General features: G+C 58.3%; 50 protein-coding genes and 2 tRNA genes (1 of these 52 cut by a window edge). 21 read left to right on the top strand and 31 right to left on the bottom strand.

Annotated elements, in window-relative coordinates:
* The first annotated feature begins 202 nt into the window (after nucleotides 1-202).
* The gene (gene mepK, locus BUA42_RS14555; protein WP_072778969.1) at nucleotides 203-772 is read left to right on the top strand and encodes a peptidoglycan L,D-endopeptidase MepK; all 570 of its coding nucleotides are present in this window, start codon (nucleotides 203-205) and stop codon (nucleotides 770-772) included.
* A 124-nt stretch (nucleotides 773-896) separates the two neighbouring features.
* Here mepK and BUA42_RS14560 read toward each other — a convergent pair whose 3' ends face one another.
* The 4 genes from BUA42_RS14560 to BUA42_RS14575 all read right to left on the bottom strand — a co-directional run bounded on the left by BUA42_RS14560 (nucleotide 897) and on the right by BUA42_RS14575 (nucleotide 7,849).
* Nucleotides 897-2,852, bottom strand: a complete 1,956-nt coding sequence (locus tag BUA42_RS14560; protein ID WP_072778971.1) for an autotransporter domain-containing protein — start codon at nucleotides 2,850-2,852, stop codon at nucleotides 897-899.
* A gap of 183 nt (nucleotides 2,853-3,035) precedes the next feature.
* On the bottom strand, nucleotides 3,036-4,160 hold the full coding sequence (locus BUA42_RS14565) for an ABC transporter permease (protein ID WP_072778973.1): 1,125 nt from the start codon (nucleotides 4,158-4,160) through the stop codon (nucleotides 3,036-3,038).
* Nucleotides 4,161-6,857 (bottom strand): ribosome-associated ATPase/putative transporter RbbA, encoded by a 2,697-nt coding sequence (rbbA, locus tag BUA42_RS14570; protein WP_072778975.1) that lies wholly within the window; start codon nucleotides 6,855-6,857, stop codon nucleotides 4,161-4,163.
* Nucleotides 6,854-7,849: an HlyD family secretion protein gene (locus BUA42_RS14575; RefSeq protein ID WP_072778977.1), complete on the bottom strand. Its 996-nt coding sequence runs from the start codon at nucleotides 7,847-7,849 to the stop codon at nucleotides 6,854-6,856. The genes rbbA and BUA42_RS14575 overlap by 4 nt, the downstream gene beginning before the upstream one ends.
* 496 nt (nucleotides 7,850-8,345) lie before the next feature.
* Between BUA42_RS14575 and BUA42_RS14580 the strand changes: the two genes are divergently transcribed.
* Nucleotides 8,346-9,368: an IS110 family RNA-guided transposase gene (locus BUA42_RS14580; protein WP_072778979.1), complete on the top strand. Its 1,023-nt coding sequence runs from the start codon at nucleotides 8,346-8,348 to the stop codon at nucleotides 9,366-9,368.
* Between the two features lie 279 nt (nucleotides 9,369-9,647).
* On the opposite strand, the gene BUA42_RS14585 is transcribed toward BUA42_RS14580, so the two are convergent.
* From BUA42_RS14585 to BUA42_RS14600, 3 genes are all read right to left on the bottom strand, one after another.
* On the bottom strand, nucleotides 9,648-12,188 hold the full coding sequence (locus BUA42_RS14585; RefSeq protein ID WP_072778981.1) for a glycoside hydrolase family 113: 2,541 nt from the start codon (nucleotides 12,186-12,188) through the stop codon (nucleotides 9,648-9,650).
* A 347-nt stretch (nucleotides 12,189-12,535) separates the two neighbouring features.
* Entirely contained in the window at nucleotides 12,536-13,441 is a 906-nt protein-coding gene (locus BUA42_RS14590; protein WP_072778983.1) for an ArdC family protein, read from the bottom strand.
* Between the two features lie 273 nt (nucleotides 13,442-13,714).
* Entirely contained in the window at nucleotides 13,715-14,260 is a 546-nt protein-coding gene (locus BUA42_RS14600) for a recombinase family protein (RefSeq protein ID WP_072778986.1), read from the bottom strand.
* A 280-nt stretch (nucleotides 14,261-14,540) separates the two neighbouring features.
* On the opposite strand from BUA42_RS14600, the gene BUA42_RS20965 reads away from it, so the two are divergent.
* Nucleotides 14,541-15,053, top strand: coding sequence for a hypothetical protein (locus tag BUA42_RS20965; RefSeq protein ID WP_143152708.1), 513 nt, complete (start codon nucleotides 14,541-14,543; stop codon nucleotides 15,051-15,053).
* Between the two features lie 361 nt (nucleotides 15,054-15,414).
* On the opposite strand, the gene BUA42_RS14610 is transcribed toward BUA42_RS20965, so the two are convergent.
* The 10 genes from BUA42_RS14610 to BUA42_RS14665 all read right to left on the bottom strand — a co-directional run bounded on the left by BUA42_RS14610 (nucleotide 15,415) and on the right by BUA42_RS14665 (nucleotide 24,959).
* Complete coding sequence (locus BUA42_RS14610) at nucleotides 15,415-18,756, bottom strand: VWA domain-containing protein (protein ID WP_084066244.1); 3,342 nt, start codon at nucleotides 18,754-18,756, stop codon at nucleotides 15,415-15,417.
* Nucleotides 18,757-18,783: 27 nt separating this feature from the next.
* A complete protein-coding gene (locus tag BUA42_RS20970) occupies nucleotides 18,784-19,356 on the bottom strand; it encodes an ankyrin repeat domain-containing protein (RefSeq protein ID WP_143152709.1) in 573 nt (190 codons plus the stop codon).
* 354 nt (nucleotides 19,357-19,710) lie between these two features.
* Nucleotides 19,711-20,109 (bottom strand): hypothetical protein, encoded by a 399-nt coding sequence (locus tag BUA42_RS14630; protein WP_072778997.1) that lies wholly within the window; start codon nucleotides 20,107-20,109, stop codon nucleotides 19,711-19,713.
* A gap of 108 nt (nucleotides 20,110-20,217) precedes the next feature.
* On the bottom strand, nucleotides 20,218-20,616 hold the full coding sequence (locus tag BUA42_RS14635; protein ID WP_084066245.1) for a relaxase/mobilization nuclease domain-containing protein: 399 nt from the start codon (nucleotides 20,614-20,616) through the stop codon (nucleotides 20,218-20,220).
* A gap of 134 nt (nucleotides 20,617-20,750) precedes the next feature.
* On the bottom strand, nucleotides 20,751-21,776 hold the full coding sequence (locus tag BUA42_RS14640) for a site-specific integrase (protein ID WP_072779001.1): 1,026 nt from the start codon (nucleotides 21,774-21,776) through the stop codon (nucleotides 20,751-20,753).
* Between the two features lie 52 nt (nucleotides 21,777-21,828).
* Nucleotides 21,829-22,251, bottom strand: coding sequence for a helix-turn-helix domain-containing protein (locus tag BUA42_RS14645; protein WP_072779003.1), 423 nt, complete (start codon nucleotides 22,249-22,251; stop codon nucleotides 21,829-21,831).
* Entirely contained in the window at nucleotides 22,251-22,460 is a 210-nt protein-coding gene (locus BUA42_RS14650; protein ID WP_072779005.1) for a MerR family transcriptional regulator, read from the bottom strand. The genes BUA42_RS14645 and BUA42_RS14650 overlap by 1 nt, the downstream gene beginning before the upstream one ends.
* 88 nt (nucleotides 22,461-22,548) lie before the next feature.
* Entirely contained in the window at nucleotides 22,549-23,256 is a 708-nt protein-coding gene (locus tag BUA42_RS14655) for a hypothetical protein (RefSeq protein ID WP_143152710.1), read from the bottom strand.
* Between the two features lie 252 nt (nucleotides 23,257-23,508).
* Complete coding sequence (locus tag BUA42_RS14660; RefSeq protein ID WP_072779009.1) at nucleotides 23,509-24,720, bottom strand: tyrosine-type recombinase/integrase; 1,212 nt, start codon at nucleotides 24,718-24,720, stop codon at nucleotides 23,509-23,511.
* A gap of 149 nt (nucleotides 24,721-24,869) precedes the next feature.
* Nucleotides 24,870-24,959 (bottom strand) — tRNA-Ser (locus tag BUA42_RS14665).
* Between the two features lie 183 nt (nucleotides 24,960-25,142).
* Here BUA42_RS14665 and BUA42_RS14670 point away from each other — a divergent pair.
* The 8 genes from BUA42_RS14670 to BUA42_RS14705 are packed head-to-tail and all read left to right on the top strand — an operon-like array spanning nucleotide 25,143 to nucleotide 31,956.
* Complete coding sequence (locus tag BUA42_RS14670) at nucleotides 25,143-26,030, top strand: SPOR domain-containing protein (protein WP_072779011.1); 888 nt, start codon at nucleotides 25,143-25,145, stop codon at nucleotides 26,028-26,030.
* A gap of 35 nt (nucleotides 26,031-26,065) precedes the next feature.
* Entirely contained in the window at nucleotides 26,066-27,238 is a 1,173-nt protein-coding gene (locus tag BUA42_RS14675; RefSeq protein WP_072779013.1) for a D-alanyl-D-alanine carboxypeptidase family protein, read from the top strand.
* On the top strand, nucleotides 27,235-27,861 hold the full coding sequence (gene tmk, locus BUA42_RS14680; RefSeq protein WP_072779015.1) for a dTMP kinase: 627 nt from the start codon (nucleotides 27,235-27,237) through the stop codon (nucleotides 27,859-27,861). The genes BUA42_RS14675 and tmk overlap by 4 nt, the downstream gene beginning before the upstream one ends.
* Nucleotides 27,858-28,982, top strand: coding sequence for a DNA polymerase III subunit delta' (locus BUA42_RS14685; RefSeq protein WP_072779017.1), 1,125 nt, complete (start codon nucleotides 27,858-27,860; stop codon nucleotides 28,980-28,982). Before tmk ends, BUA42_RS14685 begins: the two co-directional genes overlap by 4 nt.
* 46 nt (nucleotides 28,983-29,028) lie before the next feature.
* A complete protein-coding gene (locus tag BUA42_RS14690; RefSeq protein WP_072779019.1) occupies nucleotides 29,029-29,832 on the top strand; it encodes a TatD family hydrolase in 804 nt (267 codons plus the stop codon).
* Entirely contained in the window at nucleotides 29,832-30,632 is an 801-nt protein-coding gene (locus BUA42_RS14695) for an MBL fold metallo-hydrolase (RefSeq protein ID WP_072779021.1), read from the top strand. The genes BUA42_RS14690 and BUA42_RS14695 overlap by 1 nt, the downstream gene beginning before the upstream one ends.
* Before the next feature lie 51 nt (nucleotides 30,633-30,683).
* Nucleotides 30,684-31,619 (top strand): AEC family transporter, encoded by a 936-nt coding sequence (locus BUA42_RS14700; RefSeq protein ID WP_072779023.1) that lies wholly within the window; start codon nucleotides 30,684-30,686, stop codon nucleotides 31,617-31,619.
* 37 nt (nucleotides 31,620-31,656) lie between these two features.
* Nucleotides 31,657-31,956, top strand: a complete 300-nt coding sequence (locus BUA42_RS14705; RefSeq protein WP_072779033.1) for a hypothetical protein — start codon at nucleotides 31,657-31,659, stop codon at nucleotides 31,954-31,956.
* A 2-nt stretch (nucleotides 31,957-31,958) separates the two neighbouring features.
* On the opposite strand, the gene BUA42_RS14710 is transcribed toward BUA42_RS14705, so the two are convergent.
* The 4 genes from BUA42_RS14710 to BUA42_RS14725 form a co-directional block, all read right to left on the bottom strand.
* Nucleotides 31,959-32,035, bottom strand: a tRNA-Arg gene (locus BUA42_RS14710).
* A gap of 77 nt (nucleotides 32,036-32,112) precedes the next feature.
* A complete protein-coding gene (locus BUA42_RS14715) occupies nucleotides 32,113-34,260 on the bottom strand; it encodes a malate synthase G (protein WP_072779345.1) in 2,148 nt (715 codons plus the stop codon).
* Between the two features lie 70 nt (nucleotides 34,261-34,330).
* Nucleotides 34,331-34,483, bottom strand: a complete 153-nt coding sequence (locus BUA42_RS14720) for a DUF2256 domain-containing protein (protein WP_072779036.1) — start codon at nucleotides 34,481-34,483, stop codon at nucleotides 34,331-34,333.
* Nucleotides 34,483-36,000 (bottom strand): FAD-binding domain-containing protein, encoded by a 1,518-nt coding sequence (locus BUA42_RS14725; RefSeq protein ID WP_072779038.1) that lies wholly within the window; start codon nucleotides 35,998-36,000, stop codon nucleotides 34,483-34,485. Before BUA42_RS14725 ends, BUA42_RS14720 begins: the two co-directional genes overlap by 1 nt.
* A gap of 149 nt (nucleotides 36,001-36,149) precedes the next feature.
* On the opposite strand from BUA42_RS14725, the gene pepN reads away from it, so the two are divergent.
* On the top strand, nucleotides 36,150-38,699 hold the full coding sequence (pepN, locus tag BUA42_RS14730) for an aminopeptidase N (RefSeq protein ID WP_072779039.1): 2,550 nt from the start codon (nucleotides 36,150-36,152) through the stop codon (nucleotides 38,697-38,699).
* A gap of 67 nt (nucleotides 38,700-38,766) precedes the next feature.
* On the opposite strand, the gene BUA42_RS14735 is transcribed toward pepN, so the two are convergent.
* Nucleotides 38,767-39,285, bottom strand: a complete 519-nt coding sequence (locus tag BUA42_RS14735) for a P-loop nucleotide/nucleoside kinase family protein (protein ID WP_245819025.1) — start codon at nucleotides 39,283-39,285, stop codon at nucleotides 38,767-38,769.
* A 309-nt stretch (nucleotides 39,286-39,594) separates the two neighbouring features.
* Here BUA42_RS14735 and BUA42_RS14740 point away from each other — a divergent pair, with 309 nt between their 5' ends.
* From BUA42_RS14740 to BUA42_RS14750, 3 genes are all read left to right on the top strand, one after another.
* Entirely contained in the window at nucleotides 39,595-40,332 is a 738-nt protein-coding gene (locus BUA42_RS14740) for an SDR family oxidoreductase (RefSeq protein ID WP_072779040.1), read from the top strand.
* Nucleotides 40,329-40,754 carry a hypothetical protein gene (locus BUA42_RS14745; protein ID WP_072779042.1) on the top strand — a complete coding sequence of 142 codons (426 nt, stop codon included), beginning with the start codon at nucleotides 40,329-40,331 and terminating at the stop codon, nucleotides 40,752-40,754. Before BUA42_RS14740 ends, BUA42_RS14745 begins: the two co-directional genes overlap by 4 nt.
* A gap of 161 nt (nucleotides 40,755-40,915) precedes the next feature.
* Entirely contained in the window at nucleotides 40,916-41,776 is an 861-nt protein-coding gene (locus BUA42_RS14750) for a 1-acyl-sn-glycerol-3-phosphate acyltransferase (RefSeq protein WP_072779044.1), read from the top strand.
* A 36-nt stretch (nucleotides 41,777-41,812) separates the two neighbouring features.
* Here BUA42_RS14750 and BUA42_RS14755 read toward each other — a convergent pair whose 3' ends face one another.
* Nucleotides 41,813-42,610 carry a transglycosylase SLT domain-containing protein gene (locus tag BUA42_RS14755; RefSeq protein WP_245819026.1) on the bottom strand — a complete coding sequence of 266 codons (798 nt, stop codon included), beginning with the start codon at nucleotides 42,608-42,610 and terminating at the stop codon, nucleotides 41,813-41,815.
* A gap of 165 nt (nucleotides 42,611-42,775) precedes the next feature.
* Between BUA42_RS14755 and BUA42_RS14760 the strand changes: the two genes are divergently transcribed.
* The 4 genes from BUA42_RS14760 (at nucleotide 42,776) to BUA42_RS14780 (ending at nucleotide 48,463) form a co-directional block, all read left to right on the top strand.
* On the top strand, nucleotides 42,776-43,984 hold the full coding sequence (locus BUA42_RS14760) for a hypothetical protein (protein ID WP_143152711.1): 1,209 nt from the start codon (nucleotides 42,776-42,778) through the stop codon (nucleotides 43,982-43,984).
* Nucleotides 43,985-44,058: 74 nt separating this feature from the next.
* The gene (gatB, locus tag BUA42_RS14765; RefSeq protein WP_072779056.1) at nucleotides 44,059-45,576 is read left to right on the top strand and encodes an Asp-tRNA(Asn)/Glu-tRNA(Gln) amidotransferase subunit GatB; all 1,518 of its coding nucleotides are present in this window, start codon (nucleotides 44,059-44,061) and stop codon (nucleotides 45,574-45,576) included.
* Between the two features lie 602 nt (nucleotides 45,577-46,178).
* Nucleotides 46,179-47,822: a tetratricopeptide repeat protein gene (locus BUA42_RS14775; protein ID WP_084066263.1), complete on the top strand. Its 1,644-nt coding sequence runs from the start codon at nucleotides 46,179-46,181 to the stop codon at nucleotides 47,820-47,822.
* 227 nt (nucleotides 47,823-48,049) lie between these two features.
* The gene (locus BUA42_RS14780) at nucleotides 48,050-48,463 is read left to right on the top strand and encodes a DUF4177 domain-containing protein (protein ID WP_072779062.1); all 414 of its coding nucleotides are present in this window, start codon (nucleotides 48,050-48,052) and stop codon (nucleotides 48,461-48,463) included.
* Nucleotides 48,464-48,517: 54 nt separating this feature from the next.
* Here the strand turns inward: BUA42_RS14780 and BUA42_RS14785 are convergent, their stop codons facing one another.
* Nucleotides 48,518-48,775 carry a BolA family protein gene (locus BUA42_RS14785; RefSeq protein WP_072779065.1) on the bottom strand — a complete coding sequence of 86 codons (258 nt, stop codon included), beginning with the start codon at nucleotides 48,773-48,775 and terminating at the stop codon, nucleotides 48,518-48,520.
* A gap of 74 nt (nucleotides 48,776-48,849) precedes the next feature.
* On the opposite strand from BUA42_RS14785, the gene BUA42_RS14790 reads away from it, so the two are divergent.
* Nucleotides 48,850-49,482, top strand: a complete 633-nt coding sequence (locus BUA42_RS14790; RefSeq protein ID WP_072779066.1) for a J domain-containing protein — start codon at nucleotides 48,850-48,852, stop codon at nucleotides 49,480-49,482.
* Nucleotides 49,483-49,749: 267 nt separating this feature from the next.
* On the opposite strand, the gene BUA42_RS14795 is transcribed toward BUA42_RS14790, so the two are convergent.
* From BUA42_RS14795 to BUA42_RS14825, 7 genes are all read right to left on the bottom strand, one after another.
* Nucleotides 49,750-51,123, bottom strand: coding sequence for an FGGY-family carbohydrate kinase (locus BUA42_RS14795; protein ID WP_072779067.1), 1,374 nt, complete (start codon nucleotides 51,121-51,123; stop codon nucleotides 49,750-49,752).
* Complete coding sequence (rhaM, locus tag BUA42_RS14800; protein WP_178346911.1) at nucleotides 51,120-51,434, bottom strand: L-rhamnose mutarotase; 315 nt, start codon at nucleotides 51,432-51,434, stop codon at nucleotides 51,120-51,122. Before rhaM ends, BUA42_RS14795 begins: the two co-directional genes overlap by 4 nt.
* Nucleotides 51,434-52,414, bottom strand: coding sequence for an ABC transporter permease (locus BUA42_RS14805; protein WP_072779068.1), 981 nt, complete (start codon nucleotides 52,412-52,414; stop codon nucleotides 51,434-51,436). Before BUA42_RS14805 ends, rhaM begins: the two co-directional genes overlap by 1 nt.
* Nucleotides 52,411-53,391, bottom strand: a complete 981-nt coding sequence (locus BUA42_RS14810; RefSeq protein ID WP_072779069.1) for an ABC transporter permease — start codon at nucleotides 53,389-53,391, stop codon at nucleotides 52,411-52,413. The genes BUA42_RS14805 and BUA42_RS14810 overlap by 4 nt, the downstream gene beginning before the upstream one ends.
* Nucleotides 53,388-54,911, bottom strand: a complete 1,524-nt coding sequence (locus BUA42_RS14815) for a sugar ABC transporter ATP-binding protein (RefSeq protein ID WP_072779070.1) — start codon at nucleotides 54,909-54,911, stop codon at nucleotides 53,388-53,390. The genes BUA42_RS14810 and BUA42_RS14815 overlap by 4 nt, the downstream gene beginning before the upstream one ends.
* A gap of 72 nt (nucleotides 54,912-54,983) precedes the next feature.
* Nucleotides 54,984-55,976 carry a rhamnose ABC transporter substrate-binding protein gene (rhaS, locus tag BUA42_RS14820; protein ID WP_072779071.1) on the bottom strand — a complete coding sequence of 331 codons (993 nt, stop codon included), beginning with the start codon at nucleotides 55,974-55,976 and terminating at the stop codon, nucleotides 54,984-54,986.
* Nucleotides 55,977-56,015: 39 nt separating this feature from the next.
* Nucleotides 56,016-56,822 (bottom strand): DeoR/GlpR family DNA-binding transcription regulator, encoded by an 807-nt coding sequence (locus BUA42_RS14825; RefSeq protein ID WP_072779072.1) that lies wholly within the window; start codon nucleotides 56,820-56,822, stop codon nucleotides 56,016-56,018.
* A gap of 184 nt (nucleotides 56,823-57,006) precedes the next feature.
* On the opposite strand from BUA42_RS14825, the gene BUA42_RS14830 reads away from it, so the two are divergent.
* Nucleotides 57,007-57,442, top strand: partial view of a bifunctional rhamnulose-1-phosphate aldolase/short-chain dehydrogenase gene (locus BUA42_RS14830; RefSeq protein WP_072779073.1) — the 5' portion only. The gene runs 1,667 nt beyond the window's last position; only the first 436 of its 2,103 coding nucleotides appear in the window; the start codon lies at nucleotides 57,007-57,009; its stop codon lies off the right edge, out of view.

Consider the following 57,442-nt stretch of genomic DNA (forward strand, 5'->3'; position numbering starts at 1 on the left):
GTGTAGCGTAACTTAAACACAGTTTGCGAATTTAAGCAGGTTTTTGCCGAAAATAATTGATCCCCGATTTTTCTCGGAACTTTAGGTTTTTTTACGATTCGTGTTGTGTCATAGTCACGCGCAATATCAGGCATTCGGCAGCGCTCGGGGAACGGCCTGGGCTTCAGACTTAAGTGAACACGGGACACACAGGCACTTATCAATGACTGACACTGGATCTGGCGGCTTTACGCGTCGCGGACTGCTGACTGCTTTTGCGGCGACGGCGGTTGCAGCGGCACCCACCTACTCGAACGCAGCGGGTTTCCTGCGCGGCGGAGGTGACATCCGACGGATCAAGATGCACTCCGGCCGAACTGGCGAACGCATCGACATGATCTACTGGATCGAAGGCGAATACATCAAAGACGCCGTGCGCGAAGTGCATCACTTCATGCGCGACTGGCGCACCAACGATGTGAAATCCATCGATCTGCGCACCATCGATATCATGGCCGCCGCGCACAACCTTCTGGACACAAGCGAACCCTACATGTTGCTGAGCGGCTATCGCAGCCCGAAAACAAACGCGATGCTGCGGAGCCGTGGTTCGGGCGTGGCGAAGAACTCGCTCCACCTCAAAGGTCAGGCTGCAGACTTGCGCCTCAGCTCGCGGTCGGTCAACCAGATGGCCCGCGCCGCCGCCGCCTGCAAAGCGGGCGGAGTTGGCCGCTACTCTGGCTCCGGCTTCGTCCACATGGACTGCGGCCCGGTCCGGTCCTGGGGCCGGTAAGACCTCAACGCTGATAAGACTGGAAATTTGGATGGGTGTCGCGGGGCGGCATCCATTTTTGTTTGTGCAACGCGGCAAACCGACCACCGCGCGGAACGCAGTGGTCGACGTCATGCATGAGTGACTAGAACGTCATCTTGTAGGTCAGCGCCCCGGTGAAGCCGCGCGAGCCGTCGAGACCGATGGAACTGCTGCCGGTCAGGCTGAGGAACGAACCCGATCCGAATTCCTTCACGACCGAGCCCGCGATGTAACCCCAGGTTTGATCCGGACGTGGTGCAGAGACGGTTCCGAGCGTGTTGGCGTTCGGTCCAAGCGACACCTCCAGCGGGTCATCGTTGAAATCGTGTTCGATCGAGCCACGCAGGTTGAAGGTCCAGCCATCCATGTTCTCCGGCGTGATGAGGGCAGACAAACCGGCGGTGATGCGGCTGGATTCGTACTCCGTCTCACCGAACGACAGGCTGGCCGCCCCATCGGACTCGGTGAAGCCATCCAGCGACACTCGTTCCCAAGTGTAATGGGCAAACGGATTGAGGCGCACCTGGCTGTTGATCGCGTAGAGCGCACCACCACCGATGCGGGCGAAGCGATAATCGCCTTCCGTGTCCGCGGTGTAGGTTTCGGTCGCCGGTCCTAGGGCGAAACTGCGAGTGATGTCGTCGACATTCACGCGCCCGCCGCCGAAGGCCGCGTTGAGATAGTACTTCGGCGACAAGGCGACCTGACCGAAGACGACACCGATGACGAGGTCGGTGTCAAAGCCACCGGCATCGTTGTCGAAATCGACTTCCCCATAGTCGAGGCTGATCCCCGCACCGATTGTGGCGTTCGGAGCGACGACGACATCCGCCCCGGCCTTCAGCACGCGTGTGGTGCCTTCGACGCCGGGCGTCACCTGCTGTGCGTCACCTTCAAAACGACCGACGTCGAGGCTGGCATACACGTCAACCTCGCCCACCTCGCGGCGGCGTGGTGCGCCGTTTTCGTCAGTCGTGCGCAGAACGGTCGGGTTCATACGGTTTTCAATCGACAGACCGTGCTGGCGCAGGGCTGTCATGGTCGCGATGGAAATCGCGCCGGTTTGTGTCGCGGCTTGCAGCCCCGCGAAAGACGCTTGACCGAACAAGGCGTGCGCCGACGTTGTGGGGTGAACGCCATCCGCAAAGATACGCAGTTCACTGTCAGCGCTTGCATCGACGCCCTGCAGACAGCCGAGCGAACTGCCGGGGCAAGCCGGGACCGTGGCCGCGTTCGGTGCGGTGAAGCCGTATTTTGCCGGATCCGCCTGAAGCGCGCCAAGGAGCTTTTGCGAATCCACGATGACGGCCTTGTCTCCAATCGAGGCAAGCAGAGTGTTGTTGAATGCGTCGGTCAGCCCCGTCTGAAGCGCGGCGCCCTGCGGGCCCGAGGACAGACCGAATGGCGTCGAACCGATATCCGGAATCGTGACCACGATGACCGACTCCGCGCCCGCGTTTTTGACCCGATCCACGAGGCCGACAAGCTCTGTCGCGGCTTGCGCCATGTTGGCGGCCGCATCCTGAGGTGTAATCGCCCCTACCCCAACGGCACCCGCCTGTGCAAAGACGTCGTTGGCACCGCCCCAAAGAATGACCAGGTCGTTCTCGCCCAGTTTCGGGCGATCTGCGAGCATGCGGTCCACCTGTTCGGCCAGGGACCGCGTCGTGATCCCTTGCGAAGTATTGAACCCAATCCCGCTTGGGTTTGTGACCCGAGACCCGCCCTCAGCATAGATTGTCCCGCCAAGGTCGACTTCCTGCAACCCGGCCAAGGGCACGGCGGAATAGACATTCGGACCAAGGCTCAGTCCCAGTTCGTTGCCCAGAACCTCGCCAAAGGTCAGCGAGGATCCGTCGGGCGCGTTGGTCAGGAACTTGTAGTTGATGACTGGCAAAAGCCCCATGCCCGCGGCCTGAACCGATTGCGAATAGGCCCCGGCGTCGCTCAGCGAGTCGCCGATGATGAACAGGTCGTCGAAGCGCAGTTCGTCCGCTGACGTAATGCTGGCCGCACAGGTCAATACCGTGCTCGCCAAAGCGAGTTTTCTGAAAGTCATCCGTTTCCCTCCCAAGGCTTTCAGCAGCCGGTTCTTTTCGTTGCATTTACTGGAACGGAATTGACGTAGGGTGAGTCAACGTGAATTTGCACGTCGGATGCATTTTTGGCCGATCTGACGCGTCGTCACATGCGTGACACCCGTCTGAACTGAACGCCGACTGCTAAAACCGCCGACCATGGCTCACCCTTCTTGCGCGACGGATCGGCGGAAAAGCAGAAGGCTCGTCGCAAGAAGCGCGAGGCCCAAAAGGGTCAGCGCGAGGAATTCGGGCCAGACTGTTTCAAGACCTGCACCCTTGAACACGATGGCCTGGCTGGCGGTCATGTAGTGACGGGACGGGAGGATGAGCGTGCCGAACTGAAGCCACACGGGCTGGCCCTCGATCGGGGTTTCGCCCCCGGACAGCATGAGCATGGGCAAAACGATCAGCATGACGAGCAACGCGAATTGCGCCATGGACCGGGCAAGTGTCGCCAGGAAAACACCGAGCGCCGTTGCCGTGAACAGAAAGAGCGCGGTTCCGATGAGAAACAGGAGTTTCGAGCCCGCAATCGTGATGCCCAGCGCGCCCTGCATGACAAAGGTGAGCGACAGTCCCGCGGCGATGAGCACAACCATTGCGTTCGCCCAAATCTTTGCCATCGCAATATCGAACGGGGATAGCGGCATCGCCAGAAGATGTTCGATTGTCCCGTGTTCGCGTTCGCGGATCATCGCGGCACCGGTGAGGATCGTGGTCAGCCACATGATCTGCCCGATCAGCGCCACGATGCCTGCAAAACGCACGGTATCCCGGTTCGGGTTAAAAGCGCTGCGCAGGACAAGGTCGACCGGCTGCGGCACGACAAGATCGGCGCCAAGGGCAAACCGCCGGATCTCGGTGCCAAGGATATTCGTGATGTAAGTGGCCCCGATGCCCGCCTGTTCCATCGCCGTGGCGTCGATGAGGACCTGGATTTCGGGATTGCGCCCCGCACGCACGTCTTTTTCAAAGCCCGGCGGGACCGCGACGACGAAAAGGAAGTTGCCCGCATCCATCTCGGTCGCGCCGGTGCCAGGGACGATTTGCACCACGGGTTGGAACTCCGGCAGAAAGAACGCGGCGGCAAGGGCGCGTGACAATGGGGAGTTGTCTTCGTCGGCAAAAGCGATGGAGGCATTGTTGACGGAGTTGGCGACGCCGGTGGCTTCCATCACCGGGGCCAATGTGAATGACCACACAAGCAGCGCCATCATCACCCAGTCACGGCGCAGGCTGACCATTTCCTTCAGACCAAGCCAGAATATGCACGCCAGACGCTGCATCTATTTCTCCTGCGCGCGCAGCGACAGCGCGGCAACTGCCGTGAAGGCCGGACCGAAACAGGCCAACGCAAGGATGTCCGGCCCCAGCGCCTCCCATCCCAGACCTTTCGTGAAGGCCCCTACGTTCAGGTGCAAAAAATAAGATGACGGCCAAAGCGACCCGATCACCTGCGCCCCGTCCTCAAGCGTGGAGACCGGCTGCAACAAGCCGGAAAACTGGATGGTCGGCACGACCGACGCAATGGCCGTGGCAAAGGTCGCGGCGACCTGGCTTGACGTCATCGTGGCAATGAACAGGCCGTATGAGGTCGTGGCCCAGATATAGAGAAACGCCCCAAGCGCCAACGGAAGGGGATCGCCCTTCAGCGGGACGCCGAAGAGAAAGACGGTCATCCCTGCGAGCAAGAGGAAATTGGCGTACCCAATGACGATATAGGGGATCTGTTTGCCGATCAGGAATTCCAGCCGCGTGGTCGGCGTCACGTAAAAATTGATGACGGAGCCCAATTCCCGTTCGCGCGCCACACTGACAGCGGCCAGCACGGCGGGAAGCATGATGAGCAGGATCGCGGGCATGGCCGGTGCCATTGCGGCGATACTCTCAAAGCTCTGGTTATAGCGGAAGCGCGGTTCGATCCGGGCAAGCTCTTCGTGCTGGACACCGCCTTCCCGGGCGATGACGCCAAGAAACGTCTGGTGCAGGCCAGCGACATAGCCTTCGACGGTTTCCCCCTTGAACGGAATCGCGCCATCCACTGTGGCCAGCACCTCGGTCGGTTCGCGGGATCGGAGCTGGCGGCCAAAGTCGGGCGGGATCTCCACCACAAGCGACACCTTGCCCGACTGTAGCTGGAGCCGACCTTCCTCAGCGCTTTGCAGTTGCGACCCAAGTTCGAAGTATCGCGACCCCTCGATCTCGGAAATGTAGGCGCGGCTTTCGGGACTGCGGGACAGGTCGAGCACCGCGAAATCCAGCTCTTCGATGTCGAGCGTAATACCGTAGCAGAAGACAAGCATGAGGATCGCCGACCCCATGAACGCGAAGGCCAGACGCACCTGATCGCGCAGAACCTCGACCGTCTCTCGGCGCGTGTAGGCCAAGGCGCGTCCAATGCTGCTTCCCGTCGCTGACGTATGGGCCGCGACCGCAACATCCGGCGCACGCACCGGAGTGGGTGGGTCCGCCGCTTCGAGGATTGCGATAAACGCCTCTTCGAGGCTGTCAGCACCCTCATCGGCCATCAAGTCTTCCGGCGTGCCTTCGGCCAGGACGCGGCCTGCGTGCATGAATGACACCCGGTCGCAGCGCTCTGCCTCTGCCATGAAGTGGGTGGACACAAAGATCGTGACACCTTCGTTCCGCGACAATCCAATGAGCAACGCCCAGAACCCATCACGCGCCTCGGGATCGACCCCGGATGTGGGTTCATCGAGGATTAGAACGCGCGGACGGTGAATGATCGCGACGGCAAGCGACAGACGCTGCTTGATGCCCAGCGGCAACGCCGCCGCAAGGGCGTCGCGATGCGCGTCCAGATCGAACCGCGACAGGAGATCGGCGATGCGCGCCTCCTGATCCTTGATCGCAAAGATGCGCGCATGAAGCTGCAGGTTCTGCAGAACGGTCAATTCGCCATAGAGCGAGAACGCTTGGCTCATGTACCCGATGTCCCGACGCAGGGCACGATTGCGCGCATCTACGGGTTTGCCGAACAAGGTCGCCTCCCCCGAGGTGATCGGCAGCAGCCCCGTCAGCATCTTCATCGTCGTCGATTTTCCGCAGCCGTTGGAGCCGAGAAATCCGAAGATCTCGCCCTTGTGGATCGAAAACTCGACGTGATTGACCGCGACGAAATCGCCGAATTTGCGGGTCAAGCCGTCGGCGGTGATTACCGGGTCGCCATTATTGTGGTTTTGCGGGGCGTCTTCGAAGGTCTCAGACGGACGACCATCGGCACGCAAGGCGCGATAGGCTTCCTCCAGATCCTCCATGTCGCCTTTGAGCGCATCGGGCGTGCCCTGAAACAACACCCGACCTGCATCCATCGCGACAATCCGGTCGAAGGATTCGGCCTCCTCCATGTAAGCCGTCGACACCAAAACCGTCAGGCCGGGCGTGATATCGCGGATGGCCGCGATCAAGGCCCAGAACTGCCGCCGCGACAACGGATCGACCCCTGTGGTCGGCTCGTCCAGCACCAGCAGTTTCGGGTCGTGGATAAGCGCGCAGCAGAGGCCAAGCTTCTGCTTCATACCACCCGACAGCTTGCCCATCAGCCGGTCGGCAAACGGTGCAAGACCGGTGGCGGACAAAAGCGCTTCGATCCGCACCTCGCGCTCGTCCCGGCCCTGCCCAAAGAGACGTGAGAAAAACTCGAGGTTCTCGCGCACCGACAATTCGGCATAAAGGTTCCGGCCCAGACCCTGCGGCATGAATGCGATGGCCGGGCAGATCTGCCGCCGGTGTTTGACATCGCTGATAGACCCGCCGAGCACTTCGATTTGTCCGGACTGCACCTTCTTCGCGCCGGTGATCAGGCCAAGAAGTGTCGACTTGCCCACCCCGTCGGGGCCAATAAACCCGATCAGCTGTCCTGCGGGCAAGTCCAGAGACACCGCATCCAACGCCACCGTCTTCCGATACAGATGCGAGACATCCGCGATCGTGATCGCAGCGTCCGTTTGCTCGCCGTTCATTCGAAAAGCTCTGGCGGAATGCGCCTTTGTAGCGCTTCGGGCCACTCTGCACTGCGGTCCAGCTGGATGACGGCAATACCCCGCAGCCCGGTTTTGACATGTTCGATCCGCCCTTCGACAAGGTCTTCGGGAATGCGGACACGGACCCGGAAGACAAGCTGCTCCCGTTCGCTCAGTGTTTCGACCTGCTTAGGCGTGAACTGCGCCTCGGGTGACACGAAACTGACCGCCGCCGGGATGCCGAAATCAGGCATCGCATCCAGGACGATCCGCGCGTCGGCGCCGATCGGCAAAAGCCCCGCCTCGCGCGCCGGAAGGAAAACCTCCATATACACGTTCTCAAGACTGAGAAGCGTCAGGATCGGACCGCCCGCCGGCACAACCTCTCCCGGCTCCGCCAGCCGGTACAACACGCGCCCGGGCATTGGCGCAAAGAGCTTGCTATCCTCAAGCTGTGCCGTGATCCGGCGCACCTCGGCCTCGGCCGCGGCGATCTGGCTCTCCGCCGTCGCCACCCGGGCTTTCGATGCGCCCAGCACGGCGTCTGCGACCTCTCGTGCTGTTTCACGCTCTTCGAACACCGTCTCCGAGATGTTCTGCCCCGCCAGAAGCGCCTGCGCCCGTTCCAACTCGTGTTCAGCCCGTCGCTGTTCGCTTTCACGCTGAACCATGACAGCTTCGGCTTCGGCCTTGATCTGGCGCGCCAGTGCCACTTCGGCCTTGGCCCGGTCCAGCGCTGCGGAGAGCTCATCCGTGTCCATTTCGACCAGAATATCGCCGGTGGAAACGAGGCTGCCCTCTGCCGCCATCACCCGCGCCACGCGCCCGGGAAGCGTCGGCGCGATCTCGACTTGCTCGGCCTCGATCCGTCCGTTGCCCTGAACAAACCCGACAGGCAGGTCCGCGCCCTCCTCAGACACGAACATGAACGCCGCCATACCCGCGAGCAGAAGCGCGGCGACCGCAATGAAAAAACTTTTTGACTTGAACATGACAAAGCGCCCCAAACCTCACGACACCGCCCCAATGTGGACAAGTCAAAGCATCCCGGCCTTGCGCTACATCAAGCGCAGGTCATTGGGTCGCTAAGTGACAACAAAACGGATTTTGGTGGGTGCGAGTGGGCGGGAATGGCGGAGGCTCAGTCCGACTAATTTCTTTAGCATTTACTTGTTTTGTAACAACTTCAATATCTCACTAGCAAAACATACCACATAACGCACCACACAGTGTGAAGTATTTGCCCCGACTGCATGATTGGCATGAAGGCTTAGGAGGCTCGAGGCAAGATCGACTTCAGCATTCACCTGCACTTAGCTACCCTATAAGTTGATTGCGGCTTTACTCAAAAAAAGAAATCGTGGCAAACAGACACCGCAAGTACCCCGTCAAGAACTATATCGGGATTTCAGCCGTTTAATGTGATGTATTGGATGCCCCTCCTGCCGGTTCATAATGGACTCGGTTGAGAAAGAAGGATGGAAACCAATGTCGAAACTTCATATTTTGGGTGTGGATTTGGCCAAGCGGACGTTCGCGGCCTGCGGCACGTGTAATAAGGGTTGTGTTATATTCAGGAAGAAACTGACCCGATCTCAGTTCCAGAAAATGCTGTCAGACCTGCCGCCTTGCATCGTTGCCATGGAAGCATGCAGCTCGGCTCACCACTGGGGACGCATGGCCCGCGCTGCCGGTCATGACGTGCGCTTGATCCCACCGCTCTACGTCAAACCATTTGTTAAGCGGCACAAGAACGATGCCATCGACGCAGAAGCGATTGCCGAAGCGGCGTCCCGACCCTCAATCCGAACTGTTGCGGTGAAGGACGAAGACCAGCAAGCGCAGGCGGTGCTCTTTCGCACGCGCGAACTTTTCGTGCGGCAACGCACTCAGTTGATCAATGCGGTACGGGCACATCTGGCAGAATACGGGATCATCTTGCCCCAACAGCGTCGCAACGGGCACGCCTTCGCATCAAGGTGCCGGACTGAATTGGACGCTGCGCCTTCAGAAGTCATAAACATCGTGCATGCGTATCTGCGCCAGATCGAGAGCGTCGATACGGAGGTCGCCGCTTTCGATGTGAAGATCAAGAAAGGCGCGCTGAGAAACGGAAAAGCGCGGCGCATGCAAACCATGCCCGGCATTGGGCCCATGACCGCCAGGGCCGTTCAGGCCTTTTGTCCACCTACAGAGAATTTTCGCAAAGGTCAGGATTTTGCGGCCTGGCTGGGATTGGTGCCGCGACAACATTCAACGGGCGGTAAGGATCGGCTTGGGCGGATCACGAAAATGGGTCAGCGTGACGTGCGAAAACTCCTGATTATCGGCGCGATGTCCGTCATCAGTGCGAGCGAACGCAAAGGCCATTGCGATGATCCCTGGCTCGCCCGTATGCTTATGAGGCGACCACGCATGTTGGTAGCCGTTGCCCTGGCCAATCGGATGGCACGACGGCTCTGGGCAATGCTCGCCGAGGGTTGCGACTACGACATTCGGGCTGCCGCCTAAGTCGGCGCAGTCAGGATACCGGCAGGACTGAGAGGACGAAGGACAAGTTACGGAACACGACGATCATGAGATCGGCAGCGGGAAAACCAGGATAAAACGGCGGCCTTCGAGCCCGTTAATGTGATTGGGGCCCGCGCCTCGCAACTCCATAAGGGCCCGCCGCGCGTGTCGCGGCACACCAGAGGCCGGACACATGACTGCACCCGATCAGGCGTTCCAAGACTTTGAATTCACTCACAGTAAACGGGGCATCCACAATGTTTTATGGTAATTAATCCCTTATCCAAAGGGATCGTCGATGACACCGATCAACGGCATTAGAAACTCACCGTCTTGCGCTGACTGTGCTGCTTCAAGAAATTGGTTGGATTGGCCGACCGCAGTACTGACGCTCTCCTGCGTTCTGGTTAAAAGATTCATGACAACATCAGCGTTGTTGGTGTTAGACATTCCGTTGATGACAGCGAAGTGCACTCCGATATCCGTTGCGTTCGCCAAGTATTGCTGGTCGAGAGCACGGGCCACTATCTCAGCCTGCGTAGCGTCAGGCGGTGCATTTGCTTTTGCGCCCTCAATGATGCTTCGAATGGCGGCCCCTGGTGTCACTGCGCCTTGCTCCAGAACGCCAACCCAAAAGTCTCTGCCACCCGGATCGGGCGACCGATCCAAAACATTGGTATATATCGCCGTCACAAAAGCGATCACATCGGTAATCTGAGACCCGTCTTCATTCAAAGAAGATGCATAAACAGATCGAGTTTCGGGTTGATCAAAGAAAAGTTCAGCCATACGAGGTAGATCAACCTCACCTCTGGCAAAGCTGGAAGCCCAAAAGTTTAAACCAATTGCGTCCGGGGCACGGTTGAAATAAGCGATGTAGAGTTCAGCCATGGCGGCAAACTGATTGCTGTTCAGACCTGGAGCATCGTCAAAGATATCAAGGTTCATTGGCCCGGCGCCAAACACATCAATCTCTGTTCCGAAGTCCAACATCTCGATACCAGTAAGGGTATCTGTTCCCCGCCCGTCAGGACGGCGATCAATTACTTGCGTCTCGTTGGCGGAAATGGACAGGGTGTAACTGTCTTGGTTTCCTTCCAGGATGACGGTATCGGTTCCATCACCCCCAATCACACTGTCATTCCCGTCGCCCGAATAGATGACGTCATTCCCGGCACCGGAATGAACTGTATTGTTATTTGTGAGAGACTTTATCGCGATCTCGCTCAAAAGCGCTGCTGGCAAAACGAGCTCGAACCCACCAACAATTTCAATGCGAATGAAGTCCACTAGCCGCAAGGGGGTCCCATTCAGCTCTAAGGAGTCAAAAAGTAACTCCTGACCGTAACTTTCATGAATGTCCACGTTGATCACAAGGTCAACATTATCGACATCTGGAAGCTCATACTCCCTTCTCTCGGAGTTGCCTTCCGGAAAATAGATGAAATCAAACACCTGGAATGAGGCTATCTCTGTGCGGTCGGAAAGGGAAATTGTCACAGTAGGATAGACTAGATTTTCGTCAAAAATAATCGGATCAAGAGGACTGTTGAGAGCATAAGGCTCAATCACAAATGTATTAGGTGTCACTTCCCTACTAGAAGACCGCAGATCGATTACATCGGTTCCGGCTCCGCTGCGTATCTCGTCGTCACCAAACCCAGCTTGGATTGTGTCATCTCCAAACCCGCCTAAGAGGTCGTCAGCTTTATCAGAGCCTTGTACGTTCAGGTTAATTGCTCCTGCGTCACTACCCCCAAAGAAGCCCGCAATGTCCTGCGCAACAAGTTTGTCATGAAAGTGGTTTGCCCAAAGTCCATAGCTTACCTCTTGATCGTTCGGCTCCTGGAAAAACTGCGCGAAATACGATTGCGTCCAGAAAAATACCCCCTCCAGATCAGCAAGTTCTGACAAGAAAACATCGATAGAACCATTGATAACCGTCTGCTGTCGACCTTCATTGACAACCACGTTCTGTGAATTCCAAGAAGCTTCGGTCTGTTCGAACCAAGTTTGATTTCCACCGCTTATAGGGAAGGAGTTGAACTCAGTGATAAAGACAGGCGTATCAGTTCTCTCGATGAAGTCTTTGAAGGCTTGAAGTGTATTTGATCCGTAAAGGTCATCTGACCAAGCGACGTGAACATCTTCCCGTGCAAAGTTATCACCATTCAGAAGTTCGGGATACATGGATAGTCCAATAAAATCCAGATCCTCAACAAAAGTGACCGACTGGTACTCAATCGTTGCACTGCTTGCAGCAGCACTATACCCTACAAGTCCGTCAAAATGACCTCGAACACTAAAAATTAAATCCTGCCAATCAGGGTAAAATTCATTTCGTACAGTGATATTAAACAACTCGCTACCGATCATAACTCCTTTTGCGTCGGCAGCCTGAGCAAAATTAGCTATTTCAACGATAATTTTCTTGTATTCGGAAAACCAGTTATCTGGATTTTCAGGAAGCACGTCGAACCAGTCAAATATGCCTCGAGTTGGATCATCTGTAATGAATAATACGGGTTTGATAAAGACATCAATGTTCCGCGCCGCGGCAGCATCGATGATGTAGCTGTATGTTTCAAAACCAACATCATAGTCGCTATCAATCTTTGGATCGGAGGATGAAACTGTTGATTGAGACAGCGTCATATCCAAAATGATAGCATTCGCGTTCATGCCTGATATCAGGTCCAGGCTTGCCTCGATCTGAGTACGTTGTTCTGCTTCAAGGTTTCGAATTGCTCCGGGAGGGCCCGAGCCTTCGTATATGGAATAGGCAAATCCTCGAAACTCAAACTGCTGTTCGACTGACATAGTCGTTGTGCCTCTTCCACTTACCTGTGGTGTTACTTTCCCCAAAGACCATGCCTCTTCGCCCTAAGTCGGTCAATCAAACACAGCATAACGATTGTACCCCTAGCGTATTGTTGGGTTTCGAATGCCAAAAACGGTGGGTTCTGACCACCCTGCCCTGCTCTCCTGAAATCAATGACTTAGGCGTATCACCGACCCTGGGCAAAGCCCCAGAGGTTCTGACACGTTTTTCCCCGGTATCTGCCTTACACCCCAGAGGGGTCGAAGCGCCCTTTCGTGAACGACGCGGCAACCTGCATGCAACGCGCCTTTCATGAAGGACAAGGGCGGGATGGAATAGGTGCGGCTCACGCCGCACCGTCCTCGTGTGCTAGGAGCCAGGTCGATGCCTGGGATGCCTTGGCGGCGGCGCTGAAGATCGCTTTCTTGTCGTTCTTCAGGACACGCAGCCAGTTCTTGATGTAGCAGGCATGATCATTACGCGGCTCGGGTGTGATCCCGAGATCAGCGCAGATGAATGCGGCACCTAGCTCAGAAATTAGCTCTTCCATCGCATAGGATTCATCACCAAAGCGCCCTGAGAGATCGCGGGCAAGCCGCTTTTCTGCGCCCGACCAGTGCACCAGCTCGTGCGCAAGCGTTGAATAGAAGCCTTCGGCCGGGGTTGTGGTTTCGGTGCCCGTGAAGCGACGACGCTCAGGCATGCGGATCACGTCCAGGGACGGGATGAAACAAGCCTTGTCGCCACCCTCTTCGATCTGTGCGCCTGTGGTGCGCGCGAAGTCTTCGGCGCGTTGGATCGGGTCGAATGTGGGTCCTTCGGGAAGCTCTTCGGCCACCACTTCGAAACCTTCCACCTGGGCGGCGTTGAAGACGCGGCTGGCGCGAGCCATCATGCGCTCACCGGCCTCTGCTTCACCGGTTTCTTCATTCACATCTTCGACTTCGAAGGTCTTGTAGAAGACGACGAGCGAGGATTTTTCACCTTTGCGCACCTGGCAGCCTTTTTCCTGCCATTGGCGATACGTACCCCAGACATTGGAAGGAAACTCGCAGGCCAGGGCGGATACCCAAAGGCTCAGGACATTGATGCCGTTGTAGGGGTTCTTGGAGGCGATGTTGACAGGACGCTCGAAGCTGCCGCCTTTGTTTGTGATCCAGGGAAGCCGGAAGTCTCCGGCGGTTTCGATCGCATCGACGATGCGGGTGGTGATCTCCTGATGGATATCGAATTTCTGTGTCTTGCGGGCCATGAGCTTTCTCCTTTCGCCGTTTGAAAGCCGCGACTGTCGCGGCCTGATGGCGACCGGTGAGGCAGGACCAAACAGCCCTTGCACCCCAAAGGGGCGGGCAAAGCGAAAAGACGGCGCATGCCGTTGCGAGGGCTGGGGGGGGGTCTGCCAGGGATGCCCAGAAGAAGGCCGGGACTGGCGCGCTCAAAACTCTTGGCGAGAACAGGAGAAGCGTGCCCCGCAAAGCGGACACGAAGAAGCTATTCAAAAATCAGGGGATCAGTGACGCTGACGTTACTTGATGCGGGAAACCGTGGAGCGGGACACCCCAAGAACGCGGGCAATCTCGGCATTGTCCTGTCCATCAAGACGCATCTTGAGAACCACGTTGCGCTGAAACTGTGAGAGTTTCGGGGGTCTGCCTAGCCTGCGCCCTGCCCGTCTGGCACGTTCGCGGCCCTCGGCGGTGCGTTCGGCAATCAAGGATCGCTCGAATTCTGCAAGACCGCCCAGGACAGTGAGAATGAGTTTACCGGTGGGCGTGGTGGTGTCTGCCCATGAATCCGTCAGCGCCTTCAACTTCGCGCCCTTGGTTTCGATCTCGTGGACGATATCCAGAAGATCACGCGTTGATCTGGCCAACCGATCGAGGCGCGTGATAACCAGCACATCCCCTTCGGAGAGGGTGGCCAAGGCTTTCCTCAACCCGGGTCGATCACTCCGCGCCCCGCTCATCGTCTCTTTGAACACGGGATCGCACCCTGCCGTGCCAAGCTGTTCTAGCTGAGCATCGAGGGTCTGGCCGGAGGTGGAAATGCGCGCGTAGCCGATCGAATTCATATAGGTATTATGAACGCGATTTCTGCACGCTCCAAGATATTGATATGATTGGATCGAGAAAGGTGTGCATAAGTCTTGAGTTGTTGAACTTAATAGTTTTGTAGTAGCCAAAACCCGTCGAAAGCGTGCCACCACCTCATGCAGACACATTCTTGATTGCAGGTCACCTCTTTGCGAATGGCGTTGCCACCCAAGGGGTTGATCGATACTCAAAATTGCAGCAAGATAAAAACATTATACTTACACGTCTTTGATCGAAAACGTTATTTTGGAGAGGCCGATGCCTAAGACAGCGCTCTTAACACCAGTCTACAATCCTGGAATTTTTGGCCCAGGCCATTCGGCTCTTGTGATTGGACCAAAAGTCTATTCGTTCGGCGATAACGGGGGTTGGTCCGTCATGGCATCAAAGACTTACATGCAGAACAATAGAAGACGCTCCGTTCTAGTGCAGCACTTAGATGGCAATAAAGTCGACGGCGACGCGATGTTCCGTTATGTTGAAGGGTCTGTAAATGACAACGCCTGGTATGTTTGGAATGGGCTATGCAGCCATCAAGCTGCATATGCCATAGATGCCGCCACAACTGAAACGTTCGATCCGGTTGGATTCAACACACCCTATGCGGTCGCTGCCACTGTAGCGGAAAAGAAATACGAGACTGATCGGTATCTTGTGCTCGCCACGGGCCCCAAGAGCGAAATCGAATCATTGAAAGACTTGATGCATACCGTGGCGAAATACCCTCATGCACCTGTCGGACAGCCAAAATTCTTTGAATGGCAAATCTGAGCGAAATGTAACCGACAGATCGGCCTCGTGCAAAAATCACAAATTTTGCACGCGTCGGCAGGCTCTTTGATATCAGCTACTTACTGCGTGCAGAAGTTGCGTGCAAAAATACCAAGGTGACGACACATGGAAAACCGATGGGGATTGAGCTCACCAGACGCTGCTCTGTAGCGGCTGTTCATGCCCTGCGCGGCAAATTGGGGGAACGAGCCATTTGCCGACTTTTGCTCGGCCATAGTGGCAGGTTTTTACACCGCCGTTGACACAGTTGAGAAAACTGATGAGTGGAGTTGTTTGATCAGGCATAACAGCACACGTTCAATGACGTGCGCTGTTATGGTTCTGCTGTAAAATGCTCTTACTAAGCGTAGCCCTCAACTGTCTCAATTGACGTACCAACAACTTCAATTGGAGTGGCATAATCAAACGGAGACAGTTCATGCTCCGAGCCAATATCACCGCTATCAGCAATCATATTCAACATGGGCAGATCATTTAGAGCTAGTTCATCGACAGAAGCCATCTGCGCGAATGTTTCTGTGAAGTCACTAAGGCGGCCGTAAACATCAAAGATGCCAATTGGATCGTCAATCCGGCTAAAGCCGAAACCGGATAGAGTGGATCCGTCATTCACTGTGAGGACCATCGCCGGTATGGGATCAGACTGCGAGCCATCCGCCAGGAAGGTTGTATCGACCAAGGTTGGGTCAAGGCGCAACGTTGTGCCAATTGGCAGTGTCCCGTCGCTAATCAGCGCCTGCAATGGCCCCTGCAAGGAATTGACGAAGCCCTGATGTGTCCCGGCCACGTTGGCAGCATCAGACTCCAAAACCACCTGCGTTGTAGTTCCAGATTCATCCGTAACGCCAAACACAAGACCATCAATATCGATGTTATTTAGCCGGTTGGGGTCGCCCGCGAGCTCCGCCGCTTGATCCAAGAGGAAATAAGCCACACTGCTTATGGTCGTTGGTCCACCGCTGCCGCTTCCCTCAATTGTACCATCAATCCGAACCGTACCAGTGAACAGGGCGGATGTTGCTGGCTGTCCTGGTGCTGGCAAGGATGTTCCAAACGCTGATGCAACCTGGTCGTATCTCAGAACGCTGCCAACGCTGGCATCAAGTGGCGTGCCGCCAAACACATAGGCAAAGTCGTCAGGGTTCCCCAGGAAGGTAATGGTGTTGCCATTGACTTGAAGTTGAAGGCCATCGCTTAGGAAACGTGCATCTTCGATAACGAGGCCTGCAGGCAGGTTAATCCCGCTGAGATTGTTATCTGTGATAACAACATCACCAAGCAGGTTCGGCAGGATGGTATAGGTATCAATCCCCCCAAAATCCACGAACTCAAAGACTTGACCATCAATATTCACGTTCGAATTACCAGCATCCAGTAACACTGGCCCAGATGCAATAAATGCGTCGTCATTGGTGATGGTGATCCCGATAGATGCCCCACTGAAGGTCGCTGCTTCACTCACAGCTCCGATGCTTAAAACGAGCGTCTCATCTGGTTCGACTTGCGCATCACCGATGATGTCTACGTCAAAAGTGACCGTCTCAATGCCAACACCAAACGAAACAGTGGATGGGATGCCCGACACGTCATTGTTATCCGCAGTTCCACTTTGAGAAATATCAACGACCGCTGCGTTGTCAGAAACATCCCGTGAGATCGAGATCTGAACCGTTTGGGTGCCAATGTCACCTTCATCTACCACAAGCGCATTGGTGTTAATTGTGTAGTTTGGCAGATTAACAACTTCCAAAATCGCATCGACGACATCATCAGCGTTCGCCGCCGAAACGACGGCTCCACCTGTGGCTGACGCTAGTTCTTCGTATGCGGCTTCTGCCTGGCTATCATCACCAATCAAAACTGTAAAAATTTGCGTCGGCAACTGGTCCAGTGCCACACTTGAGGCCACCAGAGACGCGGCCTGACTTGACGCTGAACTCGTAAGCGCGAGTTGAGACGCGAATGGTACAGGCCCGAGTGGATCATCGACATTGGCGTTCAGATTCTGCGCTTTCGCAATGGCTTCATCCCGAAGCTCTGTGTCGAACGGTGGTTCATCCGTGAATACGATGATTTGCCGACTCACACCTGCATCCGTTCGGAAGGCACCTGCATCGCCGTTGAGCGAACTCAGAATTGCGCCATAAGCTGGCTCCAAACCCCCATCAGAAACCTCTACGCTCGCGACACCAGTCAAGGCTGCAGAAATCCGGTCTTCGATATTCTCTTGGCTCGTGAACTCAAGAACAGTGAAGATTTCACCTACGGTGTTGAAGGTAATAATGCTGATCCGAGCATCTGCCCCGTTTTCAAACGCAGCGGCAATGATATCTTCCGCTTGCGCCTTAACGCTCGCAATATCATCGTCCATACTTAAGCTTATGTCGATCAACAACGCAATATCGCGACTTGAACCGACAACCTCCAAAATCGATCCGCCATCTGGGAGCGTTTCATTAAGAACTCGTAGCGATGCACCAACAGGCTGGGTTGTTAAATTGATTGAAATCTCGGAGCCAAATAACCCGGAAAAGCCACTATCAGCGTTGATGCTGATCCGATTGGAAAGAAGAGCAACATCACTTTGGGTTACGGTCTCGCCAGATATCCCAATACGGTCGCCAATCTCCAAGTCGGTAATGGTGTCACCATCCAGTTCGCCTGGAGTACCTAAGAACAGATCAACTCCCGAGCCACCCGATAGCGTATCATCACCTCCACCACCATTTAGTGAATCGTCGCCAGCAAACCCCTCGATATAGTCAACATTTTGACCGCCCAGAATGTCATCCGCCTGATCGCGACCGATAAAAAATGCGCTTGAACCAAAGTGATCAGATGTCGTCACGTCTTTATCGGAAACTTGATTATCCGTTGAGACAACAACAATCACGCTATCCCTAGTCATTTCACTGTAGAATGAAGAGCTCAAAATTCTCTGAACTGCTTCGATGTAGCCGCTTGAATCATGTGAAGAAACATCGCTTGGCCCAAATACAAGCCCTGGCCAATTTTCGTCTGAATAATCATCATCGAAAAGAACGATATTGTCAGTAGTCGAAAAAAAATCTGAATTCACAAATGGCGTCGAGCGTGGGATTGCTTTGAAAACCCAATCGTTCTCAAACCCAACATTCAGAATGCTAGGACTGGACGATATCTTAGGGGAGGCGACTGTCAAAAAGTTTGCGTTATCGAATACGCCATCGAATTCTGTAGATGACACGCTTCGAAGAATATTTGCAGCAGCTGCTCCAAGACTATGGCCAACAACATTTATCGACAAAATGTTGTTAGAAGACTCTACTGCGTAGTCAGCAACAGCCTCGAGAAGACTGTCAAACGCATTTATATAGTTGTTATTCCCGATTATGTCTAAGTATGTTGTAAAATCCGCGAGCAGCGCTGATAAGCTACTTGTATCAGTCCCTCGAAACGAAACTGTAAGTTCGGTACCATTCTGAAAGACTTGCGCAGCAGGAGCTCCCAAAAACCCAGCGCTTCCAACGAACGTTGTTCCATCAAAAGAACCTGAAAGAAAACCTTCTTCAAAACCAATTTCGTCACCGGATAGTGCTGTCCACCCTGTGGGCGGCAACTCTCCAAAATAGGAAGCATTAGAGAGCGATACGAGTTCAACCACTCTTTCGGGGGTCAGACCATTGAAGTTGAAAATTGTCATTCAAGAGCGCCTTAGCTAAAAGTGAATTTACGGGGAAAGGACAGTCCTACAAGCGGCATGCATTGGATCGCTTCTTAACACCAATTCGCAAAAATCGGTCGGCGAAAAGCCTGCTTCGTTTTCAATGCTGGTACTCGCACCGAGCGCTAATAGAGTTTGCGTTGCTTCCAAGAGATTAGCATCTATTGCATGATGCAGCGGTGTCCTTCGGTCATTATCCAAATGGTCCAGATCACTGCCATTTTCAAAAGCTAGAGATATTGCGTTCGCACTATTTTTATTATTAATTGCTGCGTGCACCACATTCTGATTACGACCGAACCTATAATTTGCAATATCGACGCTCTCTTTACTTGCAATAAAGCGTGATAGCTCACTGGGTGACATGGTCGCAAAAGCCTCCGCCAACGACAAACCGTCACCACCGCATGAAGAAAGTAGAAAAGCTGCTCCAAAAATGTACTTTAGCATGTTCTGTTGCGCCGTGCACGTATAGACATCCAACTCGTTGTAACCTTTATTATCAAAGCATGTATCGTTAGACTTGTCACGAGCAAAATATGAGCTTGATGTGCTTAGCCGCAAAAAGCCGTACGGCATATAGTTTCAGTTCGCCAAGTAATAGTCGCGAATACAAGCGCCTTGGAAGTGCAATGAATCCTGATGGACACTATTTCGGGCTCACTTGTCAATTACCTTTGAAAGTGATCGATTCCGATCCCGCGATCTGACACGGTACTGCTCTTGCACCTGATCAACACGTGGTCGAGCCATGTAGGACGCGATATTGCGGACCAAGATTTTGCGTTCCTGGCGGTGTTTGGATTTCACGCTTTTGACGCGATGTTGTAGCTCTTTGCGTTCTGTCATCTGCGCCAGGATTAGTTGATCCCGTTGGTCTTGGTCGCGCTTGGCGCAGGCCACGGCTTCCTTTTCGTTTTGAAGCCGTGTGGTCTAAGCTGTCCCCGTAATCCGATCAAACAGCCCACGAAGACCTGTGTTCAATCGCTCTGATCGAACCCTTGTCTCTTCGATCCATCGCTCTTCCTGTTTGCGTTTGAGCATAGTCCGCTCTTCTCGTTGCGCCAAAACCAAGTCGCGTCTCTCTTCATGGTAAGGGAGTATCTCATCATCATGACGAGATTTGATCTGATCGATGTAACTTTTCACCTGCGATGTCATTTTGGAGCGCAGATGCGCCTGTGTCTCAGACACTGACGGTAGGTCTTTCGGATCACCGAGTTTGGCTTTGACCTCGTTCGTTTTGATGCCGGACCAGCGACTGACCGCATATACATTGCCTTGAATGTCCAAGGCGACAAAACGACGGCGGTCACCTCTGGCGAGGAACATGCCCCGAACTTCCAGTGCATGTTTGAAGGCAGTGGTGGTATCCGACCTCTCCCAAGCTTCGTGAAAGAGTTGTTTGATCTCTCGTGGATCAATCCCTTGCCGTTGGGCTTATTGCCATTGATCGAGGGTAAAGTTGAGTGGATTGCCCTGGCCGTAGCTCTTCAAACCGTTTGGCAACTCCCAGCCATGGTCGAGATGAAGGTCACGGGCAATCTCCCGCATCTTCAATTTGTAATGCGAGAGATTGATCGCCTTCATCTCATCACCATCGATCCTTGAGAAAACGACATGCGAATGGTGACGACCTTTTTTTTCATGCACGACAATCGCGCAAGGTTGATTGTTGAGGCCCAGTTTCACGGCAACACGGGTTGCCGCCTCTCGAAAAACATCATCTGACACAACAACATGCTCAGGCGGGTTCAATGACACTGAAAACAAATTCTGTTCGCATCGCGTTGCCTTCGAAATCGCATGAGCGACGTGCATAAGCCTTGCTTCATGCATGGCTAGCACGCCCCTTGAAACGGCGTTCTTGATGGTCTTTAGGCGCGATCAAAGCAAGGGCGGCGTTTGCGATTAGCATGTCTGCTTTCTGATAATAGGGAGCGCCCCAAAAGTGACGAAAGGGAGGAGAATGGCTAGGATGATTGCCGCAACCCTTTGATCAACTCGCCTTGCCGCTCTTTCGACACGGGAATGTAGCTATTCACAGTCGTCGCTAGATGCTCATGGCCAAGATTGAGGGACCACGCCTTGAGTTGTTCCATCCTGCTACAAGTTTCGTCCCCATAGCGCGCAAGCGTCTTGCGGAACTCGTGTGGTGTGAACGGTGTCATTTGCACGCGCCGGAATGCGGTCTTGATGATCGCATTCAAGGGTGCACCGGATGTGTAGCCTTCACGCGACAATCCGACCTTCTGAAACCGCATGTTTACCATGCCCATCTCTGCCTTCGGAAAAACTGCGTCCGTGTCGCCAAACAATTCAACTTCACGCAGATACGTAACCCACCGCTCAAAGCATTCGCGGTAGAGCGGGTCCACGGGAAAGAACCATGTGTCAATTAATTTGGCGTTCTTCGTCGCCACGTCGCGCGGGTCTTGAAAAACGTGACCGTCAAATAGGTTTACATGCTTCAAAAGCAGTGTTGCCACCGCTCCATCGCGCGCACCGGTCAGCATGAAAAACGCGAACAGCGCCTTGTCCCGTCGCTCGAATTTGTCGCCTTCCGGCATTGCTTGAAATGCGTGAAGCGCCTGTTCCATAGACGGATAAGGAATTGAGCGCTGGGCATGTGCAACCCGCCTGCCCTTGAGCGAGTTGTTAAAGTATTCAGCGTCTGAATACCTGGCCCGCGACTTGAAACCGGGCTGATCCGCCAGCCAGAGAATGAAACCCTTCACATACGCCAGAGTGGCATCTACCGTCGAGGGGCTGAGTGGCTTCTTCGTCCGCTTGTTACGCGCCTTGGAAAGATGCACCTTCAGACGCTCCCCCCAACCACGATGGAATTGTTTGAAGTCCTTTCCTCCAACCGCTTTCTCGAATTCGGTCAGAGCGGAAGCCACCTTATCGAGCGTTTTTTCATCACGCCCCTTGGCGTGTTTTAGATGCTCCAAATATTTGTGCTTCATACGCACGTTGGATGCGGTTGTCTTGGGCATGTTCAGCGCCCCCCTTCTAAGTTATCATTTCAGTTGAACCAAAAAGGTTCGTTTAGGCGTGTTCCCGCGTGTTGTATGCGAAGCCGTATTTGCCCGCCCATTTGCGAAGATCGCGCCGTGAAATAATCAGGCGCGTCAGTCCAGCGCAGGTTGGACAGATCGCCATGATGCAGTCGCGCTCGGCGTCGATTGGTTCAGCTTCGACCAATCCGGGCTCAGGCGTTCGCGCGGCGTGGCAACCCAAACAATAAACCTCGAAAGTTTTCAGCGGTGTTTTCTTCTTTGATAGCTTGGCTTTATGAAACGCGTGGAAGTCGCTGCCTTGAATGAGGTAGGGACGCGCGTCGCTAACGTGTGGCAAGCCAGCCTTACACCACCGACGAACGGTCCCTACTGTCACGCCAAGCAAATCGGCGAGTTGAAAGAACGTGTAGCTGCGATGGGTTTTGACGCGACGTGCGGAAATACGGGCCATCAACTATGATCCCCGTCCGGATCGACACGATTTGCCTCAGCCCATGCGTTGAGGTCCGCGCCATGGTAAATGATCTTGCGGCCCAGCTTGTAGTAGGCTGGGCCCATCCCCTTGTGGCGATATTGCGCCAGTTTGTTCCGGTCGCCGATGATCTCCAACTCGGGGTCGCCGAGGACGTAGGTGCGGTTCTGCTCGAAAAGGTTCGCCATGATTGAGGCTCCTTGGTTGCTATGTGCATCCATTGGAGCGTTTCGGTTAGCATTGGTAAAAATGCGCGAAGCAGCGTGAGAAAAGGGCTTAGCCGTCCAAGCTTTTCCTACCTGCGCTGCGCGTCAGAGCGGCGAGAGTTTCTTCTTCCGTTTCCCTGAGAGTCATCCCAACTAATGACCCAAGAAGCCCTTCCTGTCGCGTCTCGACGTCGCGCTCGGTCAACTGTGAAACCGCCCACCGGGCGTGTTCACGTTCGTTCACTTCATGGTCTAGGACTGCATAAACTTCTTTCAGGGCGCGGCAAAAATCAGTCGATGGCTCTCCGGTTTCTCCGGACGTTCCATAGGTCGGGATCGCTCCAACCTGCTGACAATAGAGCCTTGCAAGGTTCAGTGCGAGAAAACGCGCAAAGTAGTCCGGGGCACGATATGAGAGGTTCCAGAATTTGCTTTTCTGGTCTTCGAGTTCCCTTGCCCGATCTTGCAGGGCAAGCTGCATGTCCAAAAGTACCATGAGAAATGTGGTGTAGCCTCCAGCCTCGGCTAGGTTCTGCCGTACCAGATCAGAGGCGCTGGACACTTCGAGCCCAGCCGCGTTTTCTCGCAGTTTGCGGTTGAGAATTCCGGACAGTCTCTGGATTTCCGGCGCGACGCCGTCGTCCTGTTTTGCGTTGACCAGCATCGTGTCGATCAGGCTGGTGACCTGCTCAAGGGATTTTGTAACAACTGCCAGTTCTGCGTTGAAATCCGCCTTGGTCTCATGTTCGTTCGGCCGGTTGATATCGAATGGCGGCAAGAGCCTACCGCTCGCGGCAAGCCCCGCGCGGTGTCGGTCACTGCTTTTGCCATGCGGTTCCAGCATCCGATCCACGATGTCGTGAAGCCGCGCCATCTTGTTGGACGACAGCGCGTCGGCGGTCTTATTCGTCTGACTCTCCTGCATAAAGGTCAGCATACACCGACCTTCCTGCATTAGGTATCGTTTATGTTCGATTGCTTAGGATGAAAGCACGGTTAAAAATGCCCCGCGCCTGCGGACCTTTCTGCATTAACTTTTTGCAATCTTCCCCAGCGAAACGACCGTGCCTTCCGCACCCGTCACAAACTGAGACCACCGTTTCATCAAACTTCTGCGCTTTTCGAGCAGGTCGGACCGTGCATAAGCCTGTTCGACTGCGGAGCCGATTCGGTGCGAAAGGCTCATCTCGGCGATCTCGCGCGGTGCGCCTACAGCCTCGGACGCCCAGTCTCGAAAGGTCGAGCGGAAGCCGTGCACGGTGATGCCCTCGACTTTCATCCGGCGCAGGAGCATCAGCATAGCCATGTTAGACAGTGGCCGGTGCCGCTTTTGCCCCTCGAAGACGTAGTCGGATTGCATGGCCCGCAGAGGCTCGATGATCGCCAGCATTTCGGCGGTTAATGGTACTCGATGATCCGCTCCGGTCTTCATCCGTTCCGCCGGGCAGGTCCATAGGGCGTTGTCGGTGTCAATCTCCGACCAGGTCATGCCCAGCACCTCGCCCGTGCGCGATCCGGTCAAACAGGTGAACATCAGCGCTTGCGCGGCCATCGCGTTGCGTGTCGCCAAATCGGCATAGAAGGCAGGCACATTGCGCCAGTCCATCGCCTTGTGATGTTTCGGCTTAGCCTTCACCTTTGGCAGCACGCCACCGTCGCGGATCGCCGTCACCGGGTTCTCACCATCACGGAAGCCCTTGGAGCGCGCCACATCCAGCACGGTCTTGATGCGCTGAGCCACGCGCCGCGCGGTCTCGTGCTTCTCGATCCAGATCGGCGACAGTACCGCCAGCACCTCAGGTTGCCCGATGTTATCGACCGGCAAGCGACCGATTTTGTGGAACGCATATGTCTCCAGCGTTGTGATGAACTGCGCGGCGTGCTTGGCGTTCTTCCAAGTCGGCAGCCGTTCGGCATGCAATTGTCGCGCGATCTCCTCGAAGTTAGGGATTTCCTTCACGCCGTGAAACTTCGGATGCAGACCGGCGCGCGCCAGACGCCGATATTCCAGGGCCCGTGCCCGTGCCTCGTGCAACGACACCAGATCGGCCCCACCAAGCCCGAAGTCGGTCCGCAGAGGCTTGCCCGCACGATTCTTCTGCCCCTTCACCGTTACCCGCACAATCCAGCGTCGCGCGCCTGAGGGGTCAACGACAAGATAGAGGCCATTTCCATCCGCGTGCCGCCCTGGCCCCATAGACTTGACGAGTGCCTTGGTTAGCTTTCCAGAGAGATGCAACATCAGGATTATACCTCACTTCATACCACGCAATGGGATGAAGTGAATTTAATCGAAAAGAAGCCAAGCGCAATACTTGGGTCACTCTACCCATATTTCATGGACCAAAACGCATCGCTGACAGTCGGAGGAAATGGTGAAGTGAGGTAGGGTGGCGGAGGCTCAGGGATTCGAACCCTGGGGACGCTCTCACGCCCAACGGTTTTCAAGACCGCCGCATTCGACCACTCTGCCAAACCTCCGGTGGCAAGCGACTTAGCGACCAAATCGCGATTCTGAAAGATGGGTTGAGGAAAATCTGGGCTGTTGCACGTCAGACTTTTCTTGCGGGCGACAAGACTGTAAGCTGCGCGGAAACAAGATAGGCGTCGGGCGCAAGCCATTTAACGACGCGGTCGGGCGGCATAGCAGAAGGCGAGCAGGCAATGGACATCACGAAGACGACCCCCGCTGTGTGGCGCAGGCCTCGCAAGGTACTGCTGTGCGGCGCGGTTGTCGTGTCGCTTGCGGGATGTGAGGGCGCGAACATGCCCGCTTTCCTGCAGGGCGGCGGCACGACAACAACCGAGGATGGCACCGTCACGTCACAACGGTCCACCCGTCTGGTCGAGCGCGATGTCGAAGCGCCCGAGGTGTTTCAGGTGAATGAGCCCGGCCTCTGGGATGGACGACCGTCCCTCGGTGGCGTCTGGGCGGCGCACCCGGACGTGTCCGAGCCTGAACGCGTGATCATTCGCAATGAGGCGAACGGCAATTTCGTGATCGGGGCGCTGTTCCGCAAGGAACGCGAGACGCCGGGTCCTCGCCTGCAAATCTCGTCGGATGCCGCCGCCGCGCTTGGTGTGCTGGCCGGTGCGCCAACGAACCTGAACGTGGTTGCGCTGCGTCGTGAAGAGGTGCCGGACGATGCGGTCTCGGCTCCTGCGCAGGATGCGCCTGTCGGCGAAGGCACGCTGGATGCGCCCGCGGACGTGGCCGAAACCACGCTTGATCCGATTGCCGAGACAGCCGCAGCCGCGCTTGAGGCGACACCGAGCGAGGCACCCGCCGCCCCGGCTCCGCGCCCGACGACATCGCCACTAGAGAAACCCTATATCCAGATCGGGATCTTCAGCGTTGAAGAGAATGCCAACAATACCGCGACCGCCATGCGGCAGGCCGGCATGGTGCCGACCGTGCTCGAGCAATCTTCCAGCGGTAAGACTTTCTGGCGCGTGATCGTCGGACCGGCACAAAGCAGCGCAGAGCGGCGGACCTTGCTTGCCAAGATCAAGGACCAAGGGTTCACTGACGCCTATGCCGTGACGAACTGATCCGGCGACATTCCAGGTACGACAGGAGAGCTGCCATGATCCGACGCGCCCGTGTTCTTTTGACCGCTGGTCTTGCGGGGTTGTTGATGTCCACCGCGCCGTTGGCGGCTTTTGATACCTCGGCGTCGGCCGCCTTTGTGCTGGACGAAAAAACCGGAACGGTCCTGCTGTCCAAAAATGCGGACACGCCGCTTCCGCCCGCGTCCATGTCGAAGCTCATGACGCTCTATATCGCGTTCGAAGCGGTGCGCGATGGCCGTCTGTCCCTGGACGAAGAACTGCCCGTGTCGGCGCACGCGAACTCCTTTGGCGGCTCGACGCTCTTTTTGCGCACCGGCGAGCGGGTGTCGGTCGAAGACCTGATCCGAGGGATCATTGTTCTGTCGGGCAACGATGCCTGTGTCGTCATCGCCGAAGCCCTGTCCCCGGACGGGAGCGAGGCCGGGTTTGCCCGTATGATGACGCAACGCGCGCAGCAGATCGGGATGACCAACTCCACCTTCAAGAATTCCAGCGGATGGCCGGCCGACGGGCATGTCATGTCGATGCGTGACCTGACGCTTCTGGCGCAGCGGATCATCGAAGATTTTCCCGAGTTTTATCCGATGTTCGCCGAAACGGAGTTTCTGTTTGACGAAGCCGAGTCATCGAACCGCTTCAACCGGAACCCGCTTCTGGCGCTTGGCATTGGGGCGGACGGTCTGAAAACCGGGCATACGCAGGAAGCGGGTTACGGCTTGGTGGGTTCTGCCAAACAGGGGGATCGCAGGGTGATCTTCACGATCACCGGCCTCGATACCGCACAGGCGCGCGCGCAGGAATCCGAAGCCATCGTCAACTGGTCCTTCCGTCAGTTCGCCGAAAAGACCGTCACCAAGGCTGGTGCGGTGATTGCTCAGGCCGATGTCTGGATGGGCGCTTCTGATACGGTGGGTCTTGTCGCAAACGAAGACGTGACGCTTCTATTGCCGAACACTCCCGGCACCGGGATTTCTGCGGAGGTGGTCTATACCGGCCCCATTGAAGCGCCGATCGCGGCCGGTCGGCAATTGGCCGAGCTTATCATCAGCCCCGAAGGACTGCCCGAACACCGCATCCCGCTTTTCGCGGCGACCGAGGTGCCTGCGAGCGGGTTCGTGGATCGGATTCTGAATGTCTCGCAGGTCTTGCTTGGGCGCATGCAGACCCAGGCCGGGGATACGATGTGAGCCAAGACGGGCTGTTCGTCAGCTTTGAAGGCATTGACGGATCGGGGAAATCGACACAGGCACGCCTTCTGGCAGATCGTCTGACGGCCTTGGGTCGCGACGTGGTGTTGACCCGCGAACCCGGCGGCAGCCCGGGGGCCGAGGAAATCCGCGCGCTGGTGCTTCAAGGGGACCCGGATCGCTGGTCGGCGGAAACCGAGCTTCTGCTCTTTACGGCCGCGCGGCGGGACCATCTGGAACGCACCATCCGACCGGCGCTTGAGGCAGGGAAGATCGTCATCTGTGACCGCTTTGCCGACAGCACCCGCATGTATCAGGGCCTGTCCCGGGGCAATCTGCGGTCAAAGGTGGACGCCCTGCACGAGTTGATGATCGGCATCGAACCGGATCTAACGATCCTGATCGACATGGACCCTTCCACCGGATTGAGCCGCGCAAAATCGCGGAACACGGTCGAAGAGCGGTTCGAGGATTTCGGGCACGGCCTGCAAGCACAGATGCGCGACGGCTTTCTGGCGCTGGCCGAAGAATTCGAACACCGGTTCCGAGTGATCGACGGGGCGCGCGCACCCGAGAGTGTTGCAGAGGATGTCTGGGCTGCGGTAAGCCCGCATCTGACATGAGCGACACGCCCCACCCCGAACCAGATCGCATCGACGGCGCACCGCACCCCCGCGAAACGCAGACGCTTTACGGGCAGGATGAGGCGCAAGCAGAGTTTCTGCGCGCCTTCGCCTCTGATCGGTTGCATCATGGCTGGCTGGTCACCGGCCCGCGCGGGGTTGGCAAAGCGACGCTTGCATGGCGGATCGCGCGATTTCTGCTCGCCACACCTCCGGCCGACGATGATGGCTTGTTCGGTGCGCCGCCCGCGCCCACGGACTTGTCGGTGCCGGACGATCATCCCGTTGCCCGCCGCATGATGGCGGGGTCCGAACCGGGGTTGTTCGTGCTTCGCCGTCCCTTTGACGAGAAAGCCAAACGGCTCAAGGCGCAGATTACGGTGGACGAAGTCCGCAAACTCAAAGGGTTTTTCGCGCTATCCGCAACGGATGGCGGACGCCGCGTGGTGATCATTGACGCCACCGACGACATGAACGTGAACGCCGCCAACGCGATCCTGAAACTGCTGGAAGAACCGCCTGCGCGGACGACGTTACTCTTGGTCAGCCACCAACCATCGCGGCTTCTGCCGACGATCCGGTCCCGCTGTCGGGAACTGCGCCTCGGACCGCTTAGCCCGTCGGACATGGCGCAGGCTCTTTCGGGGATTGCAGATGATAAGCCAGGGTCTCAAACGGATGCCATGGCGGCGCTGTCCGGCGGATCGGTCGGAGAGGCCGTGCGGCTGGTCCAACTCGACGGCCTCAAGCTCTATGCCGATATTGTGCAGCTTCTGTCGTCCCTGCCCGACCTCAGCCGTCCGCACGCCATTGCGCTCGCTGAAAGCGCCGCCGGACGCGGCAAGGAAGACCGCCTTGACCTGATGCTGACGCTTCTGGATCGCGCATTGTCACGGCTGGCCCGCACCGGCGCGACCGGTCAACCGCCAGAGCCAGCGGCGGCACCGCGGGAGGCCGAGACGTTCCAGCGTCTTTGCCCAACGCCGGAGGCTGCACGGGTGTGGGCGCATCTGGCGCAACAGGAAGGCGACCGGTTGCGGCACGGGCGCGCCGTGAACGTGGAAACCGGGTCGCTTCTCCTGGCCAGTTTTCTTGCCTTGCGCGACGGGTGCCCCAGGTAGGATCAGGCACCTTGACGGCCCGCCGCGCATCCCTGATACCACCGCCATGTTGACGCCCCAGATCACCGACAGCCATTGCCACCTCGACTTTCCGGATTTCGACAAGGAGCGATCGGACGTCGTGCAGCGCGCGCTGGACGCTGGCGTGCGCCGCATGGTGACGATCTGCACGAAGCTGCGGCTCGAACCGCAGGTGCGGGCCATTGCCGAGGCGCATGATCCGGTCTTCTACGCCGCTGGCACCCACCCCATGAGCGCGGCCGACGAGCCGATGGCGACCGTCGATCAGCTGGTCGCTTTGTCCAGGCATCCGAAATTCGTGGGTATTGGCGAAAGCGGTTTGGATTACCATTACACCGGTGAAACCGCGGAGGTGCAGAAGCAATCTCTGCGGGTGCATATCGAGGCCGCACAGGCGACCGGTCTTCCACTTATCATTCACGCCCGGGCAGCGGATGAGGACATGGCGAAAATCTTGACGCAAGGCTTTAAGAACGCACCCTATACCTGCGTGATGCATTGCTTTTCATCATCTAGTGAACTCGCCAAGGCAGCCCTTGACCTGGGCTTCTACCTGTCGATGTCGGGCATCGCCGCCTTCCCGAAAAGTCAGGAACTCCGGGATATTTTCGCGGCCGCGCCCGTCGACCGCATCCTTGTGGAAACCGACAGCCCCTATCTTGCCCCACCGCCCCATCGCGGCAAGCGGAACGAACCGGCCTACACCGCACATACGGCGAAGGTCGGAGCAGACGTATTTGGTATGGATTACGCCGATTTCGCTGCGCAGACCGAGGCGAATTTTGACCGGCTTTTCAGCAAGGCCGCGCAATACGAGGCGGCTGCCTGATGGGAGAGATGCGTTTCACCATCCTAGGATGCGGGTCCTCCGGCGGAGTTCCGAGGCTCGGCAATATCTGGGGCGCCTGTGATCCGAGCAATCCGAAGAATATCCGCCGCCGCTGTTCGCTGCTGGTTGAGCGAATGACCGATGGCGGCACGACCCGTGTGCTCATCGACACCAGCCCCGACATGCGCGCCCAACTTCTGAGCGCGGGTGTCGGGACGCTCAACGCCGTGGTCTACACCCATAGCCACGCCGACCATGTTCACGGGCTGGATGACCTGCGGATGATCGTGTTCAACATGAAACAGCGCCTTCAGGTCTGGGCCGACGGCGACACGCAGAATGATCTCTATTCGCGCTTTGGTTATGCCTTCGTGCAACCGTCGGACAGCCCCTACCCACCGATCCTTGAAATGAACACCATCAGCGGTCCGGTGACAATCCACGGCGAAGGAGGCGACGTCACACTGACCCCGTTCCGGGTGAACCACGGCAGTATCGACGCCCTTGGCTTCCGCATCGGGGATTTGGCCTACCTGCCCGACGTGGCAGAGATCCCGGAAGAGGTGTGGTCACAGCATCTGCAAAACCTCGATGTCTGGATTCTTGACGCGCTGCGGCGCACTCCCCACCCGACCCACGCGCACCTCGAGCGGGCACTGGAATGGATGGACCGCGCCAAACCGCGCCGCGGCATCCTGACGAACATGCATGTTGACCTCGACTACGCCGAGGTCGAGGCCGAGACCCCCGACCACATCACCCCCGCCTTTGACGGCATGGTGATCACGCAGCCGGTGTAAGACGCCCGGGATGGCCACCGCGTTGCGCATCCCCTTGTCCGAAGCGGCCCGATGCAGGCGCTGATCGACGTCATCCTGCCGGTCTTTATCGTGATCGGCTTCGGCTATGTGGTGGCGTGGCGCGGGTTCCTTGGGTCGGGCACCATCGACGGGCTGATGACCTTCACCCAGACCGTCGCAATCCCATGCCTTCTGTTCCGGGCGATCTGGACGCTTGATCTGGGCGACAGCTTTTCGCTGCCTTTGCTCATCAGCTTCTATGCCGGGTCTCTCACCTGTTTCTTCTGTGGCCTGCTTGGTGCGAGGTACGTGTTCAAGCGGGGCTGGGAAGATGCGGTCGCCATTGGCTTTTGTTGCCTCTTTGCCAACTCGGTGCTGCTTGGTATCCCGATCACCGAACGGGCCTTCGGACCAGACGCGCTTGACGCCAACTATGCCATCGTCGCGCTGCATTCACCGTTCTGCTATGGCATCGGCATCACCGCGATGGAGATCGTCCGTGCCCGCGCCACGCAACGCCCCAAACGGCATCTGCCGGTTCTTGTCATCAAGGCGATGTTCCGCAACGCATTGGTAATCGGCATTGCACTCGGTGCGGTATTCAACCTGTTGAACGTCACCCTGCCGGGCCCATTCACCGAAGCGCTCGACATGATCGTGCGGACGGCCCTGCCCGCCGCGCTTTTCGCGCTTGGTGGCATCCTCTACCGCTACCGCCCCGAAGGCGACATGCGCGTGATCCTCTTTGTCTGCGCGATAACCCTTCTCTTGCACCCGACAATCACGTGGAGCCTCGGGCAGGTGTACGAACTGAAAGAAACGGCATTCCGCAGCGCCGTTTTGACCGCCGCGATGGCGCCGGGAGTGAACGTCTACGTGTTTGCCAACATGTACGGCCACGCCCGCCGTGTCGCGGCGTCGTCGATCCTTCTGGCAACCGGATTGTCTGTTCTGAGCGTCTGGGGTTGGCTCGCCATCTTGCCCTGATACGGAACAAAACCGCGAAATACGGTGTTTTGGGGGCATGACACAGACAAAAGCTGCCCTGATCGCCATTCTTCTCTGCACGCCGATGACCGCTTCGGCGGATGCGCTGGAACGGACGCTGACCGAATACGTCGCCGCGTTCGATTTGTCCGAAGTCACACCGACGTCGCGCGAACATCTGGCAGAGATTGTCGCCCACCCCACCATGTCGCACGGCATGAAAGTGCTGATGGTCCATGGCATCCTGCTTGCTGAGGACGCACTCCACCATGTCGATCAGCACGGCAGCCAGCCAAGCTATATGACCGGCTTCGCGGTGACGGCTGATAACGGGTAAGTTGGCGCACCCGAGAGGATTCGAACCTCTGGCCTCTGCCTTCGGAGGGCAGCGCTCTATCCAGCTGAGCTACGGGTGCCTGATGTGCGGTATACGCAGGCCACCGGGCGCACGCAAGCGCGTTTGAACGCGCTCACGCGACGCCTTTCCAGCAGGTTAGCCCGCTTTCAGTTCAAGTCGACGCTGATGCAGTACCGGTTCAGTGTAACCTGACGGTTGGACACGCCCCTCGAAGACCAGATCACAGGCCGCTTGGAACGCAATGGTGTCAAAGCTCGGCGACATGGGCGTGTAATCCGGGTCGCCTGCATTCTGTTCATCCACCACAGCTGCCATGCGCTGCATGATCTGCTTCACAACGTCTTTCGACACAATGCCATGATGCAGCCAGTTTGCGATATGCTGCGCCGAGATGCGGCAGGTTGCGCGATCTTCCATAAGGCCGACATTATTGATGTCCGGCACCTTCGAGCACCCGACCCCTTGATCGATCCAGCGCACCACGTAGCCGAGTATGCCTTGCGCGTTGTTCTCGACCTCTTTGGCGATCTGCTCTTTCGTCCATTTGCGATAGCTCGCCAGCGGAATGTCGAGGATCGTGTCCACATGCGCACGACGTCCGCCCTTGCGCAGTTTCGCCTGTACCGCGAACACATCGACCTTGTGATAGTGCAACGCGTGCAATGTCGCGGCGGTCGGGGACGGCACCCAGGCGCAATTGGCGCCTGCCTTTGGGTGTTCGATCTTCTGCTCCAGCATCGCGGCCATCATGTCGGGCATCGCCCACATGCCTTTGCCGATCTGCGCTTTACCCGACAGCCCGCATTCAAGGCCGATATCCACGTTTCGGTTCTCGTATCCGCCAATCCAGGCCTTACGTTTGATGAAATCCTTGCGGCTGAAAGGCCCTGCTTCCATTGAAGTGTGGATCTCGTCGCCGGTGCGGTCAAGGAAGCCGGTATTGATAAAGGCGACGCGATGTTTCGCGGCGCGGATACATTGCTTGAGGTTGACCGAGGTCCGCCGTTCCTCATCCATGATACCCAGCTTCACGGTATATTGCGGCAGGCCGAGCGCGTTTTCGACAAAGGTGAAAATATCGTCGGCGAAAGCCACCTCGTCAGGCCCGTGCATCTTGGGCTTCACCACGTAGACCGATCCCATGACCGAATTGCGCGGCCCGTCCGATTTGCCCAGATCATGCTTGGCAATCAGAGCCGTGATCATTGCATCCATCAGGCCTTCGAAAATCTCCGAGCCGTCTTTCAGCAGGATCGCCGGGTTCGTCATCAGATGACCGACGTTGCGCACCAGCATCAGTGCGCGGCCCTTGATCGTGATCTCGCCTGAGCCATCGGGCGCGGTATAGGTCGGGTCTGGGTTCAGCGCTCGGGTGACGGTCTTGCCCCCCTTTTCGAACGTGTCCGCCAGATCGCCTTTCATCAGGCCCAGCCAGTTCGCATAGGCCAGCGTCTTGTCCTCGGCATCGACGCAAGCGACTGAATCCTCGCAATCCATGATCGCGCTGACCGCGCTTTCGAGACGCACGTCGGCCAGCCCGGCCTGATCCCGCGCGCCGATGAAATGGGTGCGATCGAACACCAGTTCGACATGCAGCCCATTGTTGCGCAGAAGCACCGCATCGGGCGCTTTGGGGTGGCCTTTGTAGCCCACGAATTTCTCCGGCTGCGCAAGCGGCATATCGTCGATCAGAAGCGCGCCGTTGTGAACGTAATAGCGTCGCACGTCAGCATGACTGCCTCCTTCGATCGGGAATGCTTCGTCAAGGAAAACGCGTGCACGCGCCACGACGCGGGCACCCCGGCCCTTGTCATACCCGCCCTTCGGCGCGGGCGAGCCCATCGCGTCGGTGCCGTAGAAGCCATCGTATAGACTGCCCCAGCGGGCGTTCGCGGCGTTCAGCGCGTAGCGCGCGTTGGTGATTGGCACGACGAGCTGCGGACCCGGAACAGTGGCGATCTCGGGGTCGGTGTTCGCGGTCTCAATCTCGAAATCGTCGCCATCGTCGAGAAGGTAGCCAATCTCGGACAGGAACGCCTTGTAGGCCTCGTGGTCATGCGGCTGATTGCGGTGGCGGATGTGCCACTCATCGATCTTTGTCTGCAGATCCTCGCGGATGTTCAGAAGCTCTTTGTTCCGAGGGCCGAATTCGTGCGCCAGCTTGGACAGCGCCTGCCAGAACGCATCGGCGTCGACACCGGTACCCGGCAACGCCCGTTCTTCGATGAAATCGTGCAAAATCTGGTCGATCTGCAATCCGTGGCGGTCGATCCGCGTGGCCATGCTGCGCTCCATGATTGTATACGGCGGTACTCCATTAGAAAGAAAGTTTCCGATCCGCAACAGCTCTCAGTCAGGGTTTGGCATTCTTTTCGCGCCGACAGCGGTCCGAGCAGTATTTGACCTCGTCCCAGACCTTTTGCCACTTCTTGCGCCATGTGAATGGAAGGCCACAGCTGGCGCAGGTCTTGGTGGGCAGGTCGGATTTCTTGCGGTGTTTGGGCATCAGAGATCCAAGGTCAGTTGGGCGTCGCTGGTCGGTGCGCGGCGTTGCTTGCGCGGAGAGCGGTCGTTGACGAAATGCCCGGCGCTGTCCTTGCGGCTGGCGTGTTTCCGGATGACGCGCTGCGTCTCGTCGCGGTCGACCGTGCGGCGATGCGCGAAGTAGCGGGTTCGGGCAGTGCGGGCGGCTTCGGCCACGTCGATGATCGGCTCCGGGTAGGTTTTGCCCAAGACCCGCCTTGCCCCGTCCCATGTCCATGGCGTCTGAAGGTGCTCGTCCGGCACAGCGGCCAGTTCCGGCACCCAGCGGCGGGTGAACGCGCCGGTCGGGTCCTGATCCAAGCCCTGTTTTATGGGGTTGTAGATACGGGGCGTGTTGATGCCTGTGGTGCCCGATTGCATCTGCATCTGGCTCCAGTGGATGCCGGCCTCGTAATCGGTGAACATCCGCGCGAGGTGCTGACCGGTGCTGCGCCAGTCGAGCCAGAGATGGTAGCTGGCCACCGCGGTGACCATGGCGCGCATGCGAAAGTTGAGCCAGCCTGTGGCCTGCAGCGAGCGCATGCAGGCATCAAGGAATGGCAGGCCCGTTTCGCCCTTTTCCCACGCAGCGAGGCGTGCGGAATCCGGCTCAAGCGGCCGCATGCCTTCATATGCGCGGTGCAGGCAGCGGTGTTCCAGTTCGGGCTCATCTTCGAGCTTCTGCATGAAGTGATCGCGCCATGCGAGGCGGGACTGGAAGGACTTCAGACTGCCCGCCCATCCGTCGCGTGGCCCGCCACGGACTTCACGTTGACGGGCTGCGCAACCCTGGCTGACCTCACGCACGGAGACCGTGCCATAAGCAAGATGCGGGCTGAGGCGAGAACAGGCAATCGCGCCTTCCAGCGGAGAGGACATGTCCTTGCGGTACGTCTGGCCGCGTTCGGTGAGGAAGCCACCAAGAAGCGAGAGCCCATGTTCCCGTCCGCCTGACTGGCGGTCCGGGCACGGATCGGGGACGCATAGGTCTGGGATCGGGTCCGACGCTGACGACACAGGCCGCAAGGCCCGAGGAACGTCCGTCTGAGGCTGCGCAAGAAACCGGTTGCGCCTCGCGGCCCAGCGGTCGCGCGTGTCCAGTCGGCGGACCACACCGGATTGGGGAAGCTCGGTCCAGTCAACGCCGTTCGCCCGGGCCCACTCTGCGACGCACCTGTCCCGTACATAGGTCCAGCCGTTTCCGGTTTCCTCATGGCTGACAAGGTGCGCAAACGCGATCTCATCGTGCAGTTTCTGCATCACATCGACCGCGTCACCGACCCGGATCACCAGATCGCTGCCCAGAGCGCGAAGAGCGTCACGCAAGCTGGCAAGGCTTTCGCAGAGAAACGCGTATTGCCGTCCCGACGTGTCGGACAACGCCCAATAGTCCGGCTCGATGATGTAAAGCGGCACGACATCTCCGCGCTCGGCTGCGTGGGCGAGTGCGGGGTGGTCGTGGATACGCAGATCACGTTTGTACCAGAGGACGGAGGTCATGCCATTCAACCTAGGCGCGCCGCGGCGTTTGCACAGAGCATCCAGGCGCAGCGTCGACGGAAATCTGCCGCGCTACCCGTTTCCCTTCTCCGCAATCGCGGCGTAGACATACGCTCAACTCGAAAACGCATGATCCGGAGCCTGCCCGCATGAAAGACGCCGCACCCAAGACGATCTATCTCAAGGATTACACGCCCTTCGGTTTCACGGTGGAGAGCGTCCACCTGACGTTCGATCTCGCCCCGAGAGCGACGCGGGTGATCGCAAAGATCGAGTTCGCTCCGAACCCGGAAAGGACCGACAAGACGTTCTTCCTTCACGGCGAAGAGCTGAAGCTGAAATGGGCAAAGATCGATGGGACGGAGGTCTCGCCTGTCGTCACGGATGACGGTCTGCGCTGCGACGTGCCCGACGGGCCGTTCACCTGGGAATGCGAGGTCGAGATCAGCCCCGAGACGAACACCGCGCTCGAAGGGCTTTACATGTCGAACGGCATGTATTGCACGCAGTGCGAGGCCGAAGGGTTTCGCAAGATCACCTACTACCCCGACCGGCCAGACGTGATGAGCACGTTCACGGTGCGGATCGAAGGGGACGAACCTGTCAAGTTGTCGAACGGCAACCCGACGGGCAGCGGGGACGGTTGGGCCGAATGGCACGATCCGTGGCCAAAACCGGCCTACCTCTTTGCGCTTGTCGCTGGCAATCTGGTGAACCATCCGGACAGTTTCACGACGATGTCCGGCAAGGACGTGGAGTTGAACATCTGGGTCCGTCCGGGCGATGAGCACAAATGCGCTTTCGGGATGGAGGCGCTGAAGAAGTCGATGCGCTGGGACGAAGAGGTCTACGGGCGCGAATACGACCTCGACATCTTCAACATCGTGGCGGTCGACGATTTCAACATGGGCGCGATGGAGAACAAGGGGCTGAACGTCTTCAACTCCTCCTGTGTTCTCGCCTCACCCGAAACCAGCACCGACGACAATTTCGAACGCATCGAAGCGATCATCGCGCATGAGTACTTCCACAACTGGACCGGCAACCGCATCACCTGCCGCGACTGGTTCCAGCTGTGCTTGAAAGAGGGGCTGACGGTCTTTCGGGACGCACAATTCACCGCAGATATGCGTGGCGAGCCAGTCAAGCGTATTCATGACGTGATCGACCTGCGCGCGCGCCAGTTCCCCGAGGATCAAGGCCCGCTCAGCCATCCGGTGCGCCCTGAAAGCTTTCAGGAAATCAACAACTTCTACACGGCCACCGTCTATGAGAAGGGCGCCGAGGTGATCGGCATGCTCAAGTCGCTGGTCGGGGACGAGGCGTATTACAAGGCGTTGGATCTCTATTTCGACCGTCAAGACGGGCAGGCTTGCACAATCGAGGATTGGCTGAAGGTCTTCGAAGACGTGACCGGCCGCGATCTGAGCCAGTTCAAACTATGGTATTCGCAATCCGGCACGCCGCGCGTTTCGGTGGCGGACGATTGGTCAGACGGCACCTATACCCTGACGTTCAAACAGCACACGCCACCAACACCGGGCCAAGAGGTGAAGGACCCGAAAGTCATTCCGATTGCGGTGGGTCTGCTGAACCCGAACGGGGACGAGATTGTCCCAACCCGGATGCTTGAAATGACCGAAGCCGAGCAAAGCTTCACCTTCGACGGACTGGCGTCGAAACCGACCCCGTCCATCCTGCGCGGGTTTTCGGCCCCGGTGGTACTGGAACGGGTGGTCAGCCGCGAAGAACAGGCGTTCTTGCTGGCGCATGACACGGATCCGTTCAACCGATGGGAAGCCAATCGCACACTGACCCGAAATTGCCTGGTCAACATGATCACCGATGACGCGGAACCGGACGATGCCTGGCTGACCGGTCTTGAAAAAGTGGTGCGGGACGACACGCTTGATCCCGATTACCGGCAACTGATGCTAAGTGGGCCAACCCAATCAGAACTCGCGCAGGTGCTGTTCGAACAAGGCGTGACACCCGATCCCGACAAGATATGGGATGCCTCTGAACGGCTGCGGCAGCACATCGCGAACAAATGGCAAGGCTGGCTCAAGGACCTTGCGGACCAGATGGTTGTCGATGCTCCGTACAGCCCCGATGCCGAACAAACCGGCAAACGCGCGCTTTCGGGAGCCCTGCTATCGCTGATCTCGCGTCTTGACGGTGGGGCGGCGGCGCAGGAGCGGTTCGACACCGCAGACAACATGACGCTTCAGTTGTCCGCCCTGACACACCTGATCCGCGCGGGTCGGGGCGATGCAGCCCTTGAGGCGTTCTACACGCAGTGGCGAAACGACCGGCTCGTGATGGACAAATGGTTCGGCATTCAGGTGGGCATGGCCGATCCCGGGGTTGCGGTCGACGTGGCGACGGCGCTGTCGCAGCACGAAGATTTCGACTGGAAGAATCCCAACCGGTTCCGCGCGGTCATGGGTGGCCTGGCGATGAACCACGCCGGGTTCCACCGCAAAGACGGCGCGGGATACGCGTTTCTCGCCGATTGGCTCATCCGGCTGGACGACAAGAACCCGCAAACAACGGCCCGGATGTGTTCGGTGTTCCAGACCTGGAAACGCTACGACGCCAACCGGCAAGCCCTAATCCGCGAGCAGCTTGAGCGGATCAAGGCGAAACCGAAGCTGAGCCGTGACACGGACGAGATGGTGACGCGCATCCTGGGGTAATCCCTGGTTTGCGTGGTTTGTGACTCGTCACGCGACGGACACGCGGCGACCTGGGCCCGTGTCCGTATCACTCACTTATGGCAACCGCGCGATGCATCACGATGTTGAAGCCCTCTTCGGCGGAGGGGGCGACAAAGTGCTTGGTCACCTGCCGGAACTGGTCGTCGCTGACGGCAAACGGATGATCGGCTTGTGTGTTGCGGGCGTGCAAGCGCGCGAGGCAAACGTCATCAGGCACATCCAGAACATGAAGCTGATGCCCTGCATTCGTTTGGTCGAGAATGCCTCGCATCCAATTGCGCGACTCGACCGTGTTGGCCTGAAAATCAAGAACGACCGAAAGGCCCGAGTTCAAAAGCGATACGACATGCGGTTCCGTGATGCGGCGCAGTTTCGACATGCAGCGCACGAAATCCGCAACAGAGCTCATCTCGTCTGCATACAGAGCGTTCAACCAGTCGTCTTCGGCGATAACGACCGTTCTCTCCGAACGGCCAAGTTGCGCACTCAACGTGGATTTTCCGGAGGCGATCTTTCCACAGAGCATGTGGAGGGTGGGAACATCTGGGGACATGAGAACAGCCATTTTCTTGCGCAATGCGTGCGCGTTACGTTCGGAATCGATTTGCCCGGCCTGTCGGTCAGACCGGGACTGTAATTCGACTTGGGCAGCGTGCGCCGCAGTTCCGAACGAGGCGTTTCATGCCTGATCTATGCCACTCCGTCGGTCTGATGTCTATGCAAGCCGCAGGGGTATGCCTTGGTGGCGGACGCTTCACGCGCAAGCGAACCGGACAGTCTTCCGTTTGCCCGACACGCTTCGTCGAAACGGCTGGATCATGCCACAGCCCGAAGTATGCTGGCTGCGCAGAAACGACTGTCGGGGAGAACCAGCATGACCACGCTTCTTGTCACCGGAGGCAGCGCCGGGATCGGGGCAGCGACGGCGCGGATGGGTGCCGCGCGGGGATACGACCATGTCGTTGTTACCTACAGTCAGGATGCAAAGGGCGCTGATGCGATTCTGCGCGATATCGAGGAGGCCGGGGCCACCGGGCATGCAATCCGCGCGGATGTGCGGGATGCGGCTGCGCTGTCGGCGCTTTTCGACCGGATCGGCGACCTGCCCCCTGCCCCTCTGCACCTGGTGAACAACGCAGGGGTCGTGACACCGACGGGATCGCTGGCCGACCTGACACCGGACCGGGTGCGCGCGGTTTTCGAAGTGAACGTCTTGGGAGCCTTCGAGGTGGCGCGGCTGGCCGTCGCGTATATGCAGGCACATCACGGCGGGCATGTCGTCAATATCTCCTCGGCAGCGGCACGCCATGGCAGCCCGGGCCAATACGTGGACTACGCCGCCACCAAGGGCGCCATCGAGACGTTCAGCGTGGGCATCGCGCATGAGCTTGCTGCGGACGGTATCCGAGTTAACGCGTTGCGGCCCGGCCTGATCGAGACGGAAATCCACGCCAAGGGCGGCGTTCCTGACCGGCTTGAAAAGATCGGGCACACGCCACCTCTTGGTCGACCGGGCACCGCAGACGAAGTGGCGGAAGGTATCCTGTGGCTTCTGTCGGACGCCGCAAGCTATGTGACCGGGACGGTTCTTGATGTCACGGGCGGGCGATGATCCTGGAGCATGAGGTCAGCGCACGACGCCCCAAGGCACTGGTGGCGATCGCGCTGGTCTGGTTGGGGCTTTGGGGTGTCTGGGTCGGACTCGACGCGGCGCCGTGGATACTCGTCCTGCTTGGCCTGTTCACCCTGCCCGCCATCTTCGAGGCCGCGCGCGGCGACGTCGCACGACTGACGCTCGACGACACACGGCTGACGTGGCGCAGCGAACGGCATTCGGGGGATGCGCCCTTGAAGGACATTGACCACGTGCGGTTTGACACGCGGCTCGACCTTGCCGTCAACGCGCGGCTGGAGCTTGTCAACGGCACGGTCTTGCGGCTTCCCGTGGAATGCGTTCCGCGATATGATATCTTCTGTGCAGCATTAGATGACGCCGGTATCCGGCACGAGCGCCACCACTTCAGCTTTTTCTGAAGACCGGCGGGCGCCGGAACAAGCGGCCAACCGCCGGCGTTCACAGATTAGCGGCATGCACCCGCGCAAAGTTTTTCGCGCCTGCTTCACGGCTTGCCTCTTGGCGCAAAATCTCAAGCGTGTGTCATGCCGCTGTCACTCAGCTCTGTCAGGAGTGTGCCATGAAAGACCGTATTGATCCGCTGATTGAAGATCGCGCACCCTGGCTCTTTGACAATTCGTTGAAAGCGCATCTGGCGCGCCCGGTGCTGGATCACGTGCTGGGTTATCATAGCACGCTCGACCTGGCCGAAGCCGTTGCCGATCTGCCTGCCGGGCGGATCATGGATCAGATGGCCGAGCGTCTGGCGAAAAAGATGCGGGTCTTTGGCTTGGGGCACATTCCACGGCATGGCGCAGCGTTGATCGTAGCCAATCATCCGACCGGTATCGCCGATGGGATCATCCTTCATGCGGCGCTGAGACAGGTGCGGGAGGACGCCTACTACTTTGCCAACCACGATATTCTGAAGGTTCTGCCGCAAATGGCCGATCGCATAGCGCCCGTGGAATGGCGGAAGGATCGGCGCAGTCATGGCAAAACGCGCGAAACGATGGTGTTTGCGCGTCAGGCAGTCAAGGACGGTCGGTTGGGAGTGATCTTTCCGTCAGGCCGGCTTGCCAAACGGCGCGGTCTGCGACTGCACGAGCGGCCTTGGATGGCCTCAGCAGCCATGCTGGCGCGCAAGTTCGATTTGCCGGTCATTCCGATTCACATGCAGGCGCGCAATTCGGCGCTGTTCTACCTGTTCGATGCGATCCACCCCACGCTGAGGGATATCACGCTGTTCCATGAAACGCTGAACAAGGACCGTCAGCCGTATGAATTGCGTGTCGGAGAGCCGATCTCGCCCGGCGCGTTGCCGGAGAATTCGGATGACGGTATCGACATGCTGCGCCGCGCGACGCTCGCCCTGGGCGAACCGGAAAATCAGGGGGTTTCTCTGTGGGATGCCTCGCGCACCAAGACACGGCGGGCCTGAGAGAAGCGGTACGTCGGTTCCGAGTGTCGTCTTACATCAAAAACCTTGGGTCGAAATCACCGGGTTGCTGACCACTGGCACCGGTCGCGCGACGGGTCTGAGAGACCGCGACAACCCCGCACAATAAGGCTGCGAGCGCATCCAGGCCATCATGTCCGTGCTCTTATTGCGGCTGTGGAACGGGCCCCAATCCGCCGCGACGCCCCGCATTCTGTGAGACACGACACCGTCGCGAGGCACCGTGGTTGCCATGATCCGCAATGCGCATTGCAGGTTCGCGCCACCATCCTTCAGCGCATCGCGTGATTGCGCGCGGCAGCGGTAACCACGTGCGGTGGCCGGCAGGATCTGCAGCAGCCCGTACCACTTGCCGCCACCGCCTACGGCAGTGGGGCGGAACGTGCTTTCATGTTTCGCTAGGGTCGACAACAGACCGATCCAGAACGCCTCACGCGCCGAAGTATCATTGGTCGGATAGGCAGGACACCAATCCGCAATGTCCTTGGGCACAATCTGAGGCAGGACGCTGGCATGGCTGCGCAGCGCCATCAACGCCGCGCGTGACCAGCGATCCGCTTCGCGACGGTGTTCCCAACGCATCTCGGGCAAGGGTGTGTAATTGCGCGCAACCGGGCGCAAAGATGCACTCAGCGTGGTGGTGGTGGCACCATCAACCACAGTGGCAGGTGTTGCGCTGACAATCTGTCCGAAACTCAGCAAAAACACTGCCACGCCTATGATCCCCCAGCGTGACATTCGCGCGTATTTCGGGGATTTCGCGGCAAAGATCAACAAAAACCGGCGTTTTGCATCAGAATGGGCGGATTTCTGCATGATTTCGGTTTTTTGCGGGACTTCCTGCGCAAGGCTTCGCCAACGCCCACAGATTACCCCGACGAAATCGCTTTGGCGCCCGAATTGCGACACGTTTTTCAAGGATATGTTGCGAAACAAACTGTTCCCTCTGGTGATCGCACCACGAATTCGAAGGCCCCCGTCATGCCGGTTTTGGACAACCTGACAACCTTGATCCGCAAGGCCCGCAATGCCGCAGAAACGCCTGCGCCAGGTGGCGCCCTGTTGAACATCGAGGCGATGAAGTCTTCCAAGCTCAATCTTCCGGTCAAGACCACGAGCGAAGAAGAGGACGTTCACAACGCCCTTTTCGAAGCGGGGCTCTACCTCGCCCGGCAAGACGCGTGGGGCACTCTTGGCGACCGCATTCGCACGGCGGATGCAGAGCGCGCCCTGACCCCCGGTGGCGTACCCGAGGCCGAGATTCTCTCGGAAGGCGCGCGCGCCGACGCGGTCACCGCGGCAACGCGAGCAGTGAATGCGGGCGACGAACTTGGTGCGTCCGCCATAATGAACGACATGCAGTTGGTTCTTGAGGAAACCGACGGAGATCACGGCGTCGCCTATGTGGTTGCGATGGCAAATATCGACATCGGCTGGGCATGGCGCGGCGAAGGCTGGCGGCAGGATATTCCCGCAGCGCATCGCGCCGCGTTCTTCCGCCACTTCAAGACCGCCAGTGATCTGGTGGATCGCTTCGACGCCTTCGAACTGGACTCGCCCATGCTCGCCGCCGTCCGCTGTGCTCTGCTGTCTGCTGAAACGCGCCCGCGAGCACGGGCCAGTGACGACTATGAAGACCTGATCGATCTCGCGCCCGGCGTCGGCAAGTACATGCGCGCCCTCGGCAATCACATGTTGCCCCGCTGGTTCGGCAGTTATCAGAGGCTCGATCACGAAGCACGCCGTACGATGGAGCGCACCGAAGATGTCTGGGGGTCCGGCGCTTACGCCTGGACCTATCTGGATGCCCTGACGGTCGATGGCGAGGCGTATGCTTTGCTTGATGCCGATCTCTTCTGCCAGGGCCTACGCGACATCCTTGCGCGGCAGACCGATCAGCACACCGCAAACGTCTTTGCCGCCTATACTGGAACCGTGTTGGAGCCTGAGGGCGTCAATGTCGAGGCGCGCGCGCAGATCGCGGACTGCTTTGACTGGATCGTGACCGACCATCTGCGCGAGGTGCATCCGCGGGTCTGGTATGCGGCCAAGGGGGTTTGGGCGTCACGGCTGGATGACCAGGATCGCCTGACCAAGGGCCGCCACCGCGCCTGGGCCGCGCTCGACCGACACGCGCGTGGTTTGCCGCCTGTCACAGCGCCCGCGTCGGACGCGCTCGAGACCGGCTAGCCACGCCTCAGACCACTTGCCCCCTGCGCGCCTCTGGCGTATTCCCCGCTGCGGTATGCAAGAAGGGAAGCGCCATGCTGGACCACCTGAGTTTTGAGTCCCCGAAACCCAAGGTCATCGCCGGAGCCAAGCACGATTGGGAACTGGTGATTGGCATGGAGGTGCACGCACAGGTTGCGTCCAAGGCCAAGCTCTTTTCCGGCGCGTCGACGCAATTCGGGGCAGAACCCAATTCCAACGTGTCTTTCGTGGATGCGGCCATGCCAGGCATGCTGCCAGTCATCAACGAGTTCTGCGTGGAACAGGCGGTGCGCACCGGACTTGGTCTGAAGGCTGAGATAAACCTCGTAAGTGCCTTTGATCGCAAGAATTATTTTTACCCGGACCTGCCGCAAGGTTACCAGATCAGCCAGCTCTACCATCCCATCGTGGGCGAAGGCGAAGTGATCGTGGATATGGAGCCCGGTATCGCGCGGCGGGTGCGGATCGAGCGGATTCACATCGAACAGGATGCAGGCAAATCGATCCATGACATGGACCCGGCGATGTCTTTCGTGGATCTGAACCGTACGGGCGTTGCGCTGATGGAGATTGTGAGCCGCCCAGATATACGCGGGCCCGAGGAAGCGGCGGCTTATGTTGTGAAGTTGCGCCAGATATTGCGATATCTGGGGACATGCGACGGGAACATGCAAAATGGCAACCTGCGGGCGGATGTGAACGTGTCGGTCTGCCGGCCTGGCCAGTACGAGAAGTACCAAGAAACACAGGATTTCAGTCACTTAGGCACGCGCTGCGAGATCAAGAACATGAACTCCATGCGGTTTATCCAGATGGCGATCGACTATGAGGCGCGGCGTCAGATCGGGATTCTGGAGTCCGGGGGCCAGATCGATCAGGAAACGCGGCTGTACGATCCGGATAAAAATGAAACAAGATCAATGCGTTCCAAGGAAGAGGCGCATGATTATCGGTATTTTCCGTGCCCGGATTTGCTCCCCTTGGAGATCGAACAGGCGTGGGTGGACGACATCAAGGCGTCCCTTCCCGAGCTGCCTGACGAGAAAAAAGCACGGTTTGTCAAAGACTTCGGGCTGTCCGAGTACGACGCGGACGTTTTGACGGCGGATACGGCGAATGCGGAGTATTTCGAAAAGGTTGTTGATGCGTGCGGTGACGGGAAACTGGCGGCGAACTGGGTCATTAACGAATTGTTCGGACGGCTCAAGAAAGAAGACCACGACATCACGGACAGCCCTGTATCGCCTGCGCAACTGGCTGGAATCATTGCGCTTATCAAGGCGGATGAAATCTCGGGCAAGATCGCGAAGGATCTGTTCGAGATCGTCTACACCGAAGGCGGCGATCCGGCAGAGATCGTCGAAGCGCGCGGGATGAAGCAGGTCACGGACACGGGTGCCATTGAAGCCGCCGTGGACGAGATCATCGCGGCGAACCCGGATCAGGTAGAAAAAGCCAAGCAAAACCCGAAACTTGCGGGCTGGTTCGTGGGTCAGGTGATGAAAGCCACGGGCGGCAAGGCGAACCCGAAAGCGGTGAACGAACTGGTCGCGAAGAAGCTGAATGGGTGATTTCGGCCCTTTTTTCGCTTGGGTGTTGCGGGGGTCATGCCCGACCTGCGCGGAAAGAGGCGATTGTACGGTTTGAGCGTACGAATCGTCCAGCTTAGATGGTGAAAACGGGGCTTTTGGCCCCGTTTTTGCGTTTTTGGCAGGTGTTGCGCGTGAATGGTACGGTTTGTACGGGGGAAGCGTACGTTTTGTACGGTTCAGTGCCGCTGCGCGACCATGGTCACGTACAAAGCGGTCGCAATTTGCGCAACGGTGTCTTTCTCGATCAAGCTTGCGCATCCCGCACCATATGCGAGGGCTAATCCTGCGTACGTGATCCGATGGCACCAGAGGGTGCAGAACAGGGTCTTCAAAATCGTCTTCAATTGGTTCAGCATTTTCGTCACTCCACGAAAGGTTGAACCGGGCCCGGTGTCAGCTACAGTGCCGACAGGAACAGGATCGCAGATGCCCACCGAAAAGCCCCGACGGAGCGTGTCGGGACATGTCGGTCATTGTGTGCGGTCGTAGGTGTTTGTGGGGAAACGGTGCTGAGTTTTGGGACGCGCTTTGGTGATTTGATCCGGGAGAAACGCGAAGATCGCGGGTGGTCTTTCGCAGAGATGGCATTGGCCGTTTACGGAGAGGACGGCAAAGGCGGTGAAAGCCGGAAAGCGGATATCCAGAAACTGGAAGCCGGAAAAAGTGCGAAACCGACCGCGCGGACACTGAAGAAGTTTCGTGACGCATCAATTGTTTCAAAGGAGGAAATCGACGCCTGCCGGACAGCGGAAGAAATCGAACTTGCGCGATATGCGGAGCATTTGTTCGAGGTCATCAAGGAAGCTGTGGCGCAAACCGAGGTGTCGGATGATCTGGCCCTGGAACTGACCGAACGCTACGCCGCCGGAAACCCCGAAGACTTCGAAGGTGCGGTACGTGGTTTGATGCGGGCCTTGGAGATTGCGGCCAAGCGCCCGACCACGGGCAATCTGGATGCCGATGTGAACGACATCATCGCCGAGGTGAAGCGGCTCAATGATGTAGGTCAGATGGAAGATGCGGCGCGCGCGTTGGACGAGGCGCTGGAAGCAGGGCTCGCCGAAGAAGAGCTCCGCAAGGCGGGAAATGATGCACTGATCCGCGAAGGGATCGATCAGGCGATCCTGATGCGGGATGTGGAGAAGGCGGCTGCGCTGTTGGTGCGGCAGGTGGAACGGGAGACGCCGAGTACAAAACGGCAGTTTCAAATGTTGCACGATGTTGCAGTAGAATGGACGACTACGGGACGGGACCGTGGTCTGGCGTTTGACTTGGAAGTCAGCATTGCATTGTCCCGGATGTTGATGGACCGCGCCAGCGATCGAGATGAACGCGGACAGGCTGCGAACCGAACTGGCAATGCGCTGTCTGCCCTCGGGGAGCGCGAAAGCGGGACCGCGCGGTTGGAGGAGGCGGTGGCGGCCTATCGCGCGGCGCTGGAGGAATACACGCGAGAGCGGGTGCCGCTGAACTGGGCCATGACGCAGAACAATCTAGGCAATGCGCTGTCAATCCTCGGGAAACGCGAAAGCGGGACGGCGCGGTTGGAGGAGGCTGTGACGGCCTATCGCGCGGCGCTGGAGGAACGGACGCGGGAGCGGGTGCCGCTGGACTGGGCCATGACGCAGAACAATCTGAGCAATGCGCTGCTCGCCCTCGGCGAGCGCGATAGCGGGACGGCGCGGTTGGAGGAGGCCGTGACGGCCTATCGCGCGGCGCTGGAGGAACGGACGCGGGAGCGGGTGCCGCTGGGCTGGGCCACGACGCAGAACAATCTGGGCAATGCGCTGCAATCCCTCGGAGAGCGCGAAAGCGGGACCACGCGGTTGGAGGAGGCGGTGGTGGCCTATCGCGCGGCGCTGGAGGAATACACGCGGGAGCGGGCGCCGCTGGAGTGGGCCGAGTCGCAGAACAATTTGGGTAACGTGCTGCAAATCCTCGGGGGACGCGAGAGCGGGACTGCGCGGTTGGAGGAAGCGGTGGCGGCCTATCGTGCGGCTTTGGAGGAATTCTCGCGTGAGCGGGTGCCGTTTCAGTGGGCGACGACGACGGAAAACCTTGGGTTGGCGTATGAGGCGTTCTTCGACAAGACGGGGGACCGGGCGCAGTTGGAAGAAGCGATTGCTTTGGTGCGGGCGGCGCGGGAGGTGTTTGAGGAGGCCGGAGCGTCGTTTTATATTGAGAAGTCGGATCGGATTTTGGCGGATTTGGAAGCGAAGCTTTGACGGTGCGGTGCGTGTGAACACGCACCCTACGGGGTTGGCTCCGCCTGTCGCGTCAGCGGCAGGCACGCGTCCGCCCGCCCCACGGCGGGCGCGTTCCGCACCCGCCCGGCCGGAGGCTTTGCACGCAAAGCCCAACCTTTTTGCAATGCGCGATCTCGTTCCAATATGCTGGCCTCGGCGCGCGGGCTTGGGTATGAGGGCCTCGGTTCAGGTGTGAGGCGGGCGGCATGTTCGAATACAAGGTGGTTCCGGCCCCGGTGAAGGGGCTCAAGGCCAAGGGGGTCAAAGGGGCGGAGGCGCGCTTTGCTTTGGCGGTGGAGCAGGCGATCAACGCGTTGGCGGCGGATGGCTGGGACTATGTGCGCACGGATGTGTTGCCCTCGGAAGAGCGGGTCGGCCTGACCGGGTCGGTGACGAACTGGCGCAACCTGATGGTGTTTCGGCGGGGTTTGGCGGTCGAGGCCGCTCCGGAGGCGGAGGTGGTGCTTGCGCGGATGGAGCCGGTGTTGACGGCGCCTGCGGTGGCGGCGGTGCCGGAGGGTGACGGGGTGGCAGAGGATCATCCGCAGTCCGACGCGCTTGCGAAGCAGGCGGATGACGCGGATTTCGAGGAAGGGCCGGAGGAGACGCGGCCGGCGTGAGTTTGGTGACGGAGTGACGCCCCGGTCTACGGTGTGGCGGGTTGGAACCCCTCCCTACGTGTCGAGGTCCATGCTGAGCGCGTGGATGGCGGCGGTCAGCTCGGGGCCGAGGGCCTTGTGCACCATGCGGTGGCGGTTGATGCGGGACTGACCCGCGAAGGCGTCTGAGCGGATCACGACGTGGAAATGGCTTTCGCCGCCCTCCTGGTAGCCGGCATGGCCGCGATGGCGTTCGCTGTCGTCGCGCACGGTGAGTTCGCGGGGCGCCAATGCGTCACGCAAGCGGGTCTCGATCTGTTCGGTTCGGGTCATTTTTTCGCCTCCAAGGGCTTACCTCCGGCGCGGTTTGGTCTACACTCACGCCTCCGAGTCGAAAAGGGCAGGTTATGAGCAAATCAGATCCATTCGGTTTCGATATGTCGATCAAGTCGGCCAAGAAGAAGAATCCGCGCGGACGGCGCGGGATGTCCGGCGCGTCCGAGACCTCGACCCGAATCTGCGACCACGAGGGCTGCGAGGAGGCGGGCAAGTTCCGCGCGCCGAAAGCGCCGGATGTTCTCGACGACTTCTACTGGTTCTGCCAGGAGCATGTGCGCGAGTACAACACCAAGTGGAACTTCTTCGACGGCAAGACCGAGGCCGAGATGAACGCGCAGGCGAGCTCGGACAAAGTGTGGGAGCGGCGCACGAAAGATTGGCGCGATCCCGAGGCCAAGGCCTGGGCGCGGCTGGGGATCGAGGACCCGCATCAGGTGCTGGGTGCCAATGCGACGCGGAACCCGGGCAAGAACGGGGCGTCCACGGGGCACACCAAGCGGCTGCCGCCGACCGAGCGGCGGGCGATCGAGATCCTCGAGGCGAAGGACACCTGGACGAAGGCGGAGGTGCGCAAGGCGTACAAATCGCTGATCAAGGTGCTGCACCCGGACATGAACGGCGGCGACCGGTCTCAGGAAGAGCAGCTGCAGGAGGTGGTCTGGGCCTGGGACCAGATCAAGGACAGTCGGAATTTTAAGTGAGGGGTTGGGTTTGTGCCGGGCTGAAGCCCGGCCTACGCTGACGCTGCACCGGACATGCGATCCATGCCTTTGGCTTGTTTTTGCGACGAATTCCAATTTGGTGCAAAACTAATGATATGTACGCCGACAAGGGCGGATTCCACGCTTTCTCTGCACCTGCGAACAAGTCTCGTCTTTCCGGAAAAAGCCGACATTCTGAAACGTTGTCGATGAATTTCTGATCGACCGAATGGGCCAAACGCGCTTTTGCTTCAGGCCACCGTTAGCTCAATGGGCGCTAACACCTGACATCCAAGACGCGGCGTATATTGAGAGTGCGTCATTGTTGGGAAGATAGATCCGTCGCTGATCTGTCGGCGGCGACCTCGATCCAGTGGACAACGCAAGAAGCGCCGCGCCTTCGCTCGTACCGGTGGCACTATCCGATGCCTCGACATTACAGTTCGTTGCTGTTGCGAGCATGGCGCAGAAACTAGGGTTCCCGGCGAATGGCCCCTCAATGATGACGGTGCCCTCGTGTCCCGTAAGCGACAAACATTCCGCTGTCATGAGAGCCAGATAGAATCCCGTCGCCACAGTGCGTTCAATGCTGCAAACGGGTGGTTCGGTGCCAACCCACTTTGCTCGGCGATTTTGAAACGGCCCGCTCTCTGGAATGATTGAGGGCAAGAGCATCAGACCGCTTCGCGCGACTCCGGTTAGGTCGTCCTCAGTATAGTCGACAGGAGCACCTTGAAGGATCGTGTCATATTCACGCCCCCCCATGAACCGCGCAGATGGGACGGGATCGCCCAAGGCATTGACGTTGATCAAAGTGTCGCGTGCAGGATCGAGGTTTGTTTGTTTGCCCCCAACACTCATTGCGATAACCCAAGTGCCCGTTGAGACCACGGAGAACGGCGCCTTTTGCCGAAAGACGTACGGCAACAGCGACGCATTCGAGTCGTGAATGCCGCAGTAGACCGGCGTTGAGGGATCAAGGCCGGCCCGGTCGGCGATATCGGGAAGAAGTGTTCCGAGGATCTCCGAGCATTTGCGAGGGGTCCCGATCTTATCGGCAATGCCTAAGCTATGGACCAAATTTGAAAAGGAGTTCGTGTGCGGATTCCAAAGGTCGGTATGACAGCCGAGTGAGCTTACGTCGCAGGCATAAGCACCCGTCAGCCTGTAGGCCCAGTATTGCGGATATGTGACGATGGCGACTGTTTGGCGCCGCAAGTCGGGGTCTTCGGTGAATTGCCAATGAAGCTGGGCGCCGAGGTTGAGGCCCATGGGCAAGCGCGGTGCACCTGTTTCTTCAAACGGCGGTCTGATGGAGTCATAGGCGGCGGCAGTGGCATCAGGCCCATTGTGTTCGTAGTCAAGGATAGGTGCTACGAGATCACCATCGGGACCGATCAATGCAGCGCAGGCGCCGTGGGTCGTGATCGAGATCGCGTCGATGATGTGGCTTTGGTGAAAACTGGCCATCGCATCCAGCAGGAAATTCCAGATGCCATCGACATCGAAATGGGGCCAGGGCGGCCCGGCCAGAACCGTGTTGGGGCGTTTGACGACCGCCAACTCCTTCAGCGTAGACAAGTCCACCAGTGCGAGCTTGGCGTTTGTCTTGCCGATGTCGATGACGGCCACATGGGTCATAGCATGTGAAACATGGACGTCAGTGGCACGGCAACGGGTTCATTGTCGGGCTTGGTGTCCATGATGTCGGCCATATGGGCCCACCACTTTTGCATGATCTCGTGATCAGGCAGCGCGCCCATAGTGTGTTCGTCTTTGCGCCAAAGCACCCCGAACAGGATGTTGGTGTCCTCGTCCAGATGGATTGAATAATCCGAGACGCCAGCGTCTTTCAGCAGCGTCACAAGCTCTGGCCAGATCTCATCGTGGCGTTTCTTGTATTCATCCCGACACCCCGGCGTCAGATGCATCTTGAAGGCGTACTTTTCCATCAGCGGGTCCTCCACATCGTCCATAGGCGTGGCAGTGCGATAACGCCGATGAGCAATGCGCCAATCACGATGGACATTACGATGCCGGGTACGTTGAGCAACCCAAGACCGAAGGTAACGAGGCCCATGACGAAGGCCGCGATGACTACGCCGGGGATCGAGCCTGATCCGCCGAGGATGTTGACGCCTCCGAGGACAACCATCGTGACAATCTCCAACTCCCACCCCGTAGCGATGGACGGGCGGGTGGATCCCAGGCGCGAGGTCAGGCAGATCGCCGCGATGCCGGACATCAAGCCAGTCAGCAGAAACAGGATGAATTTCACCCGCCCCACGCGGATACCGGAAAACAGCGCGCCGGTGGGGTTGTTGCCGATCGCATAGACCGCACGACCAAAGTTGGTCATGTGCAGGACCACGCCGTAGATCACGGCAATGATGGCGAACAGCACGAATTCAAACGAGATCACCCACCAGACGTAGCCCTGTCCGAAGAAGGCAAATTCAGGCGGGTAACCGCGATAGGCCTGATCCCCGAGGATGATGAAACTGATCCCGCGAAACAGGGACATGGTGCCGATGGTCACAACAATGGACGGCAGGCCAAGACCAGTGACAAGGATGCCGTTGAAAGCACCACACACCAGCCCCGTGGCCAGCCCGATCAGAACCAGCCCTTCGGTGCCCACGCCCATTTGCACGGCGGCCCCCATTGCGGTGGAGGCCAGCGCGATGATCGACGCCACTGACAAATCGATCTCGCCCGAGATGATCAGCAGCGCCATGGCGAAGGCGATCATCGCTTTTTCGGTGAAATTGAACGTCGCGTCGCTGAGGTTCCATGCGTTCAGGAAGTAGGGCGAGGCGAAGGAATTGGCCACAAAGATGCCAATCGCCACCAGCATCAGAAGGCTTTCCCAGCTCTTGACTTTGCGCTCCAGCGGGGATTGCAGGCGGTCGGGGATGCTGCGCGTGTTCATGTGGCGTGCTCCGCTTTTTTCAGGATAATGCGACCCGGCGATCGGTTGGCCTGTGCGTTTAGGACGACCGCAATGATGATCGCGCCGCCAGAGATCGCCATTTGGGAGAAGGGTGAGATATTCACGACCGGAAGGGCGTTGGCGATGATGCCCAGAAACAGCGCGCCGAGCAGCGCCCCGAAAACGGTGCCGATGCCACCCATGATCGACACACCGCCGATGACGCAGGCTGCCACAACGGTCAGCTCAAACCCGCCTGCAACGTCGACATAGGCCACGGCAAAGCGGGACACCCAAAGGTAGCCCGTCAGCCCAGCGATGGCGCCCGAGATGGTGAAGGCCCAGAACTGTGTCTTGCCCACGTTGATGCCAGCATAGGTCGCCGCATGGGGGTTGCCGCCTGCCGCATAAAATGCGCGACCCAGCGATGTGCGGGTCATGACTATGGTGAACAGGATAACAGCAGCAATAGCGATCCAGCTGAGGATCGGCAGGCCCAGTAGGTCCGTGCGGGGGACGGATTTGAAGCTGTCCGACATCTCGTGGCTGTTGACCCATTTGCCTTCGGTCAGAAGGAAGATGATGCCGCGAAAGATCGTCATGGTGCCCAGCGTCACCACGATCGGTGGGATTGCCAGTTTCCAAACCAGAATGCCGTTGAACATTCCCAGCAGGGTTCCAAAGCCGATGGCGATGAGCACAATAAAGATCACCGGCAGGCCGGGGACGGCGATGTTGATCAGGGATACGACCATACCTGTTAGTGCCAGATTGGCCGCGACGGACAGATCAATGCATTTTGTCAGGATTACGATCATCTGACCAATGGCCAAGAGGATCAGTGGTGAGGTGTCGTTGAACACTGCCAAAAGGTTTGACGGGACCACGAAAGCGGGAAACCGCCATGCGATGATGGCCAAAAGGATCGCAATCGCGACCATCAATAGCGCTTCGCGAGATGCGAGGAGTTTGGTCATGCGGTGGCCTCCGTAATGCCTGCGGCGTGGCTGACCAGCACTTCAGGGCTAATGTCTTGGCGGTCGAGCTCAGCGGCGATCCGCCCCTCGCGCATGATGATCACACGGTCCGACATTCCGACGATTTCGGGGATTTCTGAGCTTACCATGATGACCGCCAGCCCTTGGGCGGCCAGTTCTGCCATGAACTCATGCACGGCGGCTTTGGACCCGATATCAATGCCTTTGGTGGGCTCATCGAGGATGATGACCTTAGGTTCGGTCGCGAGCCATTTGGCGATGACAACCTTCTGTTGGTTGCCGCCCGACAGGCTGCCTACATGGGTGTCCAAAGACGCGGCGCGCAGGTCCAGCCGTTCCGTGTATTCACGCGCCAGTTTGAATTCTTCGGCCAATTTCAGAAAGCCCTTGCGGGAGGTCTGTTTCAAGGACGGCAGGGTCACGTTCTGAAAAATGGGCAGATCAACGATCGCGCCTTGTTTGCCGCGGTCCTCTGGGACGTAGACGATGCCATGGGACACCGCATCGGCGGGGGAGCGGATGGTCGTCTCAGCCCCATCAATATGCACTGTTCCGGCGGTGGGTTTAGTGGTGCCAAACAGCGCCTGCATGAATTCCGAGCGGCCCGCGCCTACGAGGCCATAAAAGCCAAGGATTTCGCCTCGTCTGAGGGTGAAGCCGATGTCGGCAAATTCGGTCGGGTGGTCGTAGCCTTCGACGGTCAGGACCTCTTCGCCCAGTTTACGGTCGCGTTCGGGGAAGATCTGGCTCACGTCGCGGCCGACCATCATCTTGACCAGCTCGGCCTCGCTCACATCGGCAATGGCGCCGTCGCCGACCATCTGGCCATCGCGGAAGACCGTGTAATTGTCGGCGATGCGGAAAATCTCGTCGAATTTGTGGCTGATGAACAGGATTGCTTTGCCCTGCGCCTTTAGACCATCGACCAACTCATACAGCTCTTCGATCTCAGCGTGGCTGAGGGCGGCAGTTGGTTCGTCCATGATGACCACCCGCGCGTCCACGGACAGGGCGCGGGAAATGGCGACAAGGTGTTTGTTGGCGGTGCCAAGCTCCTTGAGGATCGTGCCTGGGTCGATCTTTGCGCCTAGCCCGTCCAGAATTTCTTGTGCGCCCTTGTGCATGGCGCGGATGTCGATCAGGCCAAAGCGGCCCTTGGGTGCGTGACCCAGAAAGATGTTTTCGGCAACGCTGAGTTCGTCAAACAACACGGTTTCCTGATGGATCGCGGTGACGCCTGCGTTTTCAGCGGATTGCGGTGTCGGGAATTGTACGGCCGCGCCGTCGACCCGGATTTCGCCGCCGTCGGGCTGGTAGATACCTGTCAGGGTTTTTACGACCGTTGACTTGCCTGCGCCGTTTTCGCCCACAAGGGCTGTGACTTTGCCCGGATAGAGGTCAATGGACACCTCAGAAAGCGCTCGCACCCCGGGGAAGGTCTTGGTCACCTTTTTTAGGGACAGAACGGGGGCGTCAGATGGGGACACGGTGGGCCTCATGTGCAAGTCAGGAATTTGGAAATGGGGAGAGGGCGGGTCTGGCGCAGGCAAGCCGCGCCAGACCTGGTGACATCAGAAGATGTCTTTGAACTGGTCGATGTTGGAGCTGTCATAGGTGAACGGATCGGCCATAGCGGCGCTGCCCGTTTCATCCAACGTGATAGACCCCATTCGTCCCATCGGAATTTCGCCGCTGGGGTCGGTGCCGGTGGCCAATGCATGAGCGATCATCGTGGCCGAGTAGCCTAGATCGATCGGGTTCCAGATGGCAAAGCTCTCGGTTGCGCCGCTTTCCACGCAACCCGCCATCTCGGACGGAAGGCCGAGGCCCGTGACGTTGATCTCACCGATCTTGCCCGCGTCAGACACCGCCTGACAGGCTGCAAGGATACCCACGGTCGTTGGCGCGATGATCGCCTTCAGATCAGGGTAGGTTTGCATCAGGCCCTGCGCTTCGCGGTATGACTTGTCCGACAGGTCGTCGCCATAGACCGTAGCGACCAATTCGATGCCCGGATAGTTCGGCAGCACTTCTTCGGCGGCCGCGATCCAGGCGTTCTGGTTGGTGGAGGTCGTCGTGGCTGACAGGATCGCCACCTGACCGCCATCGGGCATGTGATCCGCAGCCAGCTTGATGATGGTGTTGCCAATCAGAGGCGTTGAAGATGGGTTCAGATGCATCATCCGGCCTTCTTCGGCCACACCGGAATCCCAGCTGATAACGGTGATGCCGCGGTCCATCGCTCGCTTAAGTGCTGGAACGACGGCGTCTGGGTCATTGGCGGAAATCGCAATGGCATCAACGCCTTGTGCGATCAGGCTGTTGATCACCTCGATCTGGCCTTCGGCGGTGGTGTCTGTGGGACCGGTGTAAATGATCTCGACATTTCCGAGCTCTGCAGCGGCCTCTTCGGCGCCTTCTGCTGCGGCCTCAAAGAAGCCGATGCCAAGGGCTTTGACCACAATTGCGATGCGCATGTCATCCTGCGCCATGGCCGTTGTGCCCATCATGCTCGCAGCCATGCTGAGGCCTGCGACAAGTGAAGTGAAAGTACGACGTTTCATATTGGATCCTCCCTGAAAGAACGTCTGGTCATTAAGCGGTTAAGAGGCCGCCTCATCCTCGGCCTGCCCGACGCCGGCATCGGCGACGATCAGGGTAACTTCTGCGGCTTCCAGCATGCTGGCGGCCTTGTCGGATATGCCATCGTCGGTGATGACCGTGTCGATCCGTGACAACGGGCACAGCACAAGGCTGGAACGTTGTTCGAATTTTGAACTGTCCACTAGGACCACCAGTTCATCCGCTTGGCCGATTAACTTCTGTTCGGCCTGGATGAGCAGTGGGTCAGCCTCCATCAAACCCAGCGGCCCAATGCCTTGCGCGCCCATGAACATGCGGCGGGCGTAGAAGTTGCGCGTCACGTCGTTGTCGAAGGGCGACAGGATGATGTTCTGTTCGCGGTAGATCGCACCGCCTGACAGCATAATCGTGTTCTTGGAATGCTTCAGCAGGTGTTCTGCGATGGGAAAACTGTTGGTGAAGACCTGACAGCGGCGGGACGCCAGCGGGTGCACCATTTGAAACGTCGTGGTGCCGCCGTTGATGATGATTGGGTCACCATCTTCGCACAGATCCACGGCGGCGCGGGCAATCGCGCGCTTTTCGGGGCTGTGAAGCGTTTCGTTGACAGCGAAAGGCCGTCCTGCAAGGCCGACGAACTGCGGTGGCGTGATGGCTTCGGCGCCACCACGAACGCGGCGCAGCTTCTTTTGCATGTGAAGGCTGGCGATATCGCGGCGGATCGTGGCCTCTGACGCGCCGGTCAGTCCGCACAAGTCTCCGACTGTCACTACGGGACGGTCCTGCACGGCAGATAGAATTATTCTGTGGCGTTCAGTCTCGTGCATTTCGTCCTCCCGCCTTCAACGTTGTTCAGATTCGCAGCACCTGTCAATCATTTTCAATCACAAACAATCATTCTGCGCCGTAGCATGATTGAAATTGATTGTTTATGATTGACAACATGCAGTTGTATACGCAGCCTACCGGCATGTTCAGAGGGTGCCGCCGTGCCCCTGCAGGGAGGAAAGAATGTTGAAAACCGCTGAAAAGCAGCTGCTTGAAAACCGTTGGTCCGACGCTGATGCGGCGGGAATGAGCGAATCGGAACTGCTGCTCTACCGCTCCAACATCCTCGGTTCGGACAAGCGGGTGACCAATTACGGCGGCGGAAATACATCGGCCAAAGTGATGGAAACGGACCCTTTGACCGGCGATCAGGTTGAGGTTCTTTGGGTCAAAGGATCGGGCGGTGACATCGGATCCATCAAGATGGACGGCTTTTCGACGCTTTACATGGATAAGCTGCGCGCGCTGAAAGACCTGTATCGCGGGGTCGAGTTCGAGGACGAAATGGTAGCGTACCTGCCCCATTGCACGTTCAACCTGAACCCGCGCGCGGCCTCCATCGACACCCCCTTGCACGCCTATGTGCCACGCACCCATGTGGATCACGTCCATGCGGATG

Source organism: Marivita hallyeonensis, assembly GCF_900129875.1.
Classification (GTDB): domain Bacteria; phylum Pseudomonadota; class Alphaproteobacteria; order Rhodobacterales; family Rhodobacteraceae; genus Marivita; species Marivita hallyeonensis.

Bases quoted from the DNA above. Each gene is read 5' to 3' on its own strand.
- BUA42_RS14780 (WP_072779062.1), top strand. From the start codon at position 48,050: ATGTTCGAATACAAGGTGGTTCCGGCCCCGGTGAAGGGGCTCAAGGCC.
- BUA42_RS14575 (WP_072778977.1), bottom strand. From the start codon at position 7,849: ATGTTCAAGTCAAAAAGTTTTTTCATTGCGGTCGCCGCGCTTCTGCTC.
- BUA42_RS14565 (WP_072778973.1), bottom strand. From the start codon at position 4,160: ATGCAGCGTCTGGCGTGCATATTCTGGCTTGGTCTGAAGGAAATGGTC.
- BUA42_RS14695 (WP_072779021.1), top strand. From the start codon at position 29,832: ATGGGAGAGATGCGTTTCACCATCCTAGGATGCGGGTCCTCCGGCGGA.
- BUA42_RS14585 (WP_072778981.1), bottom strand. From the start codon at position 12,188: ATGTCAGTCGAACAGCAGTTTGAGTTTCGAGGATTTGCCTATTCCATA.
- BUA42_RS14690 (WP_072779019.1), top strand. From the start codon at position 29,029: ATGTTGACGCCCCAGATCACCGACAGCCATTGCCACCTCGACTTTCCG.
- rhaS (WP_072779071.1), bottom strand. From the start codon at position 55,976: ATGAAACGTCGTACTTTCACTTCACTTGTCGCAGGCCTCAGCATGGCT.
- BUA42_RS14745 (WP_072779042.1), top strand. From the start codon at position 40,329: ATGATCCTGGAGCATGAGGTCAGCGCACGACGCCCCAAGGCACTGGTG.
- BUA42_RS14630 (WP_072778997.1), bottom strand. From the start codon at position 20,109: ATGTTCCTCGCCAGAGGTGACCGCCGTCGTTTTGTCGCCTTGGACATT.
- BUA42_RS14650 (WP_072779005.1), bottom strand. From the start codon at position 22,460: ATGGCGAACCTTTTCGAGCAGAACCGCACCTACGTCCTCGGCGACCCC.
- BUA42_RS14720 (WP_072779036.1), bottom strand. From the start codon at position 34,483: ATGCCCAAACACCGCAAGAAATCCGACCTGCCCACCAAGACCTGCGCC.
- BUA42_RS14715 (WP_072779345.1), bottom strand. From the start codon at position 34,260: ATGGCCACGCGGATCGACCGCCACGGATTGCAGATCGACCAGATTTTG.
- BUA42_RS14725 (WP_072779038.1), bottom strand. From the start codon at position 36,000: ATGACCTCCGTCCTCTGGTACAAACGTGATCTGCGTATCCACGACCAC.
- BUA42_RS14795 (WP_072779067.1), bottom strand. From the start codon at position 51,123: ATGACCCATGTGGCCGTCATCGACATCGGCAAGACAAACGCCAAGCTC.
- BUA42_RS14810 (WP_072779069.1), bottom strand. From the start codon at position 53,391: ATGACCAAACTCCTCGCATCTCGCGAAGCGCTATTGATGGTCGCGATT.
- BUA42_RS14635 (WP_084066245.1), bottom strand. From the start codon at position 20,616: ATGCATGAAGCAAGGCTTATGCACGTCGCTCATGCGATTTCGAAGGCA.
- BUA42_RS14825 (WP_072779072.1), bottom strand. From the start codon at position 56,822: ATGCACGAGACTGAACGCCACAGAATAATTCTATCTGCCGTGCAGGAC.
- rhaM (WP_178346911.1), bottom strand. From the start codon at position 51,434: ATGGAAAAGTACGCCTTCAAGATGCATCTGACGCCGGGGTGTCGGGAT.
- BUA42_RS14685 (WP_072779017.1), top strand. From the start codon at position 27,858: ATGAGCGACACGCCCCACCCCGAACCAGATCGCATCGACGGCGCACCG.
- BUA42_RS14660 (WP_072779009.1), bottom strand. From the start codon at position 24,720: ATGTTGCATCTCTCTGGAAAGCTAACCAAGGCACTCGTCAAGTCTATG.
- BUA42_RS14640 (WP_072779001.1), bottom strand. From the start codon at position 21,776: ATGCCCAAGACAACCGCATCCAACGTGCGTATGAAGCACAAATATTTG.
- BUA42_RS14760 (WP_143152711.1), top strand. From the start codon at position 42,776: ATGCCGGTTTTGGACAACCTGACAACCTTGATCCGCAAGGCCCGCAAT.
- BUA42_RS14775 (WP_084066263.1), top strand. From the start codon at position 46,179: ATGGCATTGGCCGTTTACGGAGAGGACGGCAAAGGCGGTGAAAGCCGG.
- BUA42_RS14815 (WP_072779070.1), bottom strand. From the start codon at position 54,911: ATGAGGCCCACCGTGTCCCCATCTGACGCCCCCGTTCTGTCCCTAAAA.
- BUA42_RS14580 (WP_072778979.1), top strand. From the start codon at position 8,346: ATGTCGAAACTTCATATTTTGGGTGTGGATTTGGCCAAGCGGACGTTC.
- pepN (WP_072779039.1), top strand. From the start codon at position 36,150: ATGAAAGACGCCGCACCCAAGACGATCTATCTCAAGGATTACACGCCC.
- BUA42_RS14590 (WP_072778983.1), bottom strand. From the start codon at position 13,441: ATGGCCCGCAAGACACAGAAATTCGATATCCATCAGGAGATCACCACC.
- BUA42_RS14735 (WP_245819025.1), bottom strand. From the start codon at position 39,285: ATGGCTGTTCTCATGTCCCCAGATGTTCCCACCCTCCACATGCTCTGT.
- BUA42_RS14805 (WP_072779068.1), bottom strand. From the start codon at position 52,414: ATGAACACGCGCAGCATCCCCGACCGCCTGCAATCCCCGCTGGAGCGC.
- BUA42_RS14670 (WP_072779011.1), top strand. From the start codon at position 25,143: ATGGACATCACGAAGACGACCCCCGCTGTGTGGCGCAGGCCTCGCAAG.
- BUA42_RS14740 (WP_072779040.1), top strand. From the start codon at position 39,595: ATGACCACGCTTCTTGTCACCGGAGGCAGCGCCGGGATCGGGGCAGCG.
- BUA42_RS14600 (WP_072778986.1), bottom strand. From the start codon at position 14,260: ATGAATTCGATCGGCTACGCGCGCATTTCCACCTCCGGCCAGACCCTC.
- BUA42_RS14785 (WP_072779065.1), bottom strand. From the start codon at position 48,775: ATGACCCGAACCGAACAGATCGAGACCCGCTTGCGTGACGCATTGGCG.
- BUA42_RS14755 (WP_245819026.1), bottom strand. From the start codon at position 42,610: ATGCAGAAATCCGCCCATTCTGATGCAAAACGCCGGTTTTTGTTGATC.
- BUA42_RS14675 (WP_072779013.1), top strand. From the start codon at position 26,066: ATGATCCGACGCGCCCGTGTTCTTTTGACCGCTGGTCTTGCGGGGTTG.
- BUA42_RS20965 (WP_143152708.1), top strand. From the start codon at position 14,541: ATGCCTAAGACAGCGCTCTTAACACCAGTCTACAATCCTGGAATTTTT.
- mepK (WP_072778969.1), top strand. From the start codon at position 203: ATGACTGACACTGGATCTGGCGGCTTTACGCGTCGCGGACTGCTGACT.
- BUA42_RS14790 (WP_072779066.1), top strand. From the start codon at position 48,850: ATGAGCAAATCAGATCCATTCGGTTTCGATATGTCGATCAAGTCGGCC.
- BUA42_RS14750 (WP_072779044.1), top strand. From the start codon at position 40,916: ATGAAAGACCGTATTGATCCGCTGATTGAAGATCGCGCACCCTGGCTC.
- BUA42_RS14700 (WP_072779023.1), top strand. From the start codon at position 30,684: ATGCAGGCGCTGATCGACGTCATCCTGCCGGTCTTTATCGTGATCGGC.
- BUA42_RS14705 (WP_072779033.1), top strand. From the start codon at position 31,657: ATGACACAGACAAAAGCTGCCCTGATCGCCATTCTTCTCTGCACGCCG.
- gatB (WP_072779056.1), top strand. From the start codon at position 44,059: ATGCTGGACCACCTGAGTTTTGAGTCCCCGAAACCCAAGGTCATCGCC.
- BUA42_RS14560 (WP_072778971.1), bottom strand. From the start codon at position 2,852: ATGACTTTCAGAAAACTCGCTTTGGCGAGCACGGTATTGACCTGTGCG.
- BUA42_RS14610 (WP_084066244.1), bottom strand. From the start codon at position 18,756: ATGACAATTTTCAACTTCAATGGTCTGACCCCCGAAAGAGTGGTTGAA.
- BUA42_RS20970 (WP_143152709.1), bottom strand. From the start codon at position 19,356: ATGCCGTACGGCTTTTTGCGGCTAAGCACATCAAGCTCATATTTTGCT.
- rbbA (WP_072778975.1), bottom strand. From the start codon at position 6,857: ATGAACGGCGAGCAAACGGACGCTGCGATCACGATCGCGGATGTCTCG.
- BUA42_RS14645 (WP_072779003.1), bottom strand. From the start codon at position 22,251: ATGGCCCGTATTTCCGCACGTCGCGTCAAAACCCATCGCAGCTACACG.